Here is a 57,671-nt window from a genome sequence, read left to right as displayed (position 1 = left end):
TTAGAGTTAGCTGTCTCATAACTGCAACAATTCTTCACTGCCCTTCCTAGGGTTTAACGGTATTGTGACTTAACAGTCACAATACCGTTTTTTTATGCTATTTTGTAAGCCACATCACGTTCAAAACGAGGAGGCTTCTAAAAACAACGATTCCCTCCAGACAAAAAATCGGCCGTGTTGGTTAGTAAAGAGACAACTGTCCAGCTTTACACAAATAAAAATAATTGAGATCAAAGAACGAGTTAACTCGTTAATTAAGTTTTGATTTGTTGTAGTGATGTACTACATAATTTTGTCTGTTCGAGAAAACACTTTATGTGGCTAGTTGTTGTCGTATTAGCATTCATACATATCATCAGTATCCGTAAAGGCTCTAAATGGCTCTTTTACGTTTCTAAACCATTACCAGTGCTCTGTATGCTTGGTATTTTAATTCAGTCCCCGGCTTACCCAATGCCATATGCGCATTGGATTTTGATTGGCTTATCGCTCTCGTTGCTTGGTGACGTGTTATTAATGCTCCCTAGAGACAAGTTCATTACAGGATTAGTGCTCTTTTGCTCTGCCCATCTCTCCTATAGTTATGGTTTTGCCATCATGTCAGCGTGGCATTTTACACCTTGGCTCCCAATTGCCTTGTTCGGACTCGGTATATGCGTCTACTGGTTGTTCCGACCGGATCTCGGTAAAGAAAAACGGCCAGTTGCTAGTTATATATTGGTACTGATGACTATGTGCTGGGCTTCGATCGAGTATTATTTGAGTGGGAAAACACAATCCTCCTCTTTTGCAGTGCTCGGAAGCTTTATCTTTATTATCTCTGGCATCGTATTGGCTTTCGAACGCTTTGGAGGACGGTCAATATTTTCACGACAAGTTGTCATGGTGACCTACTATTCTGCACAGACACTAATGGTTATGTCTGTTGTTGCGATTGTTGTTCGTTATCCGTATCTCGTTGAACTGAGTTAGTCATACTCTAGACTCTAGACTGCACCAACATTAAAGAAACATGGATGTATCTTGTAAGCGATCTGAATAGAGTCTTAAAATCATCGCCTAAACATTAGCTTATTCTTAATGAAATTACGCGCACAACTTGCTATTGTAAAAGGATATTTTTCCGTTATAGCGTGCCCCTTTGAAAGAGAATACTCCCGTCGTTGAGTTTAGCGACGTAAATAAGTGGTATGGCGATTACCACGCTCTAAAAGACATCAACTTCTCCGTGCATTCTGGCGAGATCGTCGTGGTGTGTGGCCCTTCAGGTTCCGGAAAATCAACGCTCATTCGTTGCATCAATCATCTTGAATCGATTCAAGAAGGCCAGCTTCATGTGTTCGACCAGCCTTCTCACGCAAAATCTCTCAAGCCCGGTAAAATCGGCATGGTGTTCCAACACTTTCACCTTTTTCCTCACTTGACTGTACTGGAAAACCTCACCTTAGCGCCGATTCGCACACTCAAATTATCAAAACAAGAAGCTGAAAAACGCGCAAAACATTACCTAAAGCGAGTCAATATTGAAGAGCAAGCGAGTAAGTATCCAATCCAGCTTTCTGGCGGTCAGCAGCAACGCGTCGCGATTGCCCGCTCCTTGTGTATGGAACCGGATTTACTCCTGTTTGACGAGCCAACTTCAGCGCTTGATCCGGAAATGATCAACGAAGTGTTGGATGTCATGGTTGAGCTGGCTCAAAGCGGAATGACGATGATTTGCGTCACGCATGAAATGGGATTTGCCAAAAAAGTAGCGAACCGCGTGGTATTTATGGACGAAGGCCAAATCGTGGAAATGAACTCTCCAGTCGCCTTATTTGAGACACCACAGCATCCACGAACCCAAGCATTTTTGAACCAAATTTTAAGTTACTGATGATAGTTCGCGTAATCAAACCTGTCCTTCAAGCTTTACTGCAAATGACGCTCCTCTTCATCGCGATTGTGTGGGTGTTGGACTCTGGTGCCGACGCTATGGGCTATCAATGGCAATGGGAGCGCGTACCTGATTACATCGCTTTTTATGAAGATGGCGAATGGTGGCCGGCAGAACTTATTGATGGGCTATTGGTCACGCTTAACATCTCGGCTATTAGTCTATTTTTTACCTTAGTATTAGGGTTGGTTACCGCGTTACTAAGGCTTAGCGATTCGAAAGTCGGCAATGTTATTGGTACCACTTATGTCGAAGTAATACGTAACACGCCGTTGTTGGTGCAAATCTATTTACTCTACTTCGTGTTTGGCCCCGTGATTGGTTTGGACCGATTCAGTACCGCCGTTTTGGCATTATCCCTTTTCCAAGGTGCCTACACCGCGGAAATATTCCGTGCAGGTTTAAACAGTATTCCTAAAGGGCAATTCGAAGCAGCACAAACTCTCGGACTATCACCGTTTTACACCTACAAAGACGTAATTTTTCCTCAGGTTTTACAGCGCACATTACCGCCATTAACCAATGAAGTGGTTTCTTTGATCAAAAACTCTTCCATTGTAAGCGTGATGGCGATTTTTGATCTAACAACACAGGCACGCAACATCGTCTCAGAGACGGCGATGCCGTTTGAAATTTGGTTTACCGTGGCAGCAATTTATCTTGCTCTCACTCTGTCACTTTCTGGCTTGTCTGCATGGCTAGAACACAAACTCGGAGCCAGTTGGCGCAAATTATAAGGAGATAACATGAAGTTATTCAAAGCGACCATTACTGCATTATTAGGGCTAGCCATCGCTATGCCTACTCTCGCGAAAGAAGGTGTTGCCACACCCAATGTAGATCAAATCAAAGAACGAGGCACTTTGCGCGTTGGTATGTCAACATTTGTACCTTGGGCAATGCGTAACAAGCAAGGTGAGTTAATCGGTTTTGAAATCGATGTGGCCAAACGCTTAGCACAAGATTCAGGTTTGAAAGTGGAATTCGTACCGACTGCATGGGATGGGATTATTCCCGCATTACTGGCGAAAAAGTTCGACGTGATCATTGGTGGCATGTCTGTTACGCCTGAACGCTCCAAAAGCGTCTTGTTTACTGAGCCCTACTCGCACTCAGGCGTTCAAGTAGCAGCAAACAAAGAACTCGCCTCTGGTTTTAGCGAATTTTCGGATTTTGATTCACGACGCGTAAAAATTGCGGCTCGTCGCGGCGCATTCACCGTTCAAGTAGCCAGAGAAACCTTCCCGAAAGCGAAGATCCTGCAATTTGATGACGACGCGCAAGCGTTCCAAGAGGTGCTGAATGGTAACGCCCACGCGGTCATTGCTTCTAGCCCAAAACCAGAACATGAGACAGTGAAACACAGCGACAAACTATTCCTTCCATTCTCTGAGCGACTATCACAAGGTAACGAAGCCTTTGCAGTTCGCTTGGGGGAAGAAGATAAAAAGGCCTTTTTCAATAAATGGATTGAAGCAAGAACCCAAGATGGATGGTTAAAACAACGTTATGAATACTGGTTCTCGACATTAGATTGGCAAGATCAAGTCACGCAAGACCAGTAATCTAAATGGCTCGTGGACGCCGCGAGCCTATACTCTCCAATCATCCATTTTACTTTTCCATAACTTATCGGAGTCAAATTTTTGGGCGAACACACTACCACTCGCACAGCACCCGCGAAATCCAGCACAGGCTACCTTTTACCGCAATTAAACACACTAGACTGGGTACTACTTGTTATGTCCGGTATCGGTGGTGTTTGGCTGTACCATCGGTCCGCTGTTGGTGTGCATTATTTGTGGCAGTGGAAAGAGGCGCTTGAATTACTTTTCACGCCTAGAGCAGATGGTGGTTTGCCCTACTTCTTCCAAGGTTTGATTTCGACGTTAAGGCTCAGTATTTGGGGCATCAGCTTCGCATTAGTGTTTGGCACTTTGTTAGGCTTAGCACGCTTCTCTCGTTCCGTTTGGTTGCGCACACCTGCCAATGCGTTTATCCAGTTAGTGAGAAACATCCCTCCGTTGGTGTTTGTTTTTATTTTCTACTTTTTCATTTCTAACCAATTGATCCCGTTACTCGGTTTGGAAGATCTTCTACGAAACTACAACGGCGAACCAAATGCGCTACAGCGCTTTCTGTTTGGGCCTTCAAACCTTTGGGAAAACCTTGCCTCTGGCGTGTTATGTGTCGGCTTACTCTCTTCTGCCTACATTGCAGAAGTTGTGCGCGGTGGTTTACAAAGTATCGACCAAGGTCAGTGGGAGGCGGCTGACTCATTGGGCTTGTCTCGGTGGGTGAAATACCGATTTGTTATCGCGCCACAGGTGCTTAAATCAATAACACCTGCACTTGCCGGTCAAACCATCTCTTTGGTGAAAGACACCTCTATTGTTTCACTGATTTCGATACAAGAAATGACGTTTGTTGGGACAGAGATGGCAAATTCATCAGGGTATATATTTGAAATTTGGTTGATTGTCGGCCTCGCTTACTTCTTAATTTGTTTTGGTCTGTCACTTATTTTTCGCCATATTGAAGCAAAATCGGAAGCCATTTCAAATTAACTCAACCGCATATGTAATTAGGCACATTTGATTCTTCAAATCAGAATTGCACCCTGTTACATTGGCAAGATGCTAAATTTTCGGCGTTTTTCATGGAGTTAAAGAATCAATCCGACTACGAGCGATACATAAAACAAGATAATCTTGGTGAATATTACGTAGTTCTCAATCAATTCACTTTTCACAGTGTTTATCAGCCAATTTTTGATAGACGCCAACGTATTATTGGTATGGAAGCCTTACTGCGTATTCGTGGCATTGATGGTTCCCTAATTCGTCCTGACGTGTTTCTGGCCAATAATGGTCTTGATCCCTACTTTCGCTTATGTGTAGAGTTTTTATCCAGAGCAATGCACATTCGAAATTTTGCACGCTATTTCGCAGGGACACCGATCAAACTGTTTCTTAACGTCATGCCTCAAACGCTACTCACGCTAACCAAAGACATGGGCTTTAAAGATAACGGCCTGCTTTACAAACGCCTTTCCGAACTTGGTATGAGCCCATCAGACGTAGTTTTTGAAGTAGTCGAAGAGTCATGCGGAAATACGGATTTATTAATCAAAGCCGTACAGTTAATGAAAGCGAATGGTTTTATCTTTGCTATCGATGATTTTGGCGCCCAACATTCTGATATAGCACGTGTTCAGCAGCTCTGCCCTGACATCATCAAAATCGATCGTTCCTATTTGCTAGACTACTGCGCCGGAGAAACCTTTTCCATACATAGCGCCGTTGATCTAGCGGATCATATGGGAGCAAAAGTCATTATAGAAGGGGTTGAAGAAGACGTGCAACTACAAGCTATGTATCAACTTAATTTGGATTATTACCAAGGCTTTTACTTAGGAAAGCCTTGTGCCATTCATCACTGGACAGATAGCCTAAACATCGAGATGACAGTGCATTAACACTACCCACTTACAGCACAGTGAAACCAAAAAAGCGCCGATATAATATGCTCGGCGCTTTTTAGTTTTACTCAGATGTCACTTATTTAGTTAAGCGTTCATTTCCCTAGAAAAAATCAATAGAATTACGTCCGCTCTTCGGATCACGAGTGGCTTGCGGTTTGTCTTCTTTTTTGCCTTTCTTAGCAGACTGAGACAACGCTTCTTTCTGCGCTTTACGCTCTTTATGTGCCGCTTTACGGCCTGTTGATTTAGGACCAGAGGCTTTGGGTGACTTACTTTGACGAGACTTATCTTTACGAGAAGACTGTGCTTCTTTTTTCGCTTTCTTTTCTGCTTTTTGCTCTGCCGTTTCAGGTTCGGTTACTGGCGCATCGCAAACCACAACATAATATTCCTGGTTAAACTCAAAAAAGTCACCATCATACATCTTGCGGCGCTTACGTGTTTCTAGTTCACCATTCACCGCGACATAGCCTTCCTCGATGATATGTTTTGCTTCGCCGCCACCGCTGACCAAGTTTGCGATTTTAAAAAGCTTGTATAGTTCGATTGGATGCGCATCAACATCGATGCCAATCGCTTCGATCTCAATCTCTTCGCCTTCTAAATACTCTTCGTGGTCGTAATCTTGGGTCATGTTACTTACTCTTACTATTTGATGCCCTGAAGTTTAAACGCAATGCTTAAAAATAGAAACCTCTGGCGATGTTCAATCACCGATTCACCTTGGCATTTGAGCACCTCTTAACCCATTTAGCTTGTCGCTCGTTAGCTTGTATCTCGATGCGTAGCTCAAACGAAGCTGCAATTACGCAACCTGAAGGTATATACTCTCTAAGTTATTGTTGAAAAGAGCGAATACTTTGTCTCAACCAAGTAGAATTACCTTTGTCACTGCGAACTTGTTTAATTTTGTCGCACCGCCTAACGCTTACTATGATTTCGAGAACATATACTCGTTAGAGCAATGGCGAGACAAACTTTCGTGGACGCAACGTCAAGTTGAAAAACTGGAAGGCGACGTGATTGGCTTACAAGAAGTATTCAGTATCGAGAAGACCCAGGCATTCTTTTCAACCATCGGCTACCCCTACTTTGCGACCGTTGACACCCCACATGTTGAGGATGAGTACATTTACTCAAGCCCTGTTGTGGCAATCGCATCTCGGTTTCCAATAGAAAAAGTACAAGCGGTAGAGTTTGACTTAGCAACGCTTGAGCCTTTTGGAGTAAGTGTTGTTCCAGAGTTCAGTCGCAAACCTATCTATGCCCAAGTAATACATCCTGTACTTGGTCATATCGCCGTTTACGTAACGCACCTGAAATCTCAACGCCCAGCCGACTCAGAACAACCAGAAACGTCTAGCACGATTATTGGGCGCTGGTTATCCACCCAGCAAAGAGGCTGGGAAGCAGCGATGTTAAGAGACGCGATGCAAAAGAGGTATCGAAAAGAACCAATGCCGACAGTGTTAATGGGCGATATGAATCAACCTATCACTCCTATCAGCGTTAACAGCTCATTAGTATCCAATACTAGTGACAGCGTCACTGAATTACAACTCAAAGATGGTTGGTTATTGCAAAGTGACCCCCTGAAGGATGAACGCCCAGCCACGCACTATCATTTTTCCACTGGGAATGTACTCGACTATATCTTGCTCTCACAAGAGTTTGACACCTTATCAGATATATCGGTTGCCGAGGTTGTTGACTATCAGGTGTCTAACCAACATCTGATCAACCCGATTTATGACAGAGATAAAAACGCCAGCGACCACGCATTTGTGGCGCTGACGGCTGAAGTAAAGCTTTGAGCAACCTATTTAGTGACTTAGTGACGTTTCACAATTTTACGCGGGATAAGTTCTACGCCAGGCTTGTAACGCTTAGCGGAAGCGTTGAGTGCTAACTCCATTGCGCTGTCCGCGATCAACTCAAACTGTTGAGGCAAAGAGTTGATTTTCACTGGCAAGAAGTCCAGCAGTCGATTATCACCAAACGTCGCTAGGCGAACTTTGCTCATGAGTTCTGGCTTTTCGAGCATCACATCCAACACGCCTTCTAACAGTGTGTATGACGTTGTGACAATGGCATCTGGCAGCTCGTTCTCTGTTAACCATCTCTCTAAGACTTTCTTGCCTTCTTCCCGGGAGAAGTGTTGTCCATAACCCACTGTTGCCGTTTTACCACCTTGTTGAGAAGCAGATAGAAAACCGAGCTCACGCTCTTTTGAGACTTGAAGATCTTGCAATGCACCGATTAAGCCAATGGACTTAATACCCTCTGACAGTACTGACTGAGTGAGTTCAAGTGCGGCATCAAAATCTTCGCTGATGACACAACAAAAGTGCTCATCATCCATTGGACGGTCTAACGCGATAACTGGCGTACCAGAATTTTGCAACTTAAGATAATACTCGTTTGCAGTGGGCATACCACTTGCCACAAACAACGCATCAATACGACGACTGACTAATGCTTCCGCCACCTTTTGCTCTGTATCAGGATCATCATCAGAGCAGCCAATCAAAATTTGGTACCCCGCTTTCCGGGAGTTCTGCTCTATCAGCTTTGCAAGACGCGCATAACTGGTGTTCTCTAAGTCTGGGATGATAAGCCCAAATGAGCGTGAATTACCTGCCCGCAAGGAAGACGCCGCATGATCTGGCTTATAATTGTACTCTTCTACAACGGCCATCACCTTTTTCTGAGTCTTCTCGCTGATGCGGTATTTCTGCGCTTTTCCGTTAATCACATAGCTTGCAGTTGTCTTAGAAACACCCGCTAATTTGGCTATTTCATCCAGTGTCATATTCTAAACCTTATTCTGTGCGCGCGATCATATTAATACATCAACGATCTTTCGATAAGTTGAATTATAAGCTGAACCGATTCAGTATAAAAGCTGAAAGGATTCAGCAAAACTTAAAAATTGACGTAAATCACCTGAATACACAACAAACCAATTTGTAGGCTAGGCTATAGGACAGCGGCAAAGGCTCGTTTGTTAACCTCAGTTTTTAAAACAGTTTTTCTGAGTCTTTTAAAAAATTTACCAACAAGCTGAATCGATTTAGCTTGAAAGATAAAAGGTTTGAGGAGTGATAAGCGCTCAGAAGAAGCGGCGTTCAACTTCTCACACAGAATACATTTTTAAATTGATACCTTAAGGCTGGAGAAGCACCATGCTTAAGCTAAATAAGAACGACATTACCCTCTCGCAATCAGCGACAGATAAGTTTGAAGCAATAAAGAGTATTGCTCATAGCCTGACTGATAAAGGCCTAGTTGAGCAAGGTTACGTTGAAGGCATGCTAAACCGTGAAAACCAAAACTCTACGTTTTTGGGGAACGGTATTGCCATACCGCACGGTACAACCGACACTCGTGCAATGGTGAAAACAACGGGTGTTGCTGTGCACCACTTCCCACAAGGTGTCGACTGGGGTGATGGCAATACTGTGTTCGTCGCTATCGGTATCGCAGCTAAATCTGATGAGCACCTTGGCATTCTTAAACAGCTCACCAAAGTGCTAGGCGCAGATGGCGTAGAAGAACGTCTGCGTAATGCAAAAAATGAAGACGAAATCATCGCCCTACTGCACGGTGATGTTCAGCTTGAAGCAGACTTTGACGCTTCTTTAATTCAACTGATGTTCCCTGCGAGCGACATGCTACAGATGAGTGCTGTTGCTGGTGGTCTGTTGAAAAATACGGGATGTGCTGATAACGAATTCGTTGCAGATCTCGTTACCAAACAACCAACTCACTTAGGTAATGGCCTGTGGTTAATTGGCAGTGACAAACATGTCACTCGCACAGGTGTGTCATTTGTCTCGACGGCAAACGACTGCGAATATGAAGGTCAAAAAGTGCGTGCACTTGTCGCGTTCGCGGCATGTAACAATGCTCACCAACCTATCCTAAAAACGCTTTCTAATATTGTGTTTAACAATGAACACGGCAAGCTTTTAGATGCATCAGTAGAACAGATTCTTGCTTTGTTCAAAGGTGAAGAAGTCACAGCTGCATCTTCAGAAGAAGGCAATACCGCTGTATTTAAAATCAAAAACTCTCACGGCCTACATGCTCGTCCGGGGGCAATGTTAGTCGCAGAAGCGAAAAAGTTTGAATCCACTATACGTGTTTCCAACCTAGACGGAGATGGAAAAGCAGTAAACGCGAAGAGCCTAATGAAAGTCATCGCGCTGGGCGTTAAGCACGGTCACCAACTTCAATTTACAGCAGAAGGCCCTGATGCGCCGCAAGCCTTGGAGTCTATCGGAAATGCAATCGCTTCTGGCCTTGGTGAAGGTTAAGGATCCGATATGACAAACAAAACAAATAAGGTTGTCACTATTACGCTCAACCCGGCATTGGATTTAACAGGTTCAGTAAATGAACTAAACGTTGGTTCCGTGAGCTTAGTACAGCAAAGCAATCTCCACGCTGCTGGTAAAGGTGTCAACGTAGCAAAAGTATTGAGCGATTTAGGCGCAGACGTCACGGTTACCGGCTTTCTTGGTAAAGATAACCCTGAACTATTTCATCAGCTTTTCAATGACATCAACGTTAAGAATGAATTTGTGGAAGTAGAGGGTGCCACTCGTATCAACGTTAAGCTGGTTGAGGCCAATGGCAACGTCAGTGATATCAACTTCCCTGGCGTTCAAGTAACGACCAACGAAATTACTCGCTTTGAGGAGACACTATTTCGTCTAGCGGAGACGCATGATTACTTTGTACTTGCAGGTAGCTTACCTAGAGGCGTAACCGCCGAACAATGCGCTGCATGGATAGAAGCACTGCATCAACAAGGCAAAAAGGTGTTGTTCGACAGTAGCAAAGCCGCATTGAAGTCAGGTATTGAAGCTCACCCATGGTTAATTAAACCTAACGATGAAGAACTTGGTGATTTTGTTGGCGAACATCTAGAAACGCCTGAACAATGCCAAGCTGCTGCGCAAACACTGAGCGACAAGGGCATAGAAAACATCGTGGTTTCTATGGGACCTGACGGTGTTATGTGGCTCAACCAAGGCGAATGGCTTAGTGCAAAACCGCCTCGAATGAATGTAGTGAGCACCGTTGGCGCAGGCGATACGCTGGTCGCTGGCTTGTGTTGGGGCCACATGCAACTGATGCCTAAAAACGATTTATTGCGCTTCGCTACGGCACTTTCTGCTTTGGCAGTTAGTCAAGTTGGCGTAGGGCTAACCAGTCAGGAAGAACTGGAAAATATCAAGCGACAAACTGAAGTTAGCGCGCTTTACCCTATTACAAACTTAGAACAAAACTAAGGAACAGAAGGTTATCGTATGAATATTGCCATTATTACTGCCTGTCCGAGCGGTGTAGCAAATAGCATCCTTGCGGCAGGATTACTAGAACAAGCCGCCGCAAAATTAAACTGGAATGCCAAAATAGAATGTCAATCAAGTGTGGTTGAACCAACACTATTGACGGAAGCTGACGTTGAACAAGCAGAAGTCATTGTCATTGCGGCAAATACTAGCGTCGACACTTCTCGTTTTGTAGGAAAAAAGGTTTACCAAGCGGAAATTAACGAAATAGCAAAAGACGCAACTGCGTTTCTCCAGCAAGCGGTTGAAAACGCCACTTTACTTGAAAAAGCAACCACACTTGCAGCCCCTATCATTGCTGAAGCAACATCAAAGAAGATTGTTGCAATCACGGCATGCCCTACTGGCGTTGCGCATACCTTTATGGCGGCAGAAGCTTTAGAAGAAGAAGGCAAGCGTCGTGGTCATCAAATCAAGGTGGAAACTCGTGGTTCAGTTGGCGCTAAAAACCAACTGACTGAGCAAGAAATTGCAGATGCCGATCTGGTGATCATTGCTGCGGATATTGAAGTGCCACTTGATCGCTTTAACGGCAAAAAGATGTACCGCACGAAAACAGGTCCAGCTCTGAAAAAAACAGCCGAAGAGATGGACAAAGCATTCGAGCAAGCCACGGTGTATCAACATTCTGGTTCAGCTAACTCTTCATCTTCCACCGAAGAGAAAAAAGGCGCTTACAAACACCTGATGACCGGTGTGTCTCATATGCTGCCTGTGGTTGTCGCAGGTGGTTTGATCATCGCTCTATCTTTCGTGTTCGGTATTGAAGCCTTTAAAGAAGAAGGCACACTAGCAGCAGCCTTGATGAACATTGGTGGTGGCTCTGCATTCGCATTGATGATTCCTGTACTTGCTGGCTATATTGCGTTTTCAATCGCTGACCGTCCTGGTCTCGCTCCTGGTCTTGTTGGCGGTATGCTAGCAAGTTCTACTGGCGCAGGTTTCCTTGGCGGTATCGCGGCTGGTTTCATTGCTGGTTACGCAGCGAAACTCCTCGCAGATAAGGTGAAACTGCCACAATCGATGGAGGCGCTAAAACCGATTCTGATCATTCCATTTGTGGCAACATTGTTCACCGGACTTGTCATGATCTACATCGTAGGCGGCCCAGTTTCAGGCATCATGAACGGCCTGACTGACTTCCTAAACAACATGGGTTCTGACAGTGCAGTACTACTGGGTATTATCCTTGGCGCTATGATGTGTTTCGACCTAGGAGGCCCGGTAAACAAAGCCGCTTACGCATTTGGTGTTGGCCTTCTGGCTTCACAAACTTACGCACCAATGGCGGCAATCATGGCCGCAGGTATGGTTCCTGCGCTAGGTATGGGTTTAGCGACCTTCATTGCGAAGAACAAATTTGAACAAAATGAACGTGAGGCTGGTAAAGCATCATTTGTCTTGGGCCTGTGTTTCATCTCTGAAGGCGCAATTCCATTTGCTGCGAAAGATCCAATGCGCGTGATTCCATCTTGTATGGCCGGTGGCGCGCTTACTGGTGCCCTATCGATGCTATTCGGTGCGAAATTAATGGCACCACACGGCGGTCTATTCGTGCTGCTAATTCCTAACGCAATTTCACCAGTATTAATGTATTTAGTGGCTATTGCAGCAGGTACAGCGGTAACTGGCTTTACTTACGCATTCTTAAAAAGCAAAGCAGAAGCGAAACAAGAAGTCACAGCTTAATTAGAGCGACTCCGGTTAACAATGCCACCCTCGAATTTGGCATTTAGCACCTCCCTTTAATTCCGGTTAAGGGAGGTGTTTTTTATTCCGCAGCCGGAACGGCTACAATGTCTACTTCCCCACTGCTCATATCCACCGTTGCTTGATAAGCGCTATGCGGGTCACCGTAGTGCTTGAAGGTAAAGTGGTAAACGTTAGCTGGCGTCCACAAGGTTTTTGAATCTGCGGGCAGAATGTCATAGCCGTCTTGCTGATAAAGCTCTGTCGCCATTACATTTGCGATTGCCGCCTGCTGGTTAGCGTCTCGATCCACCTTTGGCTCTAGTGACGGGTTACTTGGATAAGATTCACCGTTGTAACTCATAAGTCGATATGAGCCATTACTCCAAACGATAAAGTCCTGCCAACCATTACTGTAACTGTCGGCTAGTACAATAGGCGTGCGAGTTACCGACATTCGATTAATAACGTTTCCCTCATTATCAAACATATATGCAGAGCAGCCACCACTACCACAGAAATAGCGATCTTGAAGCAACACTATGTGTTCTGCCTTTCCGTCGCTGTTTAGGTCGGCGCTACCCGATAGATAACGTAGATTGTCTTGCTCGAGCGACAGCCCTTCAGGGGCTAAAACCTTACTATCAATCCAACTGGAAATTACTTCAGCACTAACACTGTTGACTTTAGGGGCAGGTTGTTTGGTTTCTGTCGGCATGCTATCCGTCGCGGTGCAGCCAACCAAGGTGAAAGAACCAACGAAGAAGAGTCCGTTTAATATGCGCTTATTCATGTAATCTCAATCTTTGATGTGTCGTTACATCAGTATACGCATGATTTGCATTGTAATCGTAAGAAAATCATTAAAATCAAGCAAATGAATGGTTTGGTATATATTAGTAAGATCAAAAAAGCCCCGAAGAAAACCTTCAGGGCTAGGCAGGAAGCTGGCAAATAGCCAGGAGTCCCTATGCAGTGGTCGGTTTTACCCTAAACAGAATTGCAAACATCACTGGCACCACTATCAGTGTCAGTACAGTAGCAAAACCAAGACCTGCCATAATCGTTATTGCCATCGAGCCAAAGAAGGCGTCGAAGACCAGTGGAATCATCCCCAAGATAGTTGTTAGCGCAGCCATACTTACCGGACGAACGCGGCTTATCGCACTATCAACAATCGCGAGGTAAGGATCTTTACCTGACTCCAACTCAAGGTTAATTTGGTCAAGCAACACAATACCGTTTTTCAAAATCATGCCACTTAGGCTTAACAAACCAAGGAATGCTGTAAAACTGAACGGCATGTTCGTGGTAAGCAAACCAAAAGCAACGCCAATGATCGCTAACGGAACGGTGAACCAAATGACCAACGGCTTTTTGATTGAGTTAAACAGTAAAATAGTAATGATGAACATCAACAAGTAACCCATCGGCAATGAACCGAATAGGCCTTCTTGTGCATCTTTGGATGATTCGTACTCACCACCCCATGTGATTTCGTACCCTTCTGGAACATGCAATGCCATCACTTTAGGCTGTACACGAGCAAATAAGCTTGCTGCCGTGTCGTCACTCAACACATCATGGTCCGCGAGAACGGTTAACGTACGCTTACGGTCACGACGCTGAATTAGCGGCTCACTCCAATCCAGTTGAACGCCATCAATCACTTGATCAACCGGAATATAAGTTTGCAACGAAGGACTCCAAATGGTCACGTTTTGTAGTGATTCAAAATCTACGCGTTCTTCTTCAGGAAGGCGTGTCATAATTGGCAACGTATGTGTACCATCACGCAAGTAACCTAAGGTGCTACCACCAAACGCCATTTGCAGTGTGCTTGAAAGATCTTCTTTCGAAATACCTAAGCGACGAGCTTTAGACTCATTGAAAACGGGTACAAGTTCCTTGGTGCGCTCTCGCCAATCGTGACGAATGTTTCGGGCACCAGGATCGGTATGAAGGATGTCTTCAACTTGCACCGCCAAGTCACGTAAAACTTGTGGATCAGGGCCAGTAATACGCGCTTCGATCTTAGACGCTGGTGATGGACCAAATTCCATCAATTTAAACTGGAACGTAGGCGCATCAAATGTTTTCGCCAGATTCTCATCTAACTTATGCAGTAAACCAAACATTTTCTCACGATCAGTCGCGCGAACTTGGAACTGCGCGTACGCTTCGTAACTTTTTTCTGGTTGATAGGTTAAAGCAAAACGCTGTAGGCCCTGCCCAATCGAAGCAGAAACAAAGTCAATATCATCTTGCTGACGAATGTAGCTTTCGACCTCTTCAGCTTTTTTAATCGTTTCACGGATGTCAGTACCCTCTGGCATCCACATATCCACGTAGAACATCGGCGTATTCGATGGTGGGAAGAACTGCTGTTTTACATTACCAAATGCCACGACAGCACCCACTAATAGCGCCACCATGCCAGCAACGGTAAGCCAGCGGAATCGCAATGCAAATTTCAGTGATGCCCCAAATACGACAAACAACCAGCCTTTATAAGGATCATCTTCGCTAGTACCCTGCTCTTTGTTTTCCTCTTTCAACAAAAGATCGGCAAGGAAAGGCGTCAGTGTAATAGCGGTAATCCAGCTTAAAAATAGTGAGAAACACAGCACCCAGAATAGAGAGCCCATGAACTCACCTGTCGCATCTTGCGACAAACCGATAGGTGCAAAAGCCGTAATTGCAATAACAGTTGCGCCCAGCAAAGGCCATTGTGTTTGCTTTACAATATCGACAGCCGCTTGAACTTTGGTACGCCCTTTCTTTAGGCCAACCAATATGCCTTCCACGACAACAATCGCGTTATCAACCAGCATACCCAAGGCAATAATTAACGCGCCAAGAGAAATACGATGCAGTTCGATGTTGTTGTAATTCATCAAAATGAAGGTACCAAATACCGTCAATAACAACACAACTCCAATGATGACACCACTGCGTAAACCCATAGTAAACAGCAACACAATGATTACGATCGCCACTGCCTCCGCTAGACTAATTACAAACGCTTTAACAGATTCATCCACCTCATTGGCTTGGTTGTAAAAGTAGTTCATATCGATGCCAGCAGGCTTGATAGACTCTAGGCTCGCGAGCTCCGCATCCAAACGTTCACCAACCTCAACCACGTTCACACCCGACGCAAACGAGATACCGATATTAATCGCTTTTTGACCGTTAAAGAGTACGACGTTGCCTGGCTTCTCTTGAATACCGCGAGAAATCGTTGCTACGTCTTTTAGACGAATTAGATTTCCTGTGTCACGGCCATGAATGATCAGATTTTCTAGTGCTTCTACAGTGTTTAAGGTGCCGCTTGGGCGAATAACAAGGCTTTCGCCATTGACCATCACTTCACCTGCTGAAACCACATTGTTTTGCTGGTTCAACAAGCTCGAAACCACATTCATGTCTAAGTTCAGTGCAGCAAGGCGATCAAGTGAGATCTCAACGAATAGCATTTCTTGCTGATCGCCCGTGATGTCTACCTTACCAACACCATCAACAAGCTCGATTTCACGGGTCAGGTAATCCGCATAACGTTTCAGCTCTACATAGTCGTAATCGTCACCAGTGAGCATTAACATCACGCCATAAACGTCACCGAAATCATCAATGATCTGTAAAGACTGAACACCTTGAGGCAATGATGGTCGTAAATCATTAATTTTACGGCGCATTTCATCCCAAATTTGCGGCAGTTCATCAGGACCATAGTCCATTTCCATGCTCACCGTTATTTGAGACATACCATTAGAAGACGTAGAGGTAATTTTGTCGATATAAGGGAGTTTTCGAATCTCTTTTTCTAGAGGATACGTCAGCTCTTCTTCAACTTCTTTTGACGTCGCGCCAGGGTATGTTGAGATGATCATGGCATCTTTGATCGTAAATGCCGGGTCTTCTAATCGTCCAAGCTCCAAAAATGACGTTAAACCACCAACAGCAAGGATAATAATGAACAACCAGCTGATGACTTTGTTTTTTATTGAATACTCAGCAATGTTCATTATTGGTTATTCTCCACAACATCCACATGTTTACCTTCGCGTAATTTACGCAGATTTGAATTAATCAGAATATCGCCCTGGCTAACACCTGACGACACAATGGCTCCATTGCCATTCACTTGAGAAATCATGACAGGCACTCGTGTGACAATGTCACCTTCTTTTTTCCACACAAAGAACTCATTACCTTCACTGCCTGCTTGAAGCGCCGTGACAGGAACACTGTAACCATCAATAGAGGTAATGCCCGCCTTCACCATATCGACCAAAACGCTTACGCTGGTTCCCGGCAATATCTCTGTTTTTGGCTGTGGCATCGTCAAGTACATTTCGTAGGTTTGAGTTTCAGCGTTGGGTTCACTTGTGTGCTCTAAATAGTCCAAAGCAAATCTGCCATCGATGCCGGAGAAGGTTGCTCTAGGCTTGTAGATCATGCTGTCTGAGTTTGGGTCTACCATCGCTAAAACATTGTCGGAAAGCTCAATTCGCACGTAAACCAAATCGTTTTGGTATAGGTTTAACACGGGTTCACCAATTGCCACACGCTCAAAACGTTCTTTGAAAACATCAGATACTTTACCGGCGAACGGGGCGAATAGACGGGTGTAATTCAATTGATTGGTCGCGTTATAGAAAGTAGCCTCAGCTAGCTCTTTATTGGCGGTTAGCTCATCAAGTTCCGCTTTTGAAATCATTTGACGTGCATGCAAGTCTTCACCGCGTTTAAGCTGACGAATTGCAAGTGTGTATTGTGCTTCTGCGTCATTCACGGCTTGCTTCTCTTTGCTATCATCTAGCTTTGCGATCATTTGCCCCTGCTTCACAACGTCACCCGCTTTAACCAATACGTGCTGAACTTCCCCAGCGCGGCGAAATGCCATTGGCGTTTGCTCTGCAGGCACTACTATGCCTTTGAACGCGCGATGTTGACTTTGTACTGGTGCATCCACCGAGATAGTCGACACAAAAAGTGACTGCTCGACGATAGCTTGGTTTTCATTTTTGCACCCTGTTAAAACTGCAAGTGCAATCGCAGAGATCGTAAGTAGAGAACGTTTCATTAAATGCCTCCCTCACGAACCCAAGCTTTCACCACTTGTCCTTCAACCAGTCTCTCAACACCAGCAATAACAACGTAATCATTGTTATCAAGCCCGGCTTTCACACCACCTGCTGCGTCAAGTGACACAGTGACTTTATTGACCTGCTGCGTGCTTCTGTCCATTACCCAAACTTCACCTTGCGTCCCATTTTTGTTGACCCAAGCAGACTGAGGTAACGTCATCGCGTCCGATACATGTTGTTTAGCAATGTGTACCTGCCCTGTCATACCTGTCAGCAAATTGCGATCTTCTGGTCGAGTGATGGTCACGATCGCCTCATAACTATTGGTATCGATGTTTGGCTGCGTCGAAATTTCTTTAAATTGCCCAGGAATACGTTTTCTTGGCTCGCTATCCATCGTCACCCACATATCGGAGTTTTGCAGTGACTCAAGTGATACAGATTCCGCATAACTTACTGGCAAGGTGAACGACACATCCAACGTCGTGTTATCAATGAGATTCAAGATCTCCTGCTTCTCTGCTACTACCTGAAACGGGTTGACATAGGTATATGACACAATGCCATCAAACGGTGCATGAATTTTGGTATAGCTCAAATCGGTTTTAGCTTGTTCGTAGTTCGCCAATGCCGCTTTATATTGAGTTTCTTTCTGATCGTACTCATCAGTACTAATGAGTTTTTTTCCGTAAAGGTTTTTCGCGCGGTCCCATTGTGTTTTCGCTAACGCGTACTGCGCTTGAGCGGCATCTAACGCAAGCTGAAGATCTTTAGGGTCTAACGTTGCGAGCACTTCACCTTTTTGGACCTTTTGACCCATGCGTACACGTAATTCATCAACCTCTCCACCAACCTGAAAAGAAAGCTGCGCGCGATGTGTTGCATCAATACGCGCTAAAAAGGCGTGCGAGTCTTCAAGTTCTAGGTCTTTCACCGCCAGTAATTTTACAGGTTTGATTAAAGGTTCAGACGGCTCAGAAATGGCTTTATTACACCCAGTTAGCATCCCAGAAAGACTTAATGTCACCACTGCGCCAACTAAAGTGCGCTTTAAATATTGTTTTCGCACCCGCTTTCTCCGTAGGTTTTATATATTACACAGCCGTGCAGTATAAGCAGAATTTGAAATTGATCAACATATTTTCCAGGTGGATAGCAAATTAATTAGTCAAAGCGTTCGGTTTCTGGTAAAAGTAAGCGCGTGATTAATATTCGGGAAAATTCGAACTATGAATGAAAGAAAGCAGGGGCGTAGAAGTGCTGAAGCAGCAGAACAAACTAAGTGTCTGATCCTTAAGGTGGCAGCAGATATGTTTTGTGAACTTGGTTACGAGCGTGTCTCGCTGCGCAATATCAGTGAAAAGGCTGGTGTTTCACATAGTTTGATCCGTCACCACTTCGGCAGCAAAGAGAAAATCTGGCAAGCGGTTAGCGATGCAATGGACGAGTTCATGCAGTGCTATATGGCTGAACTCATCAATGAAATGCCGGAGAACACACCTTCGAATAGAAAAATTTATCTGTTTATGGTTCGCATGCTAGCATTTGCTCTCGTCAATCCTCACCCAGTACAGATGATCGCCGATGCCATTCGACAAGGCGATGATGGTGCTCTGCTGCAGTATTTCTTAAAGTCAAAAGATGAGTTCGCTGCGATATTTACCGGAATTTTCGAGCAGTACAACAGCGAAAACCCTAATGCACAATTTGATCAGTGGGAATCAAAGTGGCAAATGTTGATCTTCGCACATGGTGCTGTCAGTCTCGCGCCAATGATGCAAGAAACATGGCCGGATATTGCAGATAATCGCGAAAAACTGCTGATCAAGCATTGGGAATTGTTTAATACCATTATGGCCTCTCAATTTGGGATCCCAAAAGAAGAGATGATTCATCCGGAAAAGCTTGAAGATATCGTTATTGATATGTGCTGTACTATTGATGAAGCAGTAAACTAAAAGTAAACAAGCGAAAAGAAGACATAAAAAATGCCGAGCTACAAAGCTCGGCATTTTTGTTTCAATTCGTTTTAACCACGGTAGTAACGTTGTGGTACGAACGGCATTTTTTCAACTGTCATTGGTAGCATTTTACCACGCACTTCAGCGAACACTTCAGTACCAATCGCCGCCAAATCCGCACGAACATAACCCATTGAGACTGGCTTACCTGCATTCGGACCCGCCGTACCGCTGGTTACAACGCCAATTTTAACGCCGTCAGCATCAAACAGTTCAACACCTTCACGCACTGGCGCTTTGGTTTGACCTACTAGACCCACACGCTTACGCGCCACATCTTTAGTCTCAATCTGCTTAAGAATAATGTCTGCGCCAGGGAAACCACCTTCACGTTCACCACCAATACGACGAACTTTTTGGATACCCCATAGCAAGCTCGCTTCAACAGGTGTTGTTGCTGTGTCTAGGTCATGACCGTATAGACAAAGGCCACACTCAAGACGAAGTGAATCACGAGCACCAAGGCCAATCCATTCAACTTCATCTTCCGCAGTCAGTTTACGTGCTAGCTCTTCCGCTTTGTCAGCAGGAACCGAGATTTCGTAACCGTCTTCGCCTGTATAACCACTACGAGAAACAATGCACTCGGCGCCTAAAACATCGACTTTACAAATATCCATGAACAGCATTTCAGAAACTTCTGGTGCAAAACGCGCCAATACAGCCGCCGCTTTAGGGCCTTGGATTGCAAGTAGAGCTCGGTCTTCGATAATTTCTAGCTCAACACCAGATGGTAAATGCGCTTGTAGGTGTGCGATATCTTGTGCTTTACATGCTGCGTTCACAACCACAAACAGATGATCGCCTAGGTTAGCCACCATCAAGTCGTCCATGATGCCGCCCTCTTCATTAGTGAAAAAAGCGTAACGCTGTTTACCAGACTCAAGATCCACAATATCCACTGGGACTAATGTTTCTAGGAACGCAGCTGCACCGTCACCAATTAGGCGAAGCTGTCCCATGTGAGAAACATCAAACAGACCTGCCGCATCACGAGTATGTAAGTGTTCCTTCTTTACGCCTAGAGGATACTGAACAGGCATATCGTAACCCGCGAACGGGACCATTTTGGCACCAACTTCAACGTGAAGTGCGTGTAGTGGTGTTTTCAGTAGTTCTTGAGTCATTTTCGTCTCCATTTAGATAGACCCGAGAATGCTATCGGCATTCGATGTGTTTCCAATAATAAACATGGCTCATTCTATTTTGCACGAACAAGACGTAGATCGACTTGCAAAAGTGTGACTCTTAACATTTTAATCACAACAAATCGTACAAAAAAAGCGCTTTAATGAGCAAGTTCTCATCAAAAAAGCGCTTTTTCATCATAACGACCACCAACAGCAATCGTTTGCTTTCACTATAGGAAATTTACAAGTATTTATCACTATTTGGCTGTCACCCACAAAATGAGCGCATCTTCCTCGCTAACACTGGTCAACATATGTCCCATATTTGCATCGTAATAAACGCTGTCTCCCTCGCTTAAAACAACAGGTTCGTAAAACTCAGAATAGAACATGACCTCACCAGATAAGATAAGTAAAAATTCTTCGCCGTCATGACGAACCCAGTCTTTATATTCATCAAAACTACGAGCTCGAATTTGGCTCTTAAACGGCATCATTTTCTTATTGGAAAGTTGAGTAGCGAGCAGTTCATGTTCATAAGTTTGTGTTGGGTGTGGTTTACCTTCATTCTTCTTGGTAACATCCCTGCGCCCTGTCGCTACCTTTTTTCTAGGTGGTTCAAAGAGTTGTGGCATGTCAATTTGTAAGCCTAGTGCCAATTTTTGCATCGCTTGAAACGTCGGGGAGATCTGCTCATTTTCTATTTTGCTCAGTGTAGATCGAGCAAGCCCGGTTCGCTGACTCGCTTCTTCTAATGTGATACCAAGTTTCGAGCGGATATCCTTAATACGCTGGCCCAGTTTTAACGGCTCGATATTTTGGTCATGTTGCTCTTTTGCCAACGTCATCGATGGGTATTCATCGTAAATACTTTCTGCCATAAATCCCTCTATAGATATCCATATTTTTTGTCTTACTCGCATTGTGCATGAAGCACATAGTGGATAGAAGTCCACCAAGTGAATTAAAGCGTGCTCTTGTTAACAAATTTTGAAATCTTGTTTCCTATAGGAAATTTTCGGTTGATTGTTCCCGCCACAGGCGCTATGTTACCAACTTGTTAGATGTAGAGATGCATATTTCCGTAAGAGATTGGTAAAGGAAACACGCAATCCAACGGAGTTTTTTGCCCAAATTTAGGGCCGGATGTTCACTCTGTTCTGCTACGCAGTTCAGCTGTTTTTGAGGACAAATGAACCACAACCGCAAATCATAACTCATCTATTGCGGGTTCATTTTCAGATTTGGAAGGTCAACTACCATGAATAAGAGTTACCCTAACCACAGCTTGGAAAACTTTTTCTCTACCAACCTCTCTGCGACAGATGATGCTGTCTTTGCTGGAATTCAAGCGGAATCCGCTCGCCAAAACGAACAAATCGAACTTATCGCTTCTGAAAACATTGTTTCTAAAGCGGTAATGCAAGCTCAAGGCACATGCCTAACAAACAAATACGCTGAAGGTTACCCAGGTCGCCGTTACTATGGTGGTTGTGAGCACGTAGATACAGTGGAAGCCATTGCTATCGAACGCGCAAAAAAACTTTTCAATTGTGAATACGCAAACGTTCAACCACACTCAGGCGCACAAGCAAACGGCGCAGTAAAGCTGGCACTGCTTCAACCTGGTGACACCATTCTTGGTATGTCTTTAGACGCAGGTGGTCACCTGACGCACGGCGCACGCCCTGCACTTTCTGGTAAATGGTTTAATGCAGTTCAATACGGTGTTGATCGCGAAACACTAGAAATTAACTACGAAGATGTTCGTGAGCTTGCACTTGAGCACCAACCTAAAATGATCATCGCAGGTGGTAGCGCTATTCCACGTACTATCGACTTTGCAAAATTCCGTGAAATCGCAGACGAAGTAAATGCAATTCTTATGGTCGACATGGCGCACATCGCTGGTCTTATCGCAACAGGCGCACACCCTAGCCCACTGCCACACGCACACGTTGTTACGACTACAACACACAAAACATTGCGTGGCCCTCGCGGCGGTATGATTCTTACTAACCACGAAGACATCATTAAGAAAATCAACTCAGCCGTATTCCCTGGCCTACAAGGTGGCCCACTGATGCACGTTATCGCAGCCAAAGCGGTCGCATTTGGTGAAGCGCTTGGCCCTGAATTTAAAACTTATATTGATTCGGTGATCAATAACGCAAAAGTCCTAGCGGAAGTATTGCAAACTCGCGGTTGCGACATCGTAACTGGTGGCACAGACACGCACCTAATGCTGGTTGACCTTCGTCCGAAAGGGTTGAAAGGCAATAAAGCAGAAGAAGCTCTAGAGCGTGCTGGGATCACATGTAACAAAAATGGCATCCCATTCGATACGGAGAAGCCTATGATTACATCGGGCATCCGTTTAGGAACGCCTGCGGGTACAAGCCGCGGCTTTGGCGCTGAAGAATTCAAACTCATCGGTAATTGGATTGGTGACGTACTGGACGGTTTAGTGAACAACCCTGAAGGTGACGCAGAAGTTGAAAAACGCGTTCGCAAAGAAGTAAAAGAACTTTGCAGTCGCTTTCCTCTATACCAGTAAACGATTTTTTTGAAATCATAATAATTCCTGACAAGTTATTCGGAGATTAAGCAATGGACAAAACACTGAAGTTTGCAGATAGCCACGAGTGGGTACGTGACAACGGTGACGGCACAGTAACAATTGGTATTTCTGAGCATGCACAAGAAATGCTAGGTGACGTGGTATTCGTTGACCTACCAGACGTAGAAGATGAAGTTGAAGCAGGTGAAAGCTTCTCTCTCGTTGAATCTGTAAAAGCAGCGTCAGACATCTACGCACCAATCACTGGTGAAATCGTAGAAATCAATGAAGAACTAGAAGACAGCCCAGAGCTAATTAACGAAGAGCCGTACGAAGGTGGCTGGATCGTAAAAGTGAAGATGTCTGATGTATCTGAACTAGATAACCTGAAAGACGCAGACGAATACCTAAACTCTATCGAAGAAGAGTAATTAGGATGTGACGAAAGCTGTTCCCTAGCCTGTTTAGAGAACAGCTTTTTTTCTAGGTTCGGACGTATAATTTAATTTATCAGTAACGCAAATCCGTTACCCGAACCAAGGAGTAGGTAAAGGACAATGACTGAATTACTTCAAAGCCTCAGCACACAAAACGAGTTCGTTGCTCGCCACAATGGACCAAACAAATCTGACCAACAGAAAATGTTGGAAGCGATCAACGCAGTTAGCCTAGATTCGCTTATCGACGAAACCGTACCAGCACAAATTCGCCTAGAGCAACCAATGAGCTTGGCAGAAGCGAAAAGCGAAGCAGACATGCTGGCAGCAATGCGTAAGTTCGCCGATCGGAACCAAGTTAAACGTACATTCATTGGTCAGGGTTACTACAACACCTTCACGCCGAACGTGATTCTACGCAACGTGATGGAAAACCCGGGCTGGTACACCGCTTACACCCCTTACCAACCAGAGATCTCACAAGGTCGTTTAGAAGCACTTCTAAACTACCAACAAATGGTGATGGATCTTACTGGTATGGAAATCGCGAACGCGTCATTGCTCGATGAAGCAACGGCAGCAGCAGAAGCGATGACACTTTGTAAGCGTGCGGGTAAAAGCAAGAGCAACGTATTCTTCGTTGCTGACGACGTTCACCCACAAACCATCGAAGTGGTAAAAACTCGTGCGAAATTCATCGGCTTTGAAGTCTTGGTTGGTTCTTTAGAATCACTACCAGAGCAAGACGTGTTCGGCGCACTAGTTCAATACCCAAGTACAACAGGTGAAGTTCGTGACCTAACGGACATCATCGCTAAAGCGCAAGCAAACAAAACACTAGTGACTGTAGCAACGGACCTTCTTGCTTCTACCCTACTTAAACCTGCAGGTGAAATGGGCGCAGACGTAGCAATCGGTTCAGCACAACGTTTTGGCGTGCCGATGGGTTACGGCGGTCCACACGCTGCTTTCATGGCAACGCGTGATAAGCACAAGCGTACAATGCCTGGTCGTGTTATCGGTGTTTCTATCGATACCAATGGTAACCAAGCACTGCGTATGGCAATGCAAACGCGTGAACAGCACATCCGTCGTGAAAAAGCGACATCAAACATCTGTACTGCTCAAGCACTGCTAGCGAACATGGCGTCTTTCTACGCGGTTTACCACGGCGCAGAAGGTCTACGCACGATTGCTCGTCGTACGCACCACATGACAGCCATCCTAGCCGCTGGCCTAACTAAAGGCGGCTTCGAGCTTGCTCACAACAGCTTCTTCGACACCATCACTATCAACACAGGCGCACAAACTGAAGACCTATACGCGAAAGCACTAACCGCAGACATCAACCTACGTAAGTTGGATACTCAGCTAGGTGTGAGCTTCGACGAAACCACAACCGTGGCAGATGTAGAAGCCCTATTCGCAGTATTCGGTGTGAAAGAAGAAGTCGCAGCACTATCAACTGAAATCGCAGGCAACGAGTTTGCAGCCATTCCAGAAGCATTGCGCCGCACAACAGAATATCTAACACACCCTGTGTTTAACACGCACCACAGCGAAACACAGATGATGCGTTACCTAAAACAGCTAGAGAACAAAGACTTCTCACTCACGCACGGCATGATCCCACTGGGCAGCTGTACGATGAAGCTGAACGCAGCAGCAGAGATGATTCCAGTAACTTGGCCTGAGTTTGGTTCGATCCACCCGTTCGCACCAGCAGAACAAGCAGCTGGTTACGCTGCACTCGCAAAAGACCTTAAAGAAAAGCTATGTGAAATCACTGGCTATGACGCATTCTCACTACAACCAAACTCTGGTGCATCGGGTGAGTACGCAGGTCTTATCGCGATTCAACGCTACCACGAAAGCCGTGGCGAAGGTCACCGCAACGTATGTTTGATCCCAAGCTCTGCGCACGGTACTAACCCTGCGACAGCATCTATGGTGTCAATGAAAGTGGTTGTGGTTAAGTGTGATGAAGAAGGCAACATCGACATCGACGACCTAGCAGCGAAAATCGAGAAACACAAAGACAACCTATCAAGCATTATGATCACTTACCCTTCTACGCACGGCGTTTACGAAGAGAAAGTGAAAGAAGTGTGTGAAATGGTTCATGCCGCTGGTGGTCAGGTTTACCTAGACGGCGCTAACATGAACGCGCAGGTTGGTCTAACATCACCAGGCTTCATCGGTTCAGACGTTTCTCACCTAAACCTACACAAAACCTTCTGCATCCCGCACGGTGGTGGCGGTCCGGGTATGGGTCCTATCGGTGTGAAATCTCACCTAGCTCCTTTCTTACCAGGGCATATTGAAGACGGTGTAGAAGGCGCAGATTTCGCAGTATCAGCAGCAGATATGGGTAGCGCTTCTATCCTGCCTATCTCTTGGGCTTACATCGCAATGATGGGCGAAGCTGGCCTAACAGATGCTACAAAAGTAGCAATTCTGAACGCAAACTACGTGATGGAAACACTTCGCCAACACTACCCTGTTCTTTACCGTGGCAAAAATGGCCGCGTAGCGCACGAATGTATTATCGACATTCGTCCGCTGAAAGAAGAAACAGGTATCAGCGAAGAAGACATCGCGAAGCGTCTAATGGACTACGGTTTCCACGCACCAACTATGTCGTTCCCTGTAGCGGGCACGCTAATGGTTGAGCCAACGGAATCGGAAGATCTAGAAGAGCTGGACCGCTTCTGTGATGCGATGATCGCTATCCGCGAAGAAATGGAGAAAGTGAAAAACGGTGAATGGCCACTGGATAACAACCCACTTGTTAACGCGCCACACACACAAGTTGATCTTTCAGCTGAAGATTGGGACCGCCCTTACTCTCGCGAGATTGGCTGCTTCCCGTCTAAAGCGACCAAATCTTGGAAGTACTGGCCAACGGTAAACCGCGTAGATAACGTATACGGCGACCGTAACCTAATCTGTTCATGCCCAAGCATCGATAACTACGAAGATTAATTTTTGTAGTCTCTAAATCGACAAAGGCGAACCGTTTGGTTCGCCTTTTTGTTTTTGGTGTGCCGCCCTAACACTTGTTGATACATCGAGAAGGAATGATGGCTAGTTATTGTTTGCACAAAAGTGATTTAGAAATACAGTAACTTCTGAGAACCTTTGAATTAGCACTAATATCTCAGAGCCTTAAAGGCTTGTTGGAAACTCCTCATGAACACTATGCTATGCAGGTGCTATGTAGTTTCTAGTTCAGTTGCAGTAAGTCCCATTTATTACCATAGAGATCTTGGAACACCACCACTGTCCCGTATTCTTCCACACGAGGCTCTTCATTAAATACAACACCATTTTTCTTCATCAACTCGTAGTCACGCCAAAAATCATTAGTTTGCAGAAACAGGAAAACACGACCACCTGTTTGATTTCCTACTGCATGCGTTTGCTCCGGTGTACTCGCTTGAGCTAAAAGTAGGTTTGTACCATTGGAGTTTGGAGGAGAAACTTGAACCCAGCGTTTACCACCACCTAGGTTGGTATCTTCAACCAGAGTGAATTGAAGTTTTTGAGTATAGAATTCGATAGCATCGTCGTAATTTTCAACGACTAGAGCAATGTTTCCGATTTGCTGCTGAACAGTTTTGGCCATGATGATTTCCGCTGTGTCAAAACGCTAATTGTACTCTATTTTGAGACTTTTCTAGAAAGCACATAACGCCTTGCAAATGTGTAAGGCACACAATACGAATGCTTACGCACGGCGCCTTTGTCACTAGAACCGACAAACAATATAGCTGCCACCAGTGTCGAATCTTGATTGAGCAACTTATTAAAGCCTTAGCTATAACTCAAGAGCAAATCTCTAACCTAATAAAGAAGGCTGCTCGTATACCACGGTATTATAGTTCTTCTAGTTTTCCCTTAGCTAAATCTTCTTGTTGCTTAAGGAACATGAAGAAGTTTGCCTCACTGATAAACGGGTTACCGCTTGTGCCGAGCTTCTTCCTATTTTCAAAAAGGAAATTTTTATGTGGATGGTTCGAAAGGTTAACGTTCACAATAGGTGCCTGTAGTGAAATTTTTCTAATTTTCTCCATGCTAGTCAGGAACTGGCCAATAACTTCTGGATCATTGCTACTTACGCTATGCCCACCAACGATAAAAGCACGATATTGTTCGCCATTATCTTCAACAGTGAAGTCTAAGGAATAATCACCTTCCGTGTGGCCAGGTGTGAGATAGAACTTAAACTCATGTCCACCAATAGCCATAGAGCTATCGCTTTTTATCTCTATGTCTAAATTTGGAGGAAGGAACTTGTTCTCACCTTCGCTTTTGTTTGATTGCTGTATAGATAGTTCATGAGCGCTTTTGGTCATCACGACTTTGGAACCATACTTCTCTTGAAGTAACTGGGCGCCTCCAACGTGGTCAGAATGCCCATGAGTTACCAATATGTGCGTTATTGGCTTATCTTTTAGCCCTAGCTTCTCTAGGTTGATAGGTATCCACTCAGAGTAAGGGAAGTCAAGCGTATCAATGATAACGAGTCCGTCGTCTGTAGCAATGGCATATGATGAGACCCACTTGTCTCCTACATAATAGACATTATCAAACATTTGAAATGGTTCTACATAACCGTTCTTATCATTCATTGCTGGAACATATTGACTTAAGGAAGCAAAAGACGAAGCACTGAAAAGTAAACCTACAATAATTTTTTTCACGAAATCACACACAAATATATCCTTAATAATTTCTTATAGAACCTCGCGGATGAGAAAGCTCTAAACGATTTTCAGAGGCAAATACAACTGCAAATACTTTCTACTTAGCTTGAGTTTTAGCTGACCGAATCACTTGTAAACTCGAATCCCATTAACTGCCTATGTATTCATGATTCTTTTAGAGGTTAAATAAATGAACTCAATTGAAGCAGAGTCATGAAGCTTCACTTGAGGTTACCGGCACAGCACAATGTGATAAACCTCTTTCAAGCAAACATTTGAATGCGATTTTTCCAATTTAAGACATGTTCAATAAATGCATCAACTCTTGCAGGCCTTTTATCGCGGTCTCGATACATAATGAATACTTCTTTACCCGAGCATTGCCATTCTGGCAACAAAGGCAGCAGGTTATGTTGATCATGATTTAGCTCATGAAAGTAATAGGTTGGAATCCACGCAATTCCTAAACCATGGATGACGGCGTCTCTAACTAGCAGTACATCATTTGAAGTGAATTGAAACTTTAGCGGATGATCAAATGTTTCATTGGTGATTTGATTAACTAATTTCCATTGGCTGTCGTTGTTTACCGTAATTAGGCGATGATGAACAAGTTGTTCTGGATGGGTAATCGGTTGGTGTTGTTCTAAATAGCTTCGTGATGCACAAAGCGCAAATGGAATCGACCATAATTTCTGAGCAATCCAGTCTTGTTCAATAAGATCACCAAGACGAAAACTAACATCGACACGGTTAGATACAAGATTGATTTTTTCATTCTGTACATCTAAATCGATACATACCTTCGGATGTTGCTCTGCAAATTCATAAACGCACCGCTTTAACCACATCTGTGTCATGTTAATTGGCGCTGATATTTTGATCGTTCCGCTTAAAGACTGACGCTCAGTCGCAATTCTCGATGTCACATTATTTAAGCTAAGAAGTAGCGGCTCACAGAGTTGATAATATTTTTCGCCATCAGTTGTTAACGCAAAGTGGTGTGCACTGCGGTTAAATAGTCTGCAATTTAAGTTTGTTTCCAGCCTTTTTAACTTCCGGCTTAGCGTGGCTAACGGGACATTAAGACGCTCAGATGCTTGTGTTAGGCTTTGATAGCGAGCAACAGAAACGAATAACAAAAGATCATCCAAAGAGTGACGTTCCATATTTGGGATTAACCCTCTTAAATTTGGCGATTAAAAATCAAATATGAAATATATAGCATTATCGCGTCAAGTTAATTTTTATCAGGAAGATCTATGTCTAAACATTTATCAATTTGGTGCGGTGTTGTTGTCGCTATCTTTTTTTGGTCTAGTAACTTTAACGTAATAAAGGCTATTAATAGCGATGTCTCTCCTTTGGATTCAGCGACGTTACGATTTTCCGTTGCAGCTTTAATACTCTTACTGATAAGAGGTACTAAACGCTCTCCATATGGAGCCAAACTCACACGAAAAAGTATGTTGTCGTTGTTTGTTATAGCAACCGTGGGTGTAACTATCCAAAACTTCTCTATTTTCTCTGCAATGAGATTTACTACCCCAGTTAACGCAGCGGTTGTTCAGGCAAACCTACCACTTGTCACTATCTTGTTGTCGGGCTTTATTCTCAAAACTTCCATTTCGGTTAAAACTCTTTTAGATGCACTAATCAGTTTTTGTGGAGTGGTAATCGTCATTACAGGGGGAAATATTCATTCTATTAGCAGCAATAGTAATATTGGTGATCTATACATGTTATTTGCTTTAATTAGTGGGTGTTTATACACAATTCTAGCGAAGCGTTTAACATCTCATATCCCAGTAACTCAGCAGTTACGTTGGGTGTTAAGTATTGGTGCCATTCAAATGGTCGCTATAGCGATGTACCACGGCGACTTTAGCCGTAGCTTAAATGCCATAACATTTAAAGACCTAGCATTAATAGCTTACATGAGCCTGTTTGGAACTTTGATTGCTTATTACTTTTGGATGAAAGGCGCTATCGTTCTTGGTCCAGATAAGATGTCTCCATTATTTAATATTATGCCGGTATTCACTCTACTGATTTCGTTCATTTCTGGTGAGCAGGCTCAATGGGAAAATGTTTTAGGCGTCTTTATCGTTGCGGCTGGTGTGTATATAGGTAACTCAGCACCTTTTGCTCGTTTACGGAAGGTGGTGGAGTAAAAATAGACGCCAACCTTAAGTCCATTATTTAGAGCAATACTTTGTTAATTGGCATAAGTTTTCTTGGTTTCCAATAGGTACACTTTTCGCTTTCGTCGCTCACTCTTTTATCTAACTTTATTGAGTGCATGTCGAAAATCTTCAATCTTTTGCTAAGAGCGTTTTTTACTATGTAAAAAACAGAGGAGAATGACCATGAAAAAACGACTCAACTATATTGAAGTAGCGCCAAAAGCAATAGAAATCCTATACGCTCAGGAAGCTTACTTCCATGAACAATTTAGCCAATCAGAAACTATGAACATGATCATATGGGAACTGGTTAAGTTACGCATATCGCAAATCAATCAATGTGCATTTTGTATCGACATGCATAGTAAAGATGCGCTTCAGTTAGGTGAAAAGCCGGAACGCATATGGGGGCTTAGTGCATGGAAAGATATGCCATTCTACAGCGATGCAGAACACGTTGCACTAGGCTGGGCTGAACTACTAACTGCTGGCCTACCAGTAGATGATGATACCTATCAGCTGACCTTGAATACCTTTGGAGAAGAAGCTATGGTCAACCTAACAATTGCGATCAACGCGATCAATAGTTGGAACCGAATAGTTAAGGCATTTAAGCCAAAGGTTGGAGTCTATAAACCTCGATAATTCTATTTGACGGTTCTTACTTGTAAGCCACTGCTTATACCTCAACTTAATAGGATGAAAAGTACATGTGTATCACTTTCTCATTTAAGTTGAGGTTAAATAGGATGATTCATTTGAACTTAGAATTTGATATTTTAAAACCTCAAAAGGCTTTAGCTGGCTATGTTCAAGCCATTTGGTCAGCATCCGTCAAACCTGATACGACGCAAACCGTACGTAAACAATTACTCAGTGATGCTGGTACAGGTGTGGTATTCATTTTACAGAATGAAGTACAAATGGATGGTGAGTGGCAGACGCCGGGGGTTGTCCTACTGCCTATAAGCATTCTGGCACATCAGGTCTGCCTACCGCCAGGCGCGGTGATGACTGGCGTACGCTTTCATCCTGCTGTTGGTTATCAACTATTTGGTAAACGTCTAGAACAGCTATTGCGGATTCAAGACGACCACCCTTTGGCTTCTTCTGCACTAGCAACATTTGAGTCTCTGCAAACAGCGCGTTCGCCATATGCAAGGATTTCTACGTTATATCGCTGGGTTCAAACACTGATTGAGGAATATGAACCGCAGTATGTCGGCCACATTATTGAACAACCTACAGGGACCATCAGTCAGCGCCAGAGAGAGCGCAATTTTCAGAAATGGTTGGGGATTACTCCTAAACATTACCAACGCATTAAACGAGTGAAGCACACTTTAGAGCAACTCCGAGCGCAACCCGATCTTACTTTATCGGAATTGGCGCTGGAGCAAGGCTTTTCCGATCAAGCACACATGACTAGAGAGTGTAAGCAGATTGCGCGCATGACACCGAAGCAGTATGTCCGAAAGAGAAACCTCTAAGCCTTATTAGCTTTCTACATCAAACCCAATTGATTCAGAATCGACGATATACTTGCTACAATGTTCGATCATATATCACCTACTTTTTAGAACGCTCATTCCAGCTTGATGTGAGTTGGTTAGCTCGCTTTTGATGCTGCGTGCTGCTCTACCATAAACGCGATCACTTCTTCGTTTAAGCAAGATTTGCTGATGTATTGGCGTTGTTTACCAAGGTGAAGGATAAAGCCCAAATCAGTTTGTTCGAGTTGGTCGATATCATTCCAAGCGAGGCTGCGGTCAACTTTACCGCTTTTGTAGCGTACGCCATCTGCATTCACTTCAAACACCACTTTACTGCCGCGGCTTGAGCTGATGGTTTGACGCCACAGCCACCAAGTTCTTTTGAAGTAAACGCTGCACGCTTCAATCACACTCAATACGATAAAGAACCAACCGACGTAACCGTTAGGTAGCAGTTCAAACTCCAATAAAACCACACCAAAAATTAGAAAGAGGATCCCTTTCAAATACGCTTGCGGGAACTTAACTGGCTGGCTAGTTTGATCATAACACTCAGCAAAAAATGGCTTGTCGAGTGTGTATTCTGTAGTGAATTCGAAATCTTTAGACATGTATGGTTACTTCAAGGCTTCTGTAAATGAGTATTCTTGGTTGCACTCTTGCAACGCGAGCATTGTAGCGCTTCTCTGGCTTTATCTTTAGCCCTTTTGATGCTGTTTTGTAAATCAATGATAACGAAACATTAGAAGGCCTCGGTGCACTTGCCAAGATCAGACAAGGCGAACCACCTGGCTCGCCTTGTGAATTAATGACCTATGTAACTTCTTGAGGTTTTTACTTTAGAGGATCGTTGTCTGGCAACGCACTGTGTATCCATACTGCCAGTCGGTGTTTGATGCTTGCGCCGTCTAGCTTGCTTTCCGGCAATGGCGTGATCTGTTTTGCATCGACCAAGAATAGGTAAATCGCTTTTACTCTTAGAGGTTGTGGTGACTGAGGAAGGTCAAAACCTTGTAGCTTCGCCATCTTCCCACCAATCTCTAGTGCCTTCTTAACCAGTTTGTCTTCATTGTGAAGCTTGGAGCTTTTTGACATTGATAAATCCTCTTCTTCGCTTCAATTAAGAATACATGAAGTGTCACGTATGGCGTGTTAGTAAGCTCGCATATTGAGAAGTTTATGCCTTCTTACCGAGTAACTGATTGAAAAACGACCTTAATTCGTCATCACCAAGATTGAGCAGGTAGTCACCAATATACCATTCAACAATGGATTGATTTGGATGTGCCGTGACTTGCGGGTTACCAAACCAAATGCCCTTTTCCGTGGCAAACGTGTGTTGGAGTTCTTTCAACTTTTCACAGCTGAAAGGTAGGATCAGGTACAACATGTTTGCTCGAGGTGCTGCCGAACGGCATTGCCGCAGACACTACATAAGGTGTTCTATTAATGATTTATTTAGAACAGAGATCATGCTCACCGTAAACGAGCCACTTTGGCAAATATGCGGTTTCTGGAATTGTCCAGCCATACTTATCGTATGCCAATGCAGCAAGACCAGTCAGTTTCAGAGAAACATTTCCTTTTGGCGAATAGCGAACATCTTCATTCATGTAGAACTGGTAATGCGCCTCTAACGCATCCCTCAGTGCTTCTTGATAATGTGCCTCATCGCCATCGATAATGGCAACAAACACATTCACAAATGGAATAAACAAAGAGTGTACATATGGCACTCTGGTTGATTCTAAGTATTGCGGGGAGGATTTCTCCATCACAGTTTGCAATAACTCTGGTAACGCTGATGAATTGCTAAATACACCGTTAACGAACTCGACTAGCGCAACATCGAATGGATCTTTTAAACGCACTAACGACTCATCCATGATGGTCATCAGCTCTACGCAGCGCCAATCTCTCGCGGCCATCGCTAAACAGATTTCATCCAACCAAGCATCCATCGTTCCCCCTGCAATAGAACGGTTACCTACTTCCGAAAAATGTCGGTGCCCAACGGAGAATTCAACCACTTTGTCTGAATGATTGGCCAGCAAGTACACGTTATTCAGTAACTCAAGCGCTCTTTTTATATAAGCTGGCGAGGCCTGATGTTGTCCGTATTTTGAAGCAGTGAAGAATGAATCAAGCGAATACCAAGCGTCGCCTTTCATTCTTTTGAGAGGTTGCTGATAAAAAGATTGTTTTTCATCAAGCATTTCTTCCCAGAAGTTGTAAAAATCTTCATCTTCCTCACGAAAAATACGCAATTTTCTTTCTTCAGGTATCTCTAAATAATGATTCTTCATTGCTTCCATCGTTCCCTAGCCTCGCATTATAAGTTGTTCTAATTTTTTGCCGTGATGATATTCATACTCAAAATCAAGCCGTGAATGATGCCGAAGTTAATTTATAAAATCAATTTATAATCAGTATGTTGTATCGAAAGTTAATGCTTAACTGAAATGAATCGAAAAGCCGAAAAACATTTGAAATATAAGGCTACCGCACAAGCCGCGATGGGTAAGCCAGAACGTACCTGTCCATAAACAGTGGACGACGAACACTGACTTTGTGGAGTAAAGATAGACAGATATTCACCATTGTGTTCGCCTTTCTTTTTCTGTCGCTTTCGATAATACTCTTGCGCAATATTACTCAGCTGGAAAATTTTATGCCTCAAGCAAACTCTGTGGTCGTACTCGACTTTGAAACCACAGGTCTCTCTCCTACTTTAGGTGATCGCGCAATAGAAATTGGTGCAGTAAAGTTAGTCAATGGCGAGGTTGTCGATAGTTTTCAGCAACTCATGAACCCCGGTTTCAGAGTGAGTTCTTTCATTGAGAACTACACCGGCATTACCAACAATATGTTGCGATCGGCACCAAGCTGCGAAGAGGTAATGGCGTCATTTAGTGAGTTCATTGCTGGCGAGAACCTTATCGCTCACAACGCGTCCTTCGATAAACGATTTTTAGATGCAGAGCTTGAACGAATCAACTGTGGTTATTCGGGTGAGTTTGCTTGCTCCTTACTGGTAGCAAGACGGCTCATTCAAGAAGCCCCATCACATAAGCTAGGTGAACTTGTTCGCTATAAAAATATCGACAACGACGGTGTTTTCCACCGTGCACTAGCCGATGCGCAAATGACAGCCAAGCTTTGGCTCTTAATGGTCGAAGGGATAGAAAACTCAGGCATCGAAAAACCAAGTTTTAAGTTGATGCAAACGGTCAGTAAAACAGCCAAAGGAAAAGTCGACCTGCTACTCGCCAAAAGCCGTGCGTAACACCCTCCGAACTAAAAGCTGATTCTAGTCTCTTCGACGTTTAAGTGATTTTCGATATACATGCGATATTGGTTATCCCAGTTAATTTCCTGATCCGAAAGCGGTAGTTCGCTGGTCTCACCAACCAAACTGGCTTACTATGCCAGGTACCTAAAACGCTTTGTGAGTCACTCATGAGCAGAAAAAATAACAAAAATCTCAGCATTCTTCTTAAACTCAGCACCTTTATTGCACCTTATAAATGGCGGGTTGCGGCAGCCTTGGTTGCCCTTGTCGCGACAGCAAGTTTGACGTTATCCGTTGGCTATGGAGTGCGCATACTTATCGACCAAGGCTTTGCTCAGCAATCATTGCAAGAGCTTACCAATGCGATTCAGTTTATTGTCGGTGTCACATTGTGTATTGCCATTGGGACTTTCTTTCGCTTTTACCTTGTCTCTTCCGTAGGTGAGCGCGTTAGTGCGGATATTCGCCTTGCGGTGTTTAACCATGTGATTACGCTGCATCCGAGCTATTTTGAGACCAACAGTAGTGGCGATATTATGTCACGCCTGACTACCGATACCACATTGCTGCAAAGCATTATTGGTTCATCGTTCTCGATGGCGATGCGTAGCGCTTTGATGTGTTTTGGTGCCATCATTATGTTATTCGCTACCAACGTTAAGCTCACGCTGATTGTGCTTGCTTCTGTGCCTTTGGTTCTGGTTCCGATTTTGTTTTATGGACGACGCGTGCGTGCTCTCTCTCGCCAAAGTCAGGACTCAATGGCCGATGTCGGAAGCTACGCTGGAGAAGCGATAGAACATATTAAAACCGTGCAAAGTTTTAGCTCAGAGTCGCATGAACGAGCGGCTTTCGCTGTCGAGGTGGAAAAAGCTTATGAAGTAGGCAGACAGAGAGTAAAACAGCGCGCGATCCTGATATCAGGCGTTATTGTGATTGTGTTCAGCGCGATTTCAGGCATGCTTTGGATAGGCGGCAGCGATGTGATTCACGGAAAAATGTCTGCGGGTGACCTAGCCGCATTTGTGTTTTATGCCATTATGGTTGCCTCATCGACTGCAACCATTTCCGAAGTCATGGGTGAATTGCAAAGAGCCGCAGGTGCTACCGAACGGCTGATTGAGATCCTTCAAGTAGACAGTGATATTAAAGCGCCAAGCAACTATTTGCCTGTCCGTTCCGACATGCCTGCTGAGGTTAACTTTAATTCGGTGAGTTTCAACTACCCTTCTCGACCAAATCAACCAGCAATCAAAGAATTAAATCTAACTGCTGAACAAGGAAAAGTGTTGGCGTTGGTCGGCCCTTCTGGTGCCGGTAAAACAACACTATTCGAACTGCTGCAACGCTTTTATGATCCGCAAAAAGGGCAAGTGTTGTTTGGTGGTGAAGATATTCGACAGTTCGATCCAAACGAGCTTCGACGTCAAATGGCGCTCGTACCACAACAACCAGCGCTGTTTAGCCATGATGTTTTCCATAATATTCGCTACGGTAATCCTGAAGCGACGGATGAACAAGTTATCGAAGCCGCGAAAAAAGCCCATGCCCATGAGTTTATTGAGAAGCTTCCCGAAGGCTATCACAGCTTTTTAGGGGAGCGCGGCGTTAGGCTATCGGGCGGACAAAAGCAGCGTATTGCGATTGCTCGCGCGATTCTAAAAGATCCAAAAATCTTACTGCTAGACGAAGCTACCAGCGCCCTTGATAGTGAAAGTGAACATCACGTTCAACAAGCACTTGAAGCTCTAATGAAAGGACGCACAACGCTGATTATTGCTCATCGTCTTTCGACTATCCAACATGCGGATAAAATTGCGGTGCTCGACAATGGCGAGTTAGTCGATGTTGGTAACCACCAATCATTAATGCAAAGCTGTGAGTTGTATCAGCGACTTGTGGCATTGCAATTTAAGCACTTGGAGTAACGCCTAGTTAAGCGTTCAAAAGTAAGCAAAGGCGGACCAAATAATTTAATAACAGGAGTTTAACGATGTTTTTGTGTCAGTCCAGCGAGCCTTGGCGAGACTAAGAATCTAGCTCTGAGTGGTTAATGAGATAATTTAGACCATGAAGAGCTAGGATAGAAGATCCCACATCATGTCCCATCGTCGCTGTACAAGGTGACGAAATACAAAAGATGCCACTCGCAGTTAAACGAGCGGCATTAAACCAAGCAGCTCGCCTTTTAACAAAGGAATTCCAGTAAGAATCCAGTAACCAGCGTATTCTCCCTTCAACTAGAAACACTCGTTCACAACTACCATATAAAACCCAATCAACTTCATTTGTAACAATTAAGGTTTCAAAAATAGGAAATCATTACTGAAAAAGTTTACCGCGTTTTGTGTTGCTATCTATGGTTACAATGTTTGAGACATCAATGCCTTCAAACCAAGCAACACAAAAGCGGCACCGATATGAACAGCGAAGCGAAACAACTATTTTCTTATCTATGTCAGCGATACGATGCGCTTTCTCAAGAGCTTGAGTCTCGCCCTTTTCCTGAATTTTCTGAGACTATTACTCATCCTCTTGGGCACTGTTTAGTCCGTTGCCCAGCAGGTAGCCAACGCTTTTCTATTGTAGCAGTCAACTTTGCACCCTCCGTTCGCGGGCAAGGCGTGCTTACTGCATTTATCGACTACATCAAAAGCAATCCTTACCACTACCAAGGTGTTGAGGTTGCAATCATTGAAAACAAGAACTTAGCTAAACGGCTTTTGTCTCTTGGCTGGAAGTACAAGTCCCTGTTTGGCAAGATTTTCTTCGCTAGCAAGCCAACCCTAGTAAAGGACTTTCAGTCTGCGTAATAGTTATTACGAAACCGCATCGACATCCAAAGTAAAACCATCACTCAAAATCCGTAAGCATGTTGAAAAAAACTTGGCGATCTTCTGCAGTACTTCCTCGATGAGCAGTGTATTCAACGTGCGCGTCTGCGCTGGCTTTTGGGGATAGATTGATGCCCCATAACGCATTAATTTGGTTTGGTACGATGGAATAACGCATATCAACAATTCGCATTTCATTATTCGGATCCGTCGCTACAAAACCGTTTGAAAACCAACGGAAACGTTCGATGTCTCTTGCTTGTTGCGATTGCGGGTTTAGCCACGGAAATTGCTCTTTTATATTTAACTTTGGAGTTGATTCGCCAGGGTAAATTTTTATTGAACGCCCCACCCTTACGGCATCTACATAGTAGCTCTCTTCCGTTTCATAAATTAGTTTCCAAACCAAAAGATTGCTAAAGCTTGGTTTGGCTTTTAATTGTATAGCGTTGTGTTGTCGCTCTTTGACGATTTCCCAACCAGCTGCTTCTGCTCTATCTCGTTGGATCATTCCAAGGCTTAGGTAAGCCAGACACCATAAAAATGCAATGCGGGCATAGTTTGGGCTTCGCTTCAGTGCAGCAAACAAAAGCAATATTAAAATAGGGAGTGTGAACGCGGGGTCGATTACCGAAATAGTGTTCCAAGCATAACGCGTGTTGCTTATCGGCCATAGAAGCTGTGTTCCATAACTGGTGCATGCGTCTAATAACGCATGGGTACTATAACCAAGCGCGCAGTAAAACCAACTCTGCCGGAAGCTTAGTCCTCGCTTTTTTGCGAACAATGGATACAACACCAAAGCACAAATGAAACTACCAAACGGGATAAACAAGAGCGAGTGAGTAAATTGGCGATGGTATTCCAAATACAGCAAAGGATCAGTTGAAGAACGGATGAGCACATCTAAATCCGGAGCCATCCCAGAGACCACGCCCAACACGCCAACAACTGCAAGGTTTCGCTTGTTGCTCACCGCCAGTGGCAAAGCTGCTCCCAATAAACCTTGCGTTAACGGATCCATCGTTCACTTCCTTTAGATAGATGAAGCTCAGCTGGAAAGCGTACACGCTCAATAGTCGGTTCCAATTTAAAAACCAGAAGGTTCTTCGACATAAATTATCCGCATTTAAGTGGAAAATAATACACGACTTAGTCATGCATTTGCTTGTTTAGCAACAAACACCTTGATTTAGTGTAAGAAGGAATCACGCCGTTCGCTAGTGAACGAACAAATCTGAGTCTAGGCTTGTTTGGTATTTCAAACCCGAAGGTTTATCTGACGCGAAAAAACAAGGCGAACCCAATGGCTCGCCTTGTTTCTAATTTACTGAACGATAAACGACAGGCGTTTAGTCTTGAGGATTCTCTTTCGCGTTGATTTCAGCGTAAGTGTGTAGCAGCTCCGTCAATGTTTTTACCCACGCAAAAACATCCGAAGGTACATTTTCGATTAGTTTTTCCACTAGAGCACAGTGTGTTTCTAGCGTGATGGCCTCTTCCAAACGGAATGAGATCGCGTAGAAATGCCAAAGCACCAATCGCGTCATTCGCTCGCTATTTTGCTTTGCGTTATCTGAGTCATCAAACGCTTGTTGAATTTCACTCAGTGCGATTGCTGTCATGCGTAGCATTGCATCAAGACGTGCAGACAACATGCGGTCTTCACTATCCACTTCTTCTTGATCAAAAGTGAACAGCTCATTCATCACGTCTTCTGGCACCATTTTACTGATCATACGAGCACTAAACTCTTCCAGCTCATGGCGAGGCATAGTTACAAGACAATCGAAGGTGTAATCACGAAGCATAAAATCACTCTAGGTTAGAAATCAATTTCAGCCTCGCATTCTAAATATTGAAATTTCAATTGCCAGTGTTAATTTCTATCCATCTACGAAAAACTACAAAACACCGTTGATTGCAATACCAACACCAATCCGCTGCTGATTATGATCATAGTCGATCAAGCTCTTACCATAACCCGCTGAGTATTGTGCGTACCCCTGAACTTTGCCCCAAATCGGAAATGACACACCCAGTTCTGCAAAACCCTTATGTGTTTGAAAGTTCTGGCGACCTAAAAAGGTAAACTCGTAACCATTCCACTTGTAAGCACTCGATAGCTCAAAGTGTCCCATATAGTCTTCGATATCCGGGTTATCATCACCTTTGGGATCATTAGGCGATGTCTTTTCATCTTCAGGTATACGCCACCAAGGCTGGATAGAAACCGCAAAATTGTCTTTTGCAAAGGTTACGTTGGCATAGACACGGTTCCAACTGCGCGATAGCTCCTGTCTCTGACCGTTAGACTCATGTTCAATACCAAAACCTAACCAAGTCGAACCATCAAGTGGTTTCCAGTCAGTTGGGGTGTAGTAAAAAAGCTCTGGACGATAATTGGTTTCACGGAATGGACGAGATGCTGCACCCGTATATACCTGCCAAAATGATTTAAGAGTCATTCCAAAAAACAGACCATCGCCATCAAACAACAAGTCATCATAGTTCATTGGTACTTTAAAACTGATTTGGAACTCCGCCTCTTCCTTACGCAGTTCATCGCCGTATTTGGTGTCGGCATACGCGCGTTTATTTACACGATCACTGTATGTAAACGGAAGAATATAGTTAACGCGATGCGCGACTAGGCTAAACGGTTCAAACGCGTTTTCTCGTTCTGATTCCAAACGCTTGTCGACCAAGCTTTCCTGAAGTTCTTCTGGCTCTTCAATTTCTGGATCAGCGGGCACTGTACTGGTTACTGTGTCAAGCTCACACTGCCCGCGAATGCTCTTTATGGTTTCCTCACCTTTGCTTTGCTTTATTTTGTCTAGCAAACATAAGTCATAAGCACTGGCTGTTTCTCCCATCGCAACTGGCGCTGCCAATAAACTCAGTATTGATATCCCTGCCACTTTTGAAGCCATCTGAAACCCCTAATATTCTTTATGTCAAACCAAATAATTTTAGTTTTTCTTGGTAAACCGCTTGCCATTCTGACGTTAAGACAATGTTAAATGTCTGCCGACTTTACATCTTGGATAAATGCAACAGACTTCGAACATATCGGCCAACTATGAGCAAAGCGCAAAAAACAACCAAGAGTTGAGCATCATAGATAAAAACCACTCGTTTGCATGATGCTCATGTTCTCTATGCAAAATACTGGCTCGTAACTTTGATTGCAAACCCGGCTATGAATAAACCCAAACCATAACCCAAATGCGCCAATGTGCTAAGAAAACGCGCTTTCCAAGGTGTTGGGGTTTTACTCGCAGCAAAACCAAATCCTAGACAAGGTTGAATGACCAAAAATGGGAAGATCAACGTTACCACGCCTGTAATTAAGCTGGGCATTAGACTGGGCTCTACCAACCAATGATGACCAAAAACAGTAACGTGAGCCAAAGCGAAAGTAACGCCGATGGCATAATGAAAAAACCAGCCCAGTGACTTTTCTCCCGGCATCGCCTCTGACGCCATAATTGGCGCATGCATAAGCTTTCCTTGGGGCATGTACAAAACCCAGCGCGCAACCAACGCATAGTTTAATGAAGGAATACCAAACACTCTCCTTTGTAACCATGCCCATAAATCCATTATCAAAGTGGCACCAATCCCTATTAGCACCGCTTGCAATCCCATTAAAAGCAGCATTTTTCTCTCCTCATGTTTTTGATTTGTTAAGGTCTTAGTTGCATGCTACAACTTAAAGCCAACTTGAAGTCAATGGGGAATAATATGGATATTGCAGAAGTGGTTAGAAAATCAGGATTGCCGACTTCAACGCTCAGGTACTACGAACAGCTGGGGTTAATTCGCTCGATAGGAAGGAGTGGATTGAGACGCCAATATTCACCAGAGGTACTCAATACACTCAATTTAATTAGTTTGGGGCGTATCGCTGGAATATCGCTTAACGAAATGGCAGAAATGTTGAATCAATCAGAAGTTTCAAAGCCATATATCGATCGTGACTTACTAACGAAAAAGGCACTTGAGATTGATGAGCAAATAAAACGTTTGAAAGCGGTGCGAGACAGCCTCAACCATGTCGCCACCTGCCCTCATGAGTCACATATGGACTGTTCTTCATTTCAGAAGCTTATGAAGGTCGTAAAGCGTTATGTCCCCCCAAAAGCAGAGATGAACCGCTCTCCCTACCTTCCTATTCTTGATTTAAAAGGAAGTAACTCGACATGGAGGGTTACTTCCTCTCATATTACTTAGCTTTCGCTTTTACGTACTTCTTCACTTTTTTCATCGCCATTTTTTGCTTCAGCGGTGAGAGGTAATCAATGAACAAGTTACCCGATAGGTGGTCAATTTCGTGCTGCATCACAATCGCCAAGAACTCATCGCTCTCGATTGTAATCGGGTTGCCATCACGGTCTAGTGCAGACACAACAACTGACGTGTAACGCTCTACATCTGCGTAGTACTCAGGAACAGAGAGACATCCCTCTTGACCAAGTGCTTTGTTTTCTCCGCTCACCACTTCTGGGTTAACCAAGATTAAAGGGTCATTGCGTTCGTCAGAGATATCGATGACAACAACCGCCTCTTTTCTGCCTACTTGGGTTGAAGCTAAACCGATACCATTGCCCGTTGCGTAAAGTGTTTCTAGCATATCGTCTATCAGCGTTTGTACTGTCGATACATCAGTGACTTTTTCTGCTTTTACTTTAAGCCTTGGGTCTGGAATGGAGAGAATTTCGAGGACTGCCATACTTACCTTTCATATCTATAAATCGTAATTCGTGGCGAATTATACACACGTTTCTTGATACATAAACCTGCTAAGCTATCTTGCGCACAAGGCATAAACCATTAACTCAAACTACAACACAATCAATGGGTTTGCCTTTTAGACAAAAAATCCTACAAACAGGAAACTAAAACGCCAGCACATTATGGCTGGCGTCTTGTCATGATCCTAATTGAATCGTTTGTTGTATTTTATCTACTGACTTTCCTTGGCTTTGAGTAACACTCTAATCGCCATTTTCTCACCACTTTTTAAAATTAAGTAGGCGATGCCAATCGTTATTAGCATTATGATAGCAATAAAAATACTTACCCCACCGAGCTCAGATAATAAATAAAACGGAGAAATATCTAACGACATTAAGATAAGAGAGAACACTACCAAACTTGCTAAAGTCCACAGTAAAACAGCATACCATCTTGTTTTTGATGGCATTACATCTCCAGTCTTGTAGCCGAAGTAATAACCAACACTCATGGCTGGGATTAACGTGCTAAGAAAGCCTGTACCACTCATTTCTATCCCAACAATATATTCAATGGCCAACAGCAATGCAGCCCAACAAACGGACGCCAGACACAACAGAGACGTAACAAGAAGTACCGATGGTGGCTGGTTTATTTCTGATTCTGAATAGTTATTTTTTAATTCCACTTTCATTTCTTTCCATTTATTTGAATAAAATAAGCGTTTTAGATCATGCTTCCGCTTGGACAACCTAGAGAAACAACACCGCCATAACTCGTTGTTGGCGTAACTACCATGACTAAATCAACAGGAAGAAACACAACGTCCGTTGCTAACGACAAAGGAATGTCAATCAATGATAGTGGGTATAACGCGATAGAAGTAATATCAGCTCTTAAATAGCAAGGTTGTCGTGCGACTGATAACGCGGTGCCTGAAAACGGCTTTCCGTATCCGCCACCAGCATGCGCATCTATAGACGAACACCCCACCATTAAAGATGCTGACACCACAAGAAATACAACTTGTAGCTTTTTAAATAGTTTTATTTTCATTTAACCTAGATTCCAACTAACTATTATTTTTACAACTAAACCCTCTCTCAAATTGTATGTTCAATGAATTTACTCATATGGGCCAAGTGCAACCATGTTAATACGTTCTATGTATTAGAAACAATTCATTTATTTCCAATGACACTAGTGAGATCATGCGACGTGATTGGAATCTCACTTAAGTTTTCATGGATCTATCGCGCTGAAAATTGAAGCCTCTACCTGTCATAGAATAAAAAGCCGTCAAAACCAGTGGTTCTGACGGCTTTTTGTAAGCGCCCCGTGGGCAATACCTACACCATTACTGCTTGAAGCTTATCTAGTGACAGACCTAGATAGCTAATAGTCGCACTTGCTGTCGGAGGATTTTATTGGCTTTTACGCGGACTTTAACCAACACATCACCATCGACCAACCTAAGGTCGAATATTGGTGAATGTCGCGATGGTGACTCCATCACTTTGTGACGACAACGATTTTACCTCTGCGCTAAAGTAATACGGATTAAGTGGCATTTTGCTCTCTGCTGGTCGCGCGTAGTAAAGCTTGGCAGGCTGTTTTGCCATTTGTTGCGCGTACAAATACCCGACCAACGCATGTTCAAACTGGTGGTAACCATTTCCCCAATGGAACGCTTTGGTTGATTTAGGACTCAGACCGACTCCTCCATATTGATGATCCACCCATACGTCCATAAAAGTGGGTAACGTGTATTGAAGCGTTTCTTTCATCGAACCATCGACAAGAGAAACTGTCATTGCCGCTTGATCGAGCTCTGCCCATTCCCAAGACGAGCTATAGTGCTTGTATGGTCTTGATTGCCAAGCAGGAATGCTCTCTTGTGTCCATTTACTCTGCCATTCTGGTGAGAAGAGCGCTTTGACTTGCTCAAAGTTTTGCTGGTATTGCGCTTGTTTAAGTGTATGTTTCATTCCTTTGAAGCCAAACTCTGTCCAATTGGAATTCTCCAACAACTGACCAGTGAGATACGTCATCCAATACGCTTTGATGGTGTGTCCAAAATCATTGTGTTTCGCATCTGGCATCATTACCGCTTTGTGGTGTATCGCGCCATAAAAACGCCGCTCTTTGTCGGAGTGGTAGTTATCCAGCATCACTTGCGTCAGCCACTCCAGATCTTGTTTCCACTTGGCTTGCGCTGGTTCTGGTAAAAGTGGCGCCGTTAACAACAGGTAGCCATTAATTTGGTCAAGTTGAGCGACTAGCTCTTGCTGCTTCGCACTTTCCCCATCACCGTCTTTCAAAACCCAAGCCAGACCGCGATCATCGCTTCGTCGGTATTGTTTAAATATAAACGCTTGCTGGTCGATAAGCGCTTGTTCAACCTTTGGATCTTGCGTCAAGTAGTAGTACATCGCCAAGCCCACCAAAGCGTAAGCTTGGTCTTGAGAAGTTCGCTGTTGCCACTCCATCCCCGGTTTTCCACTACGCGTAAAGCTCACGAAGCCGCCGTTTTTCTCATCTTGTAGATGATCAATCAGGTAATAAGCCCCTTTCTTTGCCAGCTCTAATGCTTGCTTGTCACCCGTAAGATGAAAAAGCACGCCATAAGCGTAAGTTTGGCGCGATTTCATGCGGGTGTACTCGCGATCGAAGTACGGGGTAATCCACCCTTTGTTTAATTCTTCACACGGCTTTTGTGGGTCGAGAATGACACCGTTATCACAACGAAATGTCGGAAAATTCCCCGCAGGTTGCCCATGCGCGCTTTCCATCATCCAATATGGGGCTAAGCCATTCGTCACATGGTTTAACCAATCATCCCCCGAAGGCAGGCCTACATCAGCAAAGCTGCTCATGCTCGTCGTTGCGAGCAATAAGGTAAGATATTTAAAAGACATAGCACTCAATTAAGTTATTGAATTTTATCCAGTATAGATAACTCCCTTTACGCATATTGTTGTCGTGCTCACAATCGCCTTACGCATTTGTTTGCATCAATCATCTTTTAGCCTTGTTCGATAACTGAGCCGAGAATAAACGCTACTCTGTCTTCGACTGACATTTTGGGCACTTCGATCAATTGATAACCAAATTTGTGATAAGCGTTGACCATCTGTTGATACGTAGCCACCGCTTCAGAAAAATCTTGCTTTCGCTCTTCGTCATTGCTGAATATCGATGCCCAAGGTGGAAAAATGAACACTTGAGAATGATAACGAAGCGTCTGGCAATGCGTGATGAGCTCATGCGAGATTGGCAGTTGTTCCAACTTACTGTAGCCATATACGTCCACAATACTGCGATCAAAAAACACATTCCCTTGGTGGACATTGAAAGCTCGGTAATTGCTCACTTCTGCCTTCATAATTTCGTCTCGAAAAGCTTGTTTGTCATTCCAAGGTAATGCTGAACCGTGATTGGCAACCTGCGTTTGTATCACGTGACGACCGGTTTCTGGCGCGCAGATAAAGCCTTGTGTTTTTAGCTGTTCGATTACCGAAGTTTTCCCTGCACCGGGACCACCAGTGAATACGATGAGTTTATTCAAAATTGTTTCCTTATTTTTTGTTTGAGTGAAGTAATGCGTGTACAGCCAAGAAAATGGGCATCATCTGGCGTTTGAAATTGGCATTTGGCACGCCAGCGTTAAGCGAGATCGGTAGTGGGAAATTTGGGGAATAGAACTGGGCAGTGAAGAGATATACAAAGTAAGAACCGAAACGACGTGTTCATCGGTTATGGAAAACGGAGGAATGCTGAGTGAAGCAAGCTCGCCCAAAATACTGGGTTGGGAAATGGTGCGATTGGTTCTGCTAGTTAACGCGTCAATTGGATATCTATATCAAGAAAATGGCACCTAAGCCTAAGAACGCAAAGAAACCAACGACATCGGTAACGGTCGTCAATACTACCGAGCCAGCCACGGCGGGGTCAATGTTAAACTTTTTCAACGTGAATGGTATCAACGTACCCGATGCCGCGGCCGCCAAACTATTGAGGAAAATGGCACAGCAAATAATAAGCGCCAATGGCAAAGAGTCAAACACCATGTAAACGACACCCGCGATCACCAATCCCATAATTAAACCATTAATGGTGGCGATTTTTAATTCCTTATTCACCAATAGCTTCAAGTTACTTTGGTGCAAGTGGTTTAGTGCGATACCTCGAATGGCCACCGCTAAGGTTTGGCTACCCGCGATGCCGCCCATACTCGCCACAACGGGCATTAAGATCGCAAGCGCAACGACTTGCTCGACCACATTATCAAAAAGCCCAATGATGGCGGAGGCTACGAAAGCGGTCAGCAAGTTAATCACCAACCAAAGTGCTCTTAGCCTTGTCGCCACGCTTAATGGTGTGAACAAATCTTCTTCGCTTCGTACGTTTTCTGCCACTACAGCTTGTAGGCTGAGTTCGCGCAACGTAATCGCAATGGTCGCCATCGACAAGACGCCCATAATTTTGCCACCAGCCATGATAGGAAACCAATGTGCTCCACCATCAATCGAGACTTGTTTGCTGACGCTTTGAATCGTTTGAATATCTTCTAGAATTGGCGTAACTACGGTCAAGTCGGTAAGTTTGATATGATTTTCGTGCAGCAACAGGGTTTGCGGCTCTATCGTACCAATCACACCACTTGCATCACGCACAATAATCAACCGCACTGGACTTTGCCCACGTTTTAGCAGCTCGGTTTTGATGCCTCCTACGCTGTTTTTAGGGTTTGCGACCAGAAAGTGAGGCTCGGCATAACGTCCAACTTTGTTGTCTTCATACGACAATGCTTGTTGGATATGCGCGACAGACTCTTCACTTTGATCAATAAGGTATTCATCTACAAATTCGGTCGGTAGAAAGTCCGCAAAGATGATCAGTTCTGAATCCGTTATGTACGCCAAGCGTTCATGTTGTAAGTCTTTATTGAGTGATTGATGAATGTGCTTGGCGGTGTCGTATCGGAGCAAATTTAATACCGTCCAATACTTCTCAGGCGGCACTGCTTCTATGACACGCTTACGGTAAGCAATGTTGACCGATTCCAAAATGTTCGCAATCTGTGCTTCTTGATAGTCTTTCAAAAAGCTCAAGTCTTCGGTCGATTCTATCGCTTTAATGATCTCAGCAAGCAAATGTGGCACTTTGCGGTTAATTTGCAATTGGTTGGAATCTATCATTACTTTTACCTATAGCTTTCACTACCACATTCGCCGCATTGACGATATGTGCTATCCGAAGACATGAATTCTTGATGTTAAAATTCTAGGCGATAGTTGACTTAATTGCGGAATTTATATTTCGCTCGCAGAAACAAAACGCCTCTGCATCAGTTCATGGTATAGACTTGAATGTGTGTCAGGCTCATTCGCCTTGTTTGATAATGGAGTAATCAATGGCACCTGTATTTTTTCTGACTCAGCAGGCCGCCTTACCAAGTCGTAAGGTGCTTCGTAAAGTGATTCAATTTTCGACAGCGTTGGCTCAGCCTATTGTGGTTTTAGTGGAAGACCATCGCCGAAGTGAAGATCACGCATTCGCTCATTTTCTCAGTTTCAACTCTGACCATATAGAAAAAAGACAAGCTGAGTTTGAAGCTTGGACCTTAAAGTTCAACGCATTAATTTTCGAACTTTGTGAAGAAGAAGAGCTTGAAACACCAACGCTCTCTTACGAGCATTTCAAAGGGAGCCATTGGGTTGAGCAAGTTGCGAAACGACTTGTTGACCACACTGACTTACTGCTCGTGGGACACTTTAACAAACACGAGATTCAAACGATGCTCACAGAACTAGCACAACAAGATTGCGACTTGTTGCTACTGAGTGAGCGGTCATGGCCTTCTCACGCCAACATGCTTTGTGCAATCGACCCACTTCATCGAGGGGATGAAAAGTCGATAGTAGATAAAGCCATCGTCTCGCGAGGCTCAAAATTAGAACAAACCTTAAGCGGGAAAATGACGCTCGTTTACTGCCGATACGTCGCACCATACCTCTCTCGCTATCGTGCAGAGATATTAAGCAATCAAAAAGCAGGCATTACAGATTTTATTAGTGCGCAAAAGTTAACGCGAGTTCCATTACTATTACCGGAAGGAAACCCTGAAACGGCGTTACCAAAAGCAGTTAAGCAATCACAAGCAGCGATTTTGATTATGGGGGCATGTAAACGAAGCATGTCATCTCAATTTTGGTCTGGCAGCACTGTAGACACGTTACTTGACCAACCACCTTGTGACCTACTGTTGGTCAACAGTTCCAAGGGCTGACTAGGTATTCCCTATTAACCAACCCTTTCAATACCAAGCGCAGTTATTGGCTCTTTACATCTTCTAACTGCGCGGCTTCATGCTCTGCGTTCAAGGCTTGTTTCTGCTGCTGTTTTATCTCATCCCAACTGCGTCCCGACTCAATCGCAGATACACGCTGATCGTATTTGTTGCAGGCTCTTTCGAGTACTTTCTCAGGATCTATGCCCTTTTCTCTTTCCAGCGCTTTTAATACGTTAAGATAGTTCCACAACACATCGCCTAACTCGTCTTCCAAATGACAAAGGCGATCCTCACGAATCTCTTCGCGGACTTCATCAACTTCTTTGCCAATGGCCTCCAGATAAGTCTCTACGCCTTTAAACCAAGTGTTGGTTTGGTCATATTGAGATTTTCTCGTCGCAATTACATACAGCTCATCAAATTTCTTCATTGCCTCTCCGTAGAACACGTTTTTATTTATGCCTTTTTAGGACGAATAAACTTCCCTTTAGCCGTCACTCTAACTTCGCTTTCGACCCGCAATTGAGCCACCAGTTGATATATACCGCGTCGTTCACCTTCACAGTGTGCAGTAATCGTGACTCGATCATCTAACTGAATAGGTGCATGGTAGCGCACATCCAACTGCGCCGTAAGGGCTTGAATGTCTCTAGATAACAAACAATGCGTCATTGCACCATCGAGAAGCGAACTGGCAATACCACCATGCAACAGGTCTGTGTAACCTTGATGACGCGGTAAAACGTGAAACTCTCCGACAACAGAACCATCGGCTAGGTATTGGTAGTTCACGGCCAAAGAGTTCGGATTCACATTAATTGAAGAACAAACCGCACATTGATGATGAGATTCGTGAGTGTAATGACAATAGCTGTTTGTAGACATGATAGTTACTCGGTTTCTCAAAAGAGTAATTAGCATATGCCAACAATTAAAAAGAAACGGCGAGTAATCTTTGTTTGCATGTTGCAGGGCCAGCAACCTCGCTTTTCATAACACTAAATAATCATTTTAATAATTAACGATAATTTCCAGTTTATTTAGAGTGGCGATATGGTTTGCATAGTGATTACGCAACGTTATGAAAAGGCGACTTATGAAGTTTCTCCACACGATGATCCGTGTAGCTGACCTAGACAAATCTATCGAATTTTATACAAAAGTTCTGGGAATGAGTGTTTTGGATCGTTTTGAAAACCAAGAATACCGTTACTCACTGGTGTTTGTTGGTAACACTGATCAACCAGATGGCGCGACCATCGAGCTAACTTATAACTGGGATACCGACAGTTACGACTTGGGTAACGCATTCGGACACATGGCACTGGGGTCTGAAGATATTTACGCCGCTTGCGAAAAAATTAAAGCGCTTGGTGGCAACGTTACTCGCGAGCCAGGTCCAATGAAAGGCGGAGAAACTCACATCGCGTTCATTAAAGATCCCGATGGTTACCAAATCGAACTCATCCAAACTCAAAAATAACGAGGTTTCCTATGACAGACGCATTATTTCAACCCATTCAACTTGGCTCTCTCTCATTAAAAAACCGTATCGTTATGCCTCCGATGACGCGTTCTCGTGCTTCTCAACCAGGTAATATCGCTAACGACATGATGGCGACCTACTATGCTCAACGTGCTGAAGCGGGCCTAATCGTTGCTGAAGGCACACAAATTTCGCCAATGGGTCAAGGCTATGCATGGACACCAGGCATTTACAGCCCAGAGCAAATTGCTGGCTGGAAAAAAGTAACTGATGCAGTGCACGAGAAAGGCGGCACTATCTTCGCGCAATTGTGGCACGTTGGTCGTGTGACTCACCCTGATAACATTGGCGGTGAGCAACCTATTTCTTCTTCTGCGCTAAAAGCAGAAAACGTGAAAGTATTTGTCGATAACGGCACAGACGAACCGGGCTTTGTCGACGTGGTTGAGCCACGTGAAATGACCAAACAAGACATCAAGAACGTTATTGAATTGTACCGCCAAGCCGCACTAAACGCGATAGAAGCCGGATTCGATGGTATCGAGCTTCATGCAGCGAATGGCTACTTGGTTAACCAGTTTATCGATTCTGAAGCGAATAACCGCACCGATGAATACGGTGGCTCTATTGAAAACCGTCTGCGTTTTCTTGGTGAAGTGATAGAAGCGATGACGCAAGCCATTGGCGCTGAGCGTGTTGGTGTTCGTCTTGCGCCATTCACTTCGTTAAATGGCACCGTTGATAGTACGCCAGTCGAAACCTACACCGCCGCTGCAGCGCTGCTTGATAAACTCAATGTGGTTTACATTCACATTGCAGAAGTAGATTGGGACGACGCGCCAGACACTCCGCACAACTTTAAAACCGCAGTTCGTGAGGCGTACAAAGGCACACTGATCTATGCCGGTCGTTACAACGCAGAAAAGGCGCAACACGCGATTGAAAGTGGTTTAGCTGACATGATTGGCTTTGGCCGTCCGTTTGTTGCAAACCCAGACTTACCAAGCCGCATCAAGCATGGCTATCCACTGGCAGAACATGACCCTGCCACATTGTTCGGCGGCGGTGAAAAAGGCTTAGTGGACTACCCTGCGTACCACGCGGGTTAATTCATCTACGTAAAGCTGATTCGCAACTCGCGACAAACCAATAGCTAACCCAAAAGAACCTTGCTCTTCCCCCTGTGACGCCAAGATGCAGGGTTCTTTTTAGGCAAGCCACCAGAATTAACGTCTTTGACAAGATGTACAACCTCGGCACGCAGAGCGCGTCGTTTTACTGAGCAAACGGCGTTGTACTTTACAGTAAGCATTCTTTAAAGCACGACGACCTGAAAACCAATCATCCGGTTTAGTGAGGATTAAGTAGCCGTTAAACCTCTTAACCAACTCGGTTCGGTTGTTTTCGATAAATCGGCTATCAAACTCGATGTCGAAGTAATCCAAAGCCTCTTCGATACAAGTAAAGCTGGCAATTTTTTCCTGAATCGTATTCTCTGTCATCGTTTCTTTAGCGTAATCATTTTCAATGAAGTCTAAGTGCCTCGCGCTTTACGTTCTTTGATTTAGCGCTTCTTAAGATCATTCTTTATGGGGTTTCCATATTGAAATTCAATTTGGGAATTCGTTAACCCACCTAGCATTTTCATTTTGACAATCACTTTAAGGCACTGATTTAAATAAACATTATTTCTGGTTCATATTTTGCTCTACTTCATTAAACGGAATGTTGGAGCAACACGATATGACTTACAGAGCAGAAGTAGACGGATTAAGGGCGATTGCTGTCACGTTGGTGATTTTGTTTCATGCAGGAGTTGAGCAATTCGCTGGTGGCTTTATTGGCGTCGACGTATTCTTTGTGATCAGCGGCTATTTGATCACTGCCATCGTGATTAACGACTTAGAAAACCAGAAGTTCAGCCTTGGTGATTTTTATGAGCGACGCATTCGTCGCATACTCCCCCTCTTACTGGTGGTGATCGCCGTCAGCTATTTGATGTCTTGGTGGCTATTTTTGCCGCAAGCACACAAAGACGTTGGTCAATTTGCAGTGTCTTCCATTCTCTCTTCATCCAACATTCTTCTGTATTTGAAAGGCCACAATTACTTCGGTTTAGAAGATCAAGCCAACCCGCTGTTCCACACATGGAGCTTGGGCGTTGAAGAACAATACTACATTGTCATTCCTTTGCTACTCATGCTACTCGCTCGTGGCAAAAACGCGTTTTACCTGACTTTTTTTATCACGGTATTTGTGCTGAGTTTGATGACTATTGTCTACGCGAGCAACGATCCTGATTTCGCTTTTTACATGATCTTCTCTCGCGCTTGGGAGCTGGCAACCGGTTCATTACTCGCATTAGTGATGAGAAAAGTCCAAGTTCAATCTAACGATACTCTAGCAACCATTGGCATCGTTTTGATATTGGCTTCCTCGCTTTTGTTTGAAAAATCGCAAGATGGCGCGGGCATTACGCTGCTGGTGCCGGTCATCGGTAGCGCGTTGGTGATTTTGTTTGCCTCTAAAGACAATGTCTGCGGTAGATTACTGAGCCTAAAGTGGGTCGTGTTCGTCGGCTTAATCAGCTACAGCTTATACTTGTGGCACATTCCATTATTTGTCTTTTACCGCTACGTGTTGGACACAACACAAGACATCAATATCCCACTTTACGTTGTCACTCTTTTTGTACTTTCTTACTTCACTTGGCGCTTTATTGAAAAGCCGTTCCGTAGCCGAAAAGCCATGAGCATGCGCACTGTGTCCGCGGTTATTGTGTTGTTGACGTTGCCCTTGCTAACGCTCGGCGTTATCGGTCATCAAAACGGTGGTTTTCCAGAAAGAAGCGCATTTTTCGAGGCTATGCGCGTTAACAACGGTTATGGTTTAGATTGCAACGGCAACACCAACGTTAACGATGTGTGCTCGTCTGCGCCGCAGCCCGCCATCGCTGTGTTAGGCAATAGTCACAGCATGGTTTACGTGAAGCGTCTATCCGAAGTAACACCAACTGGCGTGGTGCAACTTACTCAAGATTCCTGTGCGGTCGGTTATGTCGACATCCTAGAAGCTGCTGGCTCAATTTCTTGCCGACAGTTCTTCAATGAGGCTGTCGATACAATTCTAAGTACCCCTTCCATTCGTCGCGTTGTTATCTCTTCTAATTTCAATAAAGAGCTTTCACAAGCCGATTATGAAGCATCATTAACCAAATTATTGAATGAACTGAAAGGAAAGGAAGTGGTCGTTTTCGGTCCAACCCCTTCTGCACCGTTTGCGGTAGGAGAATGCCTTTGGAAAGCGCGTTTGTTTGGCGAGACAGAAGAGTCTGCCTGCGACTTTTCTCCCAAACAACATCACCCTCAAAACGTGGCGAAGTTAGTGAACTACTTTGAGCAATTTGAGCACGTTGAGTTTGTCGACTTGACCGATGCCATTTGCAGAAATGGCGTATGTCGAATGAGAGTTGGAGCAAACAATGCGATGTATACGGATGACAGCCATTTATCTTACAAAGGTGCTGAGTTGGTGCTTGGGCATTACCTCAACACTACAAATGAAGCGCAACAGTTCACTTACGACCGACAATAACCAAGGAAATAAACTTTTATGCTTCAGCGTTTATCTCAGGTAAGCGCTGAATGCTTTAAAGCAAGACAAAGCTAGGCGTCTATTTGAAAATGCGCGGATCAAACGCGAAATCGAGCTTTTCGGCTTTCTTGATGATCTCTTTCATTTTGGGATGATTTGGATTCACCACGTAGTTTTTATCACGAGGTGAAATCGTTGAAGGCACTTGCAGCGCGGCAAACTCTGGATGAGGATCATTGAGAAACTGATCACCAATGTACTGCGTAGACTCGCTCGCCGGTATTGCTCGCCACGTCACAGGGAGATCTTCTTCATCTAAGGTGGCGATGAGGTATTCTGGCATTTCAATACGATATAAATCGTAAAGTTTGGTGATAGCAGGATCGTTGTTTACGTGAACAAACACTTCCAACGAGCAAAGGGATTCCGATTCAGAGAAGTAGAGGGCTTCGGTTCCTTTTGAGTTCCATCGCCCTCCAAATAACTTTGCGCCAACGGGGCTGAATGGCGTGTCAGCAAATTTCTTTTGTGTGAGACGATAGAGCTTCATATTACGAGAATACCCCGTGCTCTAAACGGCCGATCAAATCTTTTACGATTTCAAAATCCACCGTGGTCGAGACCATATCAAGTGGACGTTTTCCACCTAAGCCATACACATTCTCTCTCATCCATTTTAACGCGCGCTCTTCGTCGTCAAACAGTTCTGTCGCGAGTTTCAATAACATCGCTAATCGATAGATTGCATCACTTTCTTGCGTATTGAAGCGTTCATCGTTTTTTAGACGACGCTTGACCGTGCTGACAGGTATCAATGTGACGTTTTGAAACTCACTCTGAGAAAGCTTCACACGCTCAACAATATTGCGATACACCTTTGGCTCAAAGCCTTTGTGAACCGCATCAGTGCGACCTGTTTCAGCGTCTTCAATACCCAACATAAACCAGAAATTGGCTTTATGAGGTTGTTTCGGTTTGAAGCTTTTTAATGCTGCAGTTGCCATATCAAGCTCCTGTGGTTCATATGGTCCAGTTATTATGGTTCAAATGAGCTTAATTTTCAATCAAAGTAACAATCAAAGTAAAAAGATAGGTAAAGAAAAAGGCGAGCTTTTCGCCCGCCTCTCTTACTTATTCATCAACTTTGTTTACGCATCTATCGATGAACATCGTTTCACTTATTGCAAGTCAAAACGATCCGCGTTCATGACTTTCGTCCATGCGGCGATGAAGTCATGGATGAATTTTTCCTGATTATCATCTTGCGCATACACTTCCGCATACGAACGCAGGATCGAGTTTGAACCAAAGACAAGATCCACTCGAGTAGCCGTCCACTTCACAGCGTCGGTTTTACGATCACGGATTTCATATTGATTAGCACTCACTGGTTTCCACGTATATGCCATGTCAGTAAGGTTCACGAAGAAATCATTCGACAAAGTGCCGACTCGCTCAGTAAATACGCCCTCTTTTCCACCGCCGTAGTTACTGCCTAGAACGCGCATACCACCGATAAGTACCGTCATTTCTGGCGCCGTTAGCCCCATAAGCTGAGCACGATCTAATAAAAGCTCTTCTGGCTTAACCGCGTAGTCTTTCTTCAACCAATTTCGGAAACCGTCAGCAACAGGCTCAAGTACTTCGAACGATTCCACATCCGTCATCTCTTGGGTGGCATCACCTCGGCCTGGCGCGAATGGCACGGAAACATCATGACCTGCGGCACGCGCAGCCAGTTCAATACCTACGTTCCCAGCAAGCACGATAGCGTCTGCAACACTACAGCCCTCTTCTGCTGCTATTTTTTCTAGCACAGCAAGAACACGGCTTAGACGTTCAGGTTCGTTCCCTTGCCAATCTTTTTGCGGAGCCAAGCGAATTCTCGCGCCATTTGCACCTCCTCGACGGTCAGAGCCACGGTAAGTACGCGCGCTATCCCACGCCGTACTGACTAACTCACTAATGGATAGGCCACTTGCTTCAATTTTTGTTTTCACTAAATCGACATCGTAGTCTGTCTTACCTGCGGGCGTTGGGTCTTGCCAAATAAGATCTTCGCTTGGCACATCTGGGCCGAAATAACATGATTTTGGTCCTAGATCGCGGTGTGTCAACTTAAACCAGGCACGAGCAAAAACGTCATCAAAGTACGCAGGGTCATTTTGGAACTTTTCTGCAATCTTACGATATTCAGGGTCCATTTTGAGCGCCATATCGGCGTCGGTCATGATTGGATTGTAGCGCTTAGAACCGTCTTCAACATCGACAGGCTTGTCTTGTTCTTCAATGTCGATTGGCTCCCATTGCCATGCGCCGGCTGGGCTCTTTTTCAGTTCCCAGTCATACTTAAATAGTAGGTGGAAGTATCCGTAATCCCATTGTGTAGGGTGTGTTGTCCAAGCACCTTCAATACCACTCGTTACCGCGTCACGGCCAATACCACGTGTTTTGTGATTAATCCAGCCAAGACCTTGCTCATGAACGTCTGCTGCTTCGGGCTCTGGGCCAAGGTTTGCGGCATCACCATTACCATGACACTTACCCACCGTGTGACCACCAGCTGTGAGCGCGACGGTTTCTTCATCGTTCATTGCCATTCGCGCAAAGGTCACTCGCATGTCATGTGCTGTTTTGAGAGGATCTGGGTTACCGTCTACCCCTTCAGGGTTCACATAGATAAGACCCATCATTACCGCAGCAAGCGGGTTTTCTAAATCTCGCTCACCAGAGTAGCGGCTGTTATCAGCGTCACTTGTGGCTAACCATTCTTGCTCAGAACCCCAGTAAGTGTCTTTTTCTGGGTGCCATATGTCCTCTCGTCCAAACGCAAAGCCAAAGGTCTTAAAACCCATGGATTCGTACGCCATGTTACCGGCAAGGACAATCAGGTCTGCCCAACTTAGTTTGTTGCCATATTTTTTCTTGATTGGCCATAAAAGGCGTCGAGCCTTATCGAGGTTGGCGTTATCTGGCCAAGAGTTGAGAGGAGCAAAGCGTTGGTTGCCTGTAGCAGCACCGCCACGACCATCCGCAATACGATAACTGCCCGCTGCATGCCATGCCATTCGGATCATTAAACCACCGTAGTGTCCCCAGTCGGCAGGCCACCAGTCTTGGCTATCAGTCATTAAATCTTTTAAATCTTTTTTAAGTGCTTCGACATCTAGCTTTTTCAGTTCTTCTTTGTAATTAAAGTCCTGACCAAATGGGTTGGTTTTGGAGTCGTGTTGATGCAGGATGTCTAAGTTCAAGGCATTCGGCCACCAATCCATCACCGACTTATCTGTAGATGTTTGCCCACCATGCATAACTGGACATTTACCTAC

The 57,671-nt window shown here is 44.3% G+C and carries 56 protein-coding genes and 1 pseudogene (1 of these 57 running past the window's edge); 26 read left to right on the top strand and 31 right to left on the bottom strand.

Annotated features, from left to right (window positions below):
• The 7 genes from R7O12_RS15895 to R7O12_RS15865 all read left to right on the top strand — a co-directional run.
• Positions 1 to 21, top strand: the final stretch of a protein-coding gene (locus R7O12_RS15895) for an iron-containing alcohol dehydrogenase (RefSeq protein WP_005376393.1). The gene continues 1,128 nt to the left of window position 1, outside the view; 21 of the gene's 1,149 nt are visible here — the last part of the coding sequence; the start codon falls outside the window, past its left edge; its stop codon occupies positions 19 to 21.
• 294 nt (positions 22 to 315) lie between these two features.
• On the top strand, positions 316 to 972 hold the full coding sequence (locus R7O12_RS15890) for a lysoplasmalogenase (protein ID WP_005376394.1): 657 nt from the start codon (positions 316 to 318) through the stop codon (positions 970 to 972).
• Positions 973 to 1,141: 169 nt separating this feature from the next.
• Positions 1,142 to 1,876, top strand: coding sequence for an amino acid ABC transporter ATP-binding protein (locus tag R7O12_RS15885; protein WP_053307675.1), 735 nt, complete (start codon positions 1,142 to 1,144; stop codon positions 1,874 to 1,876).
• Positions 1,876 to 2,673 carry an amino acid ABC transporter permease gene (locus tag R7O12_RS15880; RefSeq protein ID WP_171344627.1) on the top strand — a complete coding sequence of 266 codons (798 nt, stop codon included), beginning with the start codon at positions 1,876 to 1,878 and terminating at the stop codon, positions 2,671 to 2,673. The genes R7O12_RS15885 and R7O12_RS15880 overlap by 1 nt, the downstream gene beginning before the upstream one ends.
• Positions 2,674 to 2,682: 9 nt before the next feature.
• Positions 2,683 to 3,501, top strand: a complete 819-nt coding sequence (locus R7O12_RS15875) for a transporter substrate-binding domain-containing protein (RefSeq protein ID WP_318126100.1) — start codon at positions 2,683 to 2,685, stop codon at positions 3,499 to 3,501.
• 81 nt (positions 3,502 to 3,582) lie between these two features.
• Positions 3,583 to 4,503, top strand: coding sequence for an amino acid ABC transporter permease (locus R7O12_RS15870; protein ID WP_318126098.1), 921 nt, complete (start codon positions 3,583 to 3,585; stop codon positions 4,501 to 4,503).
• A gap of 92 nt (positions 4,504 to 4,595) precedes the next feature.
• Complete coding sequence (locus tag R7O12_RS15865; RefSeq protein WP_318126096.1) at positions 4,596 to 5,414, top strand: EAL domain-containing protein; 819 nt, start codon at positions 4,596 to 4,598, stop codon at positions 5,412 to 5,414.
• A 106-nt stretch (positions 5,415 to 5,520) separates the two neighbouring features.
• Here the strand turns inward: R7O12_RS15865 and R7O12_RS15860 are convergent, their stop codons facing one another.
• Positions 5,521 to 6,054 (bottom strand): RNA-binding S4 domain-containing protein, encoded by a 534-nt coding sequence (locus R7O12_RS15860; protein WP_005376400.1) that lies wholly within the window; start codon positions 6,052 to 6,054, stop codon positions 5,521 to 5,523.
• Positions 6,055 to 6,280: 226 nt separating this feature from the next.
• On the opposite strand from R7O12_RS15860, the gene R7O12_RS15855 reads away from it, so the two are divergent.
• A complete protein-coding gene (locus tag R7O12_RS15855; RefSeq protein ID WP_053303578.1) occupies positions 6,281 to 7,234 on the top strand; it encodes an endonuclease/exonuclease/phosphatase family protein in 954 nt (317 codons plus the stop codon).
• A gap of 17 nt (positions 7,235 to 7,251) precedes the next feature.
• On the opposite strand, the gene cra is transcribed toward R7O12_RS15855, so the two are convergent.
• Positions 7,252 to 8,232 carry a catabolite repressor/activator gene (gene cra, locus R7O12_RS15850; protein ID WP_064354757.1) on the bottom strand — a complete coding sequence of 327 codons (981 nt, stop codon included), beginning with the start codon at positions 8,230 to 8,232 and terminating at the stop codon, positions 7,252 to 7,254.
• A gap of 373 nt (positions 8,233 to 8,605) precedes the next feature.
• On the opposite strand from cra, the gene fruB reads away from it, so the two are divergent.
• From fruB to fruA, 3 genes are read left to right on the top strand one after another with little or no spacing between them, the layout of a single operon-like run.
• Entirely contained in the window at positions 8,606 to 9,739 is a 1,134-nt protein-coding gene (fruB, locus tag R7O12_RS15845) for a fused PTS fructose transporter subunit IIA/HPr protein (protein ID WP_005386065.1), read from the top strand.
• A 9-nt stretch (positions 9,740 to 9,748) separates the two neighbouring features.
• Entirely contained in the window at positions 9,749 to 10,720 is a 972-nt protein-coding gene (gene pfkB, locus R7O12_RS15840) for a 1-phosphofructokinase (protein WP_086047420.1), read from the top strand.
• A gap of 18 nt (positions 10,721 to 10,738) precedes the next feature.
• The gene (gene fruA / locus R7O12_RS15835; RefSeq protein WP_318126094.1) at positions 10,739 to 12,472 is read left to right on the top strand and encodes a PTS fructose transporter subunit IIBC; all 1,734 of its coding nucleotides are present in this window, start codon (positions 10,739 to 10,741) and stop codon (positions 12,470 to 12,472) included.
• Between the two features lie 82 nt (positions 12,473 to 12,554).
• Here the strand turns inward: fruA and R7O12_RS15830 are convergent, their stop codons facing one another.
• From R7O12_RS15830 to R7O12_RS15815, 4 genes are all read right to left on the bottom strand, one after another.
• Entirely contained in the window at positions 12,555 to 13,265 is a 711-nt protein-coding gene (locus R7O12_RS15830) for a hypothetical protein (protein WP_064369268.1), read from the bottom strand.
• A 175-nt stretch (positions 13,266 to 13,440) separates the two neighbouring features.
• On the bottom strand, positions 13,441 to 16,500 hold the full coding sequence (locus tag R7O12_RS15825; RefSeq protein WP_005376413.1) for an efflux RND transporter permease subunit: 3,060 nt from the start codon (positions 16,498 to 16,500) through the stop codon (positions 13,441 to 13,443).
• On the bottom strand, positions 16,500 to 17,561 hold the full coding sequence (locus R7O12_RS15820) for an efflux RND transporter periplasmic adaptor subunit (RefSeq protein WP_318126092.1): 1,062 nt from the start codon (positions 17,559 to 17,561) through the stop codon (positions 16,500 to 16,502). Before R7O12_RS15820 ends, R7O12_RS15825 begins: the two co-directional genes overlap by 1 nt.
• Positions 17,561 to 18,634, bottom strand: a complete 1,074-nt coding sequence (locus R7O12_RS15815) for an efflux RND transporter periplasmic adaptor subunit (protein WP_104976115.1) — start codon at positions 18,632 to 18,634, stop codon at positions 17,561 to 17,563. The genes R7O12_RS15820 and R7O12_RS15815 overlap by 1 nt, the downstream gene beginning before the upstream one ends.
• Before the next feature lie 160 nt (positions 18,635 to 18,794).
• Between R7O12_RS15815 and vdeR the strand changes: the two genes are divergently transcribed.
• The gene (gene vdeR / locus R7O12_RS15810) at positions 18,795 to 19,523 is read left to right on the top strand and encodes an efflux transporter transcriptional repressor VdeR (protein WP_005376423.1); all 729 of its coding nucleotides are present in this window, start codon (positions 18,795 to 18,797) and stop codon (positions 19,521 to 19,523) included.
• Between the two features lie 71 nt (positions 19,524 to 19,594).
• On the opposite strand, the gene gcvT is transcribed toward vdeR, so the two are convergent.
• Together gcvT and R7O12_RS15800 are read right to left on the bottom strand one after the other, a co-directional pair.
• Positions 19,595 to 20,713 (bottom strand): glycine cleavage system aminomethyltransferase GcvT, encoded by a 1,119-nt coding sequence (gene gcvT / locus R7O12_RS15805; protein ID WP_005376426.1) that lies wholly within the window; start codon positions 20,711 to 20,713, stop codon positions 19,595 to 19,597.
• 260 nt (positions 20,714 to 20,973) lie between these two features.
• Positions 20,974 to 21,597 carry a helix-turn-helix domain-containing protein gene (locus R7O12_RS15800; RefSeq protein ID WP_005376429.1) on the bottom strand — a complete coding sequence of 208 codons (624 nt, stop codon included), beginning with the start codon at positions 21,595 to 21,597 and terminating at the stop codon, positions 20,974 to 20,976.
• A 380-nt stretch (positions 21,598 to 21,977) separates the two neighbouring features.
• Between R7O12_RS15800 and R7O12_RS15795 the strand changes: the two genes are divergently transcribed.
• The 3 genes from R7O12_RS15795 (at position 21,978) to gcvP (ending at position 26,698) form a co-directional block, all read left to right on the top strand.
• Positions 21,978 to 23,273 (top strand): serine hydroxymethyltransferase, encoded by a 1,296-nt coding sequence (locus tag R7O12_RS15795; RefSeq protein ID WP_005376430.1) that lies wholly within the window; start codon positions 21,978 to 21,980, stop codon positions 23,271 to 23,273.
• A 53-nt stretch (positions 23,274 to 23,326) separates the two neighbouring features.
• Positions 23,327 to 23,707, top strand: coding sequence for a glycine cleavage system protein GcvH (gene gcvH, locus R7O12_RS15790; RefSeq protein ID WP_005376432.1), 381 nt, complete (start codon positions 23,327 to 23,329; stop codon positions 23,705 to 23,707).
• A 126-nt stretch (positions 23,708 to 23,833) separates the two neighbouring features.
• Positions 23,834 to 26,698, top strand: coding sequence for an aminomethyl-transferring glycine dehydrogenase (gene gcvP, locus R7O12_RS15785; RefSeq protein ID WP_318103893.1), 2,865 nt, complete (start codon positions 23,834 to 23,836; stop codon positions 26,696 to 26,698).
• Between the two features lie 241 nt (positions 26,699 to 26,939).
• Here gcvP and R7O12_RS15780 read toward each other — a convergent pair whose 3' ends face one another.
• The 3 genes from R7O12_RS15780 to R7O12_RS15770 form a co-directional block, all read right to left on the bottom strand.
• Positions 26,940 to 27,341 (bottom strand): VOC family protein, encoded by a 402-nt coding sequence (locus R7O12_RS15780; protein WP_005388788.1) that lies wholly within the window; start codon positions 27,339 to 27,341, stop codon positions 26,940 to 26,942.
• 250 nt (positions 27,342 to 27,591) lie between these two features.
• Positions 27,592 to 28,419 (bottom strand): MBL fold metallo-hydrolase, encoded by an 828-nt coding sequence (locus R7O12_RS15775; protein WP_225452537.1) that lies wholly within the window; start codon positions 28,417 to 28,419, stop codon positions 27,592 to 27,594.
• A 266-nt stretch (positions 28,420 to 28,685) separates the two neighbouring features.
• A complete protein-coding gene (locus tag R7O12_RS15770; RefSeq protein WP_115386627.1) occupies positions 28,686 to 29,591 on the bottom strand; it encodes a LysR family transcriptional regulator in 906 nt (301 codons plus the stop codon).
• Between the two features lie 93 nt (positions 29,592 to 29,684).
• On the opposite strand from R7O12_RS15770, the gene R7O12_RS15765 reads away from it, so the two are divergent.
• From R7O12_RS15765 to R7O12_RS15755, 3 genes are all read left to right on the top strand, one after another.
• Positions 29,685 to 30,596 carry a DMT family transporter gene (locus R7O12_RS15765; RefSeq protein WP_318103896.1) on the top strand — a complete coding sequence of 304 codons (912 nt, stop codon included), beginning with the start codon at positions 29,685 to 29,687 and terminating at the stop codon, positions 30,594 to 30,596.
• Between the two features lie 195 nt (positions 30,597 to 30,791).
• Positions 30,792 to 31,253 (top strand): carboxymuconolactone decarboxylase family protein, encoded by a 462-nt coding sequence (locus R7O12_RS15760; protein WP_042520770.1) that lies wholly within the window; start codon positions 30,792 to 30,794, stop codon positions 31,251 to 31,253.
• 104 nt (positions 31,254 to 31,357) lie between these two features.
• Positions 31,358 to 32,098, top strand: a complete 741-nt coding sequence (locus R7O12_RS15755; RefSeq protein WP_005376444.1) for a helix-turn-helix domain-containing protein — start codon at positions 31,358 to 31,360, stop codon at positions 32,096 to 32,098.
• Between the two features lie 119 nt (positions 32,099 to 32,217).
• Here the strand turns inward: R7O12_RS15755 and R7O12_RS15750 are convergent, their stop codons facing one another.
• The 4 genes and pseudogenes from R7O12_RS15750 to R7O12_RS15735 all read right to left on the bottom strand — a co-directional run bounded on the left by R7O12_RS15750 (position 32,218) and on the right by R7O12_RS15735 (position 34,416).
• Complete coding sequence (locus R7O12_RS15750) at positions 32,218 to 32,712, bottom strand: YcxB family protein (protein WP_033906521.1); 495 nt, start codon at positions 32,710 to 32,712, stop codon at positions 32,218 to 32,220.
• Positions 32,713 to 32,935: 223 nt separating this feature from the next.
• Positions 32,936 to 33,196 (bottom strand): DUF5062 family protein, encoded by a 261-nt coding sequence (locus tag R7O12_RS15745; RefSeq protein WP_005376453.1) that lies wholly within the window; start codon positions 33,194 to 33,196, stop codon positions 32,936 to 32,938.
• A gap of 82 nt (positions 33,197 to 33,278) precedes the next feature.
• A pseudogene (locus tag R7O12_RS15740) lies at positions 33,279 to 33,515 on the bottom strand (Low-specificity L-threonine aldolase); the annotation flags it as partial.
• A 40-nt stretch (positions 33,516 to 33,555) separates the two neighbouring features.
• Complete coding sequence (locus R7O12_RS15735; RefSeq protein ID WP_253657633.1) at positions 33,556 to 34,416, bottom strand: immunity 49 family protein; 861 nt, start codon at positions 34,414 to 34,416, stop codon at positions 33,556 to 33,558.
• A 356-nt stretch (positions 34,417 to 34,772) separates the two neighbouring features.
• On the opposite strand from R7O12_RS15735, the gene R7O12_RS15730 reads away from it, so the two are divergent.
• From R7O12_RS15730 to R7O12_RS15720, 3 genes are all read left to right on the top strand, one after another.
• Complete coding sequence (locus tag R7O12_RS15730; RefSeq protein ID WP_165401653.1) at positions 34,773 to 35,387, top strand: PolC-type DNA polymerase III; 615 nt, start codon at positions 34,773 to 34,775, stop codon at positions 35,385 to 35,387.
• Between the two features lie 173 nt (positions 35,388 to 35,560).
• Positions 35,561 to 37,321, top strand: coding sequence for an ABC transporter ATP-binding protein/permease (locus R7O12_RS15725; RefSeq protein WP_238952677.1), 1,761 nt, complete (start codon positions 35,561 to 35,563; stop codon positions 37,319 to 37,321).
• Between the two features lie 492 nt (positions 37,322 to 37,813).
• Positions 37,814 to 38,206: a hypothetical protein gene (locus R7O12_RS15720; RefSeq protein ID WP_005376463.1), complete on the top strand. Its 393-nt coding sequence runs from the start codon at positions 37,814 to 37,816 to the stop codon at positions 38,204 to 38,206.
• Positions 38,207 to 38,246: 40 nt separating this feature from the next.
• On the opposite strand, the gene R7O12_RS15715 is transcribed toward R7O12_RS15720, so the two are convergent.
• From R7O12_RS15715 to R7O12_RS15700, 4 genes are all read right to left on the bottom strand, one after another.
• Positions 38,247 to 39,251, bottom strand: coding sequence for a metal-dependent hydrolase (locus tag R7O12_RS15715; RefSeq protein ID WP_206969559.1), 1,005 nt, complete (start codon positions 39,249 to 39,251; stop codon positions 38,247 to 38,249).
• A gap of 328 nt (positions 39,252 to 39,579) precedes the next feature.
• Positions 39,580 to 40,038, bottom strand: a complete 459-nt coding sequence (locus R7O12_RS15710) for a hypothetical protein (protein ID WP_054577846.1) — start codon at positions 40,036 to 40,038, stop codon at positions 39,580 to 39,582.
• Between the two features lie 93 nt (positions 40,039 to 40,131).
• Positions 40,132 to 41,160 (bottom strand): phospholipase A, encoded by a 1,029-nt coding sequence (locus tag R7O12_RS15705; protein WP_053349142.1) that lies wholly within the window; start codon positions 41,158 to 41,160, stop codon positions 40,132 to 40,134.
• A 226-nt stretch (positions 41,161 to 41,386) separates the two neighbouring features.
• Positions 41,387 to 41,890: a DUF2938 domain-containing protein gene (locus tag R7O12_RS15700; RefSeq protein WP_318075830.1), complete on the bottom strand. Its 504-nt coding sequence runs from the start codon at positions 41,888 to 41,890 to the stop codon at positions 41,387 to 41,389.
• A gap of 84 nt (positions 41,891 to 41,974) precedes the next feature.
• Between R7O12_RS15700 and R7O12_RS15695 the strand changes: the two genes are divergently transcribed.
• A complete protein-coding gene (locus R7O12_RS15695; RefSeq protein ID WP_411913084.1) occupies positions 41,975 to 42,463 on the top strand; it encodes a helix-turn-helix domain-containing protein in 489 nt (162 codons plus the stop codon).
• On the opposite strand, the gene def is transcribed toward R7O12_RS15695, so the two are convergent.
• The 6 genes from def to R7O12_RS15665 all read right to left on the bottom strand — a co-directional run bounded on the left by def (position 42,456) and on the right by R7O12_RS15665 (position 48,168).
• Positions 42,456 to 42,962: a peptide deformylase gene (gene def / locus R7O12_RS15690; protein ID WP_017635324.1), complete on the bottom strand. Its 507-nt coding sequence runs from the start codon at positions 42,960 to 42,962 to the stop codon at positions 42,456 to 42,458. The genes R7O12_RS15695 and def overlap by 8 nt on opposite strands.
• Before the next feature lie 234 nt (positions 42,963 to 43,196).
• A complete protein-coding gene (locus R7O12_RS15685; protein WP_017635325.1) occupies positions 43,197 to 43,661 on the bottom strand; it encodes an ABZJ_00895 family protein in 465 nt (154 codons plus the stop codon).
• A 32-nt stretch (positions 43,662 to 43,693) separates the two neighbouring features.
• Positions 43,694 to 44,023, bottom strand: coding sequence for a YceK/YidQ family lipoprotein (locus R7O12_RS15680; RefSeq protein WP_017820979.1), 330 nt, complete (start codon positions 44,021 to 44,023; stop codon positions 43,694 to 43,696).
• A 416-nt stretch (positions 44,024 to 44,439) separates the two neighbouring features.
• Entirely contained in the window at positions 44,440 to 45,885 is a 1,446-nt protein-coding gene (locus R7O12_RS15675; RefSeq protein WP_256896093.1) for an AGE family epimerase/isomerase, read from the bottom strand.
• Positions 45,886 to 45,992: 107 nt separating this feature from the next.
• Positions 45,993 to 46,535, bottom strand: coding sequence for an AAA family ATPase (locus tag R7O12_RS15670; RefSeq protein WP_047101468.1), 543 nt, complete (start codon positions 46,533 to 46,535; stop codon positions 45,993 to 45,995).
• A gap of 289 nt (positions 46,536 to 46,824) precedes the next feature.
• A complete protein-coding gene (locus R7O12_RS15665; protein ID WP_017635328.1) occupies positions 46,825 to 48,168 on the bottom strand; it encodes a magnesium transporter in 1,344 nt (447 codons plus the stop codon).
• A gap of 215 nt (positions 48,169 to 48,383) precedes the next feature.
• Here R7O12_RS15665 and R7O12_RS15660 point away from each other — a divergent pair, with 215 nt between their 5' ends.
• Positions 48,384 to 49,259 carry a universal stress protein gene (locus R7O12_RS15660; RefSeq protein ID WP_318099296.1) on the top strand — a complete coding sequence of 292 codons (876 nt, stop codon included), beginning with the start codon at positions 48,384 to 48,386 and terminating at the stop codon, positions 49,257 to 49,259.
• 43 nt (positions 49,260 to 49,302) lie between these two features.
• On the opposite strand, the gene R7O12_RS15655 is transcribed toward R7O12_RS15660, so the two are convergent.
• Positions 49,303 to 49,692, bottom strand: coding sequence for a MazG nucleotide pyrophosphohydrolase domain-containing protein (locus R7O12_RS15655; RefSeq protein ID WP_238952682.1), 390 nt, complete (start codon positions 49,690 to 49,692; stop codon positions 49,303 to 49,305).
• Between the two features lie 26 nt (positions 49,693 to 49,718).
• Entirely contained in the window at positions 49,719 to 50,147 is a 429-nt protein-coding gene (locus R7O12_RS15650) for a PaaI family thioesterase (protein ID WP_031781242.1), read from the bottom strand.
• A gap of 211 nt (positions 50,148 to 50,358) precedes the next feature.
• Between R7O12_RS15650 and gloA the strand changes: the two genes are divergently transcribed.
• Both gloA and R7O12_RS15640 read left to right on the top strand, forming a co-directional pair.
• Positions 50,359 to 50,745 carry a lactoylglutathione lyase gene (gene gloA, locus R7O12_RS15645; protein ID WP_017635331.1) on the top strand — a complete coding sequence of 129 codons (387 nt, stop codon included), beginning with the start codon at positions 50,359 to 50,361 and terminating at the stop codon, positions 50,743 to 50,745.
• Between the two features lie 11 nt (positions 50,746 to 50,756).
• Positions 50,757 to 51,857 (top strand): alkene reductase, encoded by a 1,101-nt coding sequence (locus tag R7O12_RS15640; protein WP_047101459.1) that lies wholly within the window; start codon positions 50,757 to 50,759, stop codon positions 51,855 to 51,857.
• Positions 51,858 to 51,974: 117 nt separating this feature from the next.
• Here R7O12_RS15640 and R7O12_RS15635 read toward each other — a convergent pair whose 3' ends face one another.
• Entirely contained in the window at positions 51,975 to 52,250 is a 276-nt protein-coding gene (locus R7O12_RS15635; RefSeq protein ID WP_017635333.1) for a nitrogenase-stabilizing/protective protein NifW, read from the bottom strand.
• A 241-nt stretch (positions 52,251 to 52,491) separates the two neighbouring features.
• Here R7O12_RS15635 and R7O12_RS15630 point away from each other — a divergent pair, with 241 nt between their 5' ends.
• Entirely contained in the window at positions 52,492 to 54,342 is a 1,851-nt protein-coding gene (locus R7O12_RS15630; RefSeq protein WP_206958813.1) for an acyltransferase family protein, read from the top strand.
• A 79-nt stretch (positions 54,343 to 54,421) separates the two neighbouring features.
• Here the strand turns inward: R7O12_RS15630 and R7O12_RS15625 are convergent, their stop codons facing one another.
• From R7O12_RS15625 to katG, 3 genes are all read right to left on the bottom strand, one after another.
• On the bottom strand, positions 54,422 to 54,892 hold the full coding sequence (locus R7O12_RS15625; RefSeq protein ID WP_005376497.1) for an RES family NAD+ phosphorylase: 471 nt from the start codon (positions 54,890 to 54,892) through the stop codon (positions 54,422 to 54,424).
• A gap of 1 nt (position 54,893) precedes the next feature.
• Complete coding sequence (locus R7O12_RS15620) at positions 54,894 to 55,346, bottom strand: antitoxin Xre/MbcA/ParS toxin-binding domain-containing protein (RefSeq protein ID WP_005376498.1); 453 nt, start codon at positions 55,344 to 55,346, stop codon at positions 54,894 to 54,896.
• Between the two features lie 174 nt (positions 55,347 to 55,520).
• Positions 55,521 to 57,671, bottom strand: a 2,151-nt coding sequence (katG, locus tag R7O12_RS15615) for a catalase/peroxidase HPI (protein ID WP_318126087.1), incomplete at its 5' end; no start/stop codon positions are given.

It is taken from the genome of Vibrio sp. Vb1574 (genome assembly GCF_033338675.1).
Note: the sequence above shows the minus strand (reverse complement) of the source record. Positions and strands in the feature narration are given on the sequence as shown.

Excerpts from the sequence above, each read along its gene's own strand:
- R7O12_RS15770 (WP_115386627.1), bottom strand. The coding sequence starts at position 29,591 with ATGGAACGTCACTCTTTGGATGATCTTTTGTTATTCGTTTCTGTTGCT.
- R7O12_RS15795 (WP_005376430.1), top strand. The coding sequence starts at position 21,978 with ATGAATAAGAGTTACCCTAACCACAGCTTGGAAAACTTTTTCTCTACC.
- R7O12_RS15765 (WP_318103896.1), top strand. The coding sequence starts at position 29,685 with ATGTCTAAACATTTATCAATTTGGTGCGGTGTTGTTGTCGCTATCTTT.
- cra (WP_064354757.1), bottom strand. The coding sequence starts at position 8,232 with ATGACACTGGATGAAATAGCCAAATTAGCGGGTGTTTCTAAGACAACT.
- R7O12_RS15755 (WP_005376444.1), top strand. The coding sequence starts at position 31,358 with ATGATTCATTTGAACTTAGAATTTGATATTTTAAAACCTCAAAAGGCT.
- R7O12_RS15780 (WP_005388788.1), bottom strand. The coding sequence starts at position 27,341 with ATGGCCAAAACTGTTCAGCAGCAAATCGGAAACATTGCTCTAGTCGTT.
- R7O12_RS15830 (WP_064369268.1), bottom strand. The coding sequence starts at position 13,265 with ATGAATAAGCGCATATTAAACGGACTCTTCTTCGTTGGTTCTTTCACC.
- R7O12_RS15695 (WP_411913084.1), top strand. The coding sequence starts at position 41,975 with ATGGATATTGCAGAAGTGGTTAGAAAATCAGGATTGCCGACTTCAACG.
- fruB (WP_005386065.1), top strand. The coding sequence starts at position 8,606 with ATGCTTAAGCTAAATAAGAACGACATTACCCTCTCGCAATCAGCGACA.
- R7O12_RS15680 (WP_017820979.1), bottom strand. The coding sequence starts at position 44,023 with ATGAAAATAAAACTATTTAAAAAGCTACAAGTTGTATTTCTTGTGGTG.
- R7O12_RS15630 (WP_206958813.1), top strand. The coding sequence starts at position 52,492 with ATGACTTACAGAGCAGAAGTAGACGGATTAAGGGCGATTGCTGTCACG.
- gloA (WP_017635331.1), top strand. The coding sequence starts at position 50,359 with ATGAAGTTTCTCCACACGATGATCCGTGTAGCTGACCTAGACAAATCT.
- R7O12_RS15880 (WP_171344627.1), top strand. The coding sequence starts at position 1,876 with ATGATAGTTCGCGTAATCAAACCTGTCCTTCAAGCTTTACTGCAAATG.
- R7O12_RS15735 (WP_253657633.1), bottom strand. The coding sequence starts at position 34,416 with ATGGAAGCAATGAAGAATCATTATTTAGAGATACCTGAAGAAAGAAAA.
- R7O12_RS15745 (WP_005376453.1), bottom strand. The coding sequence starts at position 33,196 with ATGTCAAAAAGCTCCAAGCTTCACAATGAAGACAAACTGGTTAAGAAG.
- R7O12_RS15710 (WP_054577846.1), bottom strand. The coding sequence starts at position 40,038 with ATGCTTCGTGATTACACCTTCGATTGTCTTGTAACTATGCCTCGCCAT.
- R7O12_RS15890 (WP_005376394.1), top strand. The coding sequence starts at position 316 with ATGTGGCTAGTTGTTGTCGTATTAGCATTCATACATATCATCAGTATC.
- gcvT (WP_005376426.1), bottom strand. The coding sequence starts at position 20,713 with ATGACTCAAGAACTACTGAAAACACCACTACACGCACTTCACGTTGAA.
- R7O12_RS15725 (WP_238952677.1), top strand. The coding sequence starts at position 35,561 with ATGAGCAGAAAAAATAACAAAAATCTCAGCATTCTTCTTAAACTCAGC.
- R7O12_RS15685 (WP_017635325.1), bottom strand. The coding sequence starts at position 43,661 with ATGAAAGTGGAATTAAAAAATAACTATTCAGAATCAGAAATAAACCAG.
- def (WP_017635324.1), bottom strand. The coding sequence starts at position 42,962 with ATGGCAGTCCTCGAAATTCTCTCCATTCCAGACCCAAGGCTTAAAGTA.
- R7O12_RS15860 (WP_005376400.1), bottom strand. The coding sequence starts at position 6,054 with ATGACCCAAGATTACGACCACGAAGAGTATTTAGAAGGCGAAGAGATT.
- fruA (WP_318126094.1), top strand. The coding sequence starts at position 10,739 with ATGAATATTGCCATTATTACTGCCTGTCCGAGCGGTGTAGCAAATAGC.
- R7O12_RS15715 (WP_206969559.1), bottom strand. The coding sequence starts at position 39,251 with ATGGATCCGTTAACGCAAGGTTTATTGGGAGCAGCTTTGCCACTGGCG.
- R7O12_RS15655 (WP_238952682.1), bottom strand. The coding sequence starts at position 49,692 with ATGAAGAAATTTGATGAGCTGTATGTAATTGCGACGAGAAAATCTCAA.
- R7O12_RS15640 (WP_047101459.1), top strand. The coding sequence starts at position 50,757 with ATGACAGACGCATTATTTCAACCCATTCAACTTGGCTCTCTCTCATTA.
- R7O12_RS15800 (WP_005376429.1), bottom strand. The coding sequence starts at position 21,597 with ATGGCAGAAAGTATTTACGATGAATACCCATCGATGACGTTGGCAAAA.
- R7O12_RS15665 (WP_017635328.1), bottom strand. The coding sequence starts at position 48,168 with ATGATAGATTCCAACCAATTGCAAATTAACCGCAAAGTGCCACATTTG.
- R7O12_RS15650 (WP_031781242.1), bottom strand. The coding sequence starts at position 50,147 with ATGTCTACAAACAGCTATTGTCATTACACTCACGAATCTCATCATCAA.
- R7O12_RS15750 (WP_033906521.1), bottom strand. The coding sequence starts at position 32,712 with ATGTCTAAAGATTTCGAATTCACTACAGAATACACACTCGACAAGCCA.
- R7O12_RS15635 (WP_017635333.1), bottom strand. The coding sequence starts at position 52,250 with ATGACAGAGAATACGATTCAGGAAAAAATTGCCAGCTTTACTTGTATC.
- gcvP (WP_318103893.1), top strand. The coding sequence starts at position 23,834 with ATGACTGAATTACTTCAAAGCCTCAGCACACAAAACGAGTTCGTTGCT.
- R7O12_RS15620 (WP_005376498.1), bottom strand. The coding sequence starts at position 55,346 with ATGGCAACTGCAGCATTAAAAAGCTTCAAACCGAAACAACCTCATAAA.
- R7O12_RS15820 (WP_318126092.1), bottom strand. The coding sequence starts at position 17,561 with ATGAAACGTTCTCTACTTACGATCTCTGCGATTGCACTTGCAGTTTTA.
- R7O12_RS15875 (WP_318126100.1), top strand. The coding sequence starts at position 2,683 with ATGAAGTTATTCAAAGCGACCATTACTGCATTATTAGGGCTAGCCATC.
- R7O12_RS15625 (WP_005376497.1), bottom strand. The coding sequence starts at position 54,892 with ATGAAGCTCTATCGTCTCACACAAAAGAAATTTGCTGACACGCCATTC.
- R7O12_RS15660 (WP_318099296.1), top strand. The coding sequence starts at position 48,384 with ATGGCACCTGTATTTTTTCTGACTCAGCAGGCCGCCTTACCAAGTCGT.
- R7O12_RS15825 (WP_005376413.1), bottom strand. The coding sequence starts at position 16,500 with ATGAACATTGCTGAGTATTCAATAAAAAACAAAGTCATCAGCTGGTTG.
- R7O12_RS15760 (WP_042520770.1), top strand. The coding sequence starts at position 30,792 with ATGAAAAAACGACTCAACTATATTGAAGTAGCGCCAAAAGCAATAGAA.
- R7O12_RS15705 (WP_053349142.1), bottom strand. The coding sequence starts at position 41,160 with ATGGCTTCAAAAGTGGCAGGGATATCAATACTGAGTTTATTGGCAGCG.
- R7O12_RS15720 (WP_005376463.1), top strand. The coding sequence starts at position 37,814 with ATGAACAGCGAAGCGAAACAACTATTTTCTTATCTATGTCAGCGATAC.
- R7O12_RS15675 (WP_256896093.1), bottom strand. The coding sequence starts at position 45,885 with ATGTCTTTTAAATATCTTACCTTATTGCTCGCAACGACGAGCATGAGC.
- R7O12_RS15730 (WP_165401653.1), top strand. The coding sequence starts at position 34,773 with ATGCCTCAAGCAAACTCTGTGGTCGTACTCGACTTTGAAACCACAGGT.
- R7O12_RS15865 (WP_318126096.1), top strand. The coding sequence starts at position 4,596 with ATGGAGTTAAAGAATCAATCCGACTACGAGCGATACATAAAACAAGAT.
- R7O12_RS15700 (WP_318075830.1), bottom strand. The coding sequence starts at position 41,890 with ATGCTGCTTTTAATGGGATTGCAAGCGGTGCTAATAGGGATTGGTGCC.
- gcvH (WP_005376432.1), top strand. The coding sequence starts at position 23,327 with ATGGACAAAACACTGAAGTTTGCAGATAGCCACGAGTGGGTACGTGAC.
- pfkB (WP_086047420.1), top strand. The coding sequence starts at position 9,749 with ATGACAAACAAAACAAATAAGGTTGTCACTATTACGCTCAACCCGGCA.
- vdeR (WP_005376423.1), top strand. The coding sequence starts at position 18,795 with ATGAATGAAAGAAAGCAGGGGCGTAGAAGTGCTGAAGCAGCAGAACAA.